This is a genomic window from Tepidibacter thalassicus DSM 15285, assembly GCF_900129915.1.
GTDB classification, from domain to species: Bacteria; Bacillota; Clostridia; order Peptostreptococcales; family Peptostreptococcaceae; genus Tepidibacter; species Tepidibacter thalassicus.
Genome location: NZ_FQXH01000012.1, coordinates 1 through 57,671 on the forward strand (window position 1 = coordinate 1; position 57,671 = coordinate 57,671).

The window sequence follows — 57,671 nt, forward strand, 5'->3', positions numbered from 1 at the left end:
TATACTTTTGCATAATCTGTATTTTGCTTACGAAGTAACTTAATTTGACTTCGCTGTTCTGACATTTTCATGTTTTTATTGTAACAAGTATAATATTCTTTTCTTTGAGCTAAATAAGTATTATAAAGGAGTTTACATAAAAAACTATCTCTTTCTATATCTGCTATTTGCTCTTTTGTAGGATATATTTGAATTTTTTTGCATAATATAATACTATTTTCATTTTTCTTCTTGAACCCCATTTTCTAGAATCCCCTTTATCTCTTTTTTTAGTTTTTTCTGTTTATAACTTCTACTACCATAAAGCTTAGCAGAAAAAACATGAACTATTATCATCAAATCTAATGTATAAAATAGTCAACAGATTCTTATATGTTTTTTCAGATTTTATTTAGCTGTTAAAAGCACCTCAAAATTTAGGTTGTTTTGTATTTATTTTTAGTTTCTCCTAAATGTGTAAGAATATTATTTGATAATTTTTCCACTTTGTAAAAATTAAAATTAAAAAATATATTGACATAAAAAAATAAACGTGATAAACTAACAGTTGTGAAATAAAGCAGAAGTTATCCGCTTCTCACCTTACTCCGATGGTTGTAGGGTTAATGACTGGATTTTGAAGTCTTAGTTGTGGTATGTGTACGGATAGCTTATGCTATCCGTTTTTTATTTTTAATATATTTGGAGGTGTCTAACTATTAAAGAGTTACCAATTAATGAAGAGATAAGAGATAAGGAAGTAAGACTTATTTCTAACACAGGTGAGCAATTAGGTATTATGTCTGCAAGGGAAGCACAGATAATAGCAAATAACAATAATTTAGATTTAGTAAAAATAGCACCTAATGCAAATCCACCTGTATGCAAAATAATGGATTATGGAAAGTATAAGTACGAACAATCTAGAAAAGAGAAAGAATCAAAGAAGAAACAAAAGACTATAAATGTTAAGGAAATAAGATTAAGACCAGCCATAGAAGAACACGATTTAAATACAAAAGCTAAACAAGCGATTAAGTTCTTAAACAAGGGAGATAAAGTTAAGGTTGAGCTTAGATTTAGAGGAAGAGAGCTTGGACATAAAGATGCAGGTCTTGAGGTTGTTAATAAATTTATAGATTATGTTAAGGATGTTGGTACACCAGCTAAATCCCCAAAATTTGAAGGGAATAAATTGGTTGTGACATTAGATCCTAAAAAATAATTATACTTTGAGAGGAGGAAATTAATATGCCAAAAATGAAAACTCATAGAGGAGCAGCTAAAAGATTTAAAGCTACAGGAAAAGGTAAATTAAAAAGAGCAAAAGCTTATAAAAGCCATATATTAACTAAGAAAAGTGCAAAAACAAAGATGAATCTTAGAAAATCAGCTTTAGTAAGTGCTGGAGATCAAAAGAGAATAGCAAGATTATTACCATACGTGTAAAATAGATGTTTGAACAAAGGAGGTCGTAAAGATGGCAAGAGTTAAAAAGGCAATAAATGCTCGTAAAAAACATAAAAAAATATTAAAACTTGCAAAAGGTTTTAGAGGAGCTAGAAGTAGATTATTTAGACCAGCTAATGAATTTGTAATGAAGGCTTTAAGACATGCTTATGTAGGTAGAAAGCTTAAAAAGAGAGATTTTAGAAAACTTTGGATACAAAGAATAAATGCAGCTACAAGACTTCATGGATTATCTTATTCAAGATTTATAAATGGATTAAAATTAGCTGGAATTAATATAAATAGAAAAATGTTATCAGAAATGGCAATAAATGATCCGGAAGGATTTAAGCAATTAGTTGAAACTGCTAAGCAAAAAATAAATGCTTAATAAAAATTCCTTAGATTTTATCTAAGGAATTTTTTTGTAATTCTTTAATTGTGTTTAATATGTTTTTTGATTGCATTATTCCGGACATAATAGCAACTCCATTTGCACCAGCTTTATATACATTTTTTATATTGTATTTGTTTATACCTCCAATGGCAATTACAGGTATATTTACATTTTTTTTTATTTCTCTTATGAATTCTAATCCTCTTGGTTTTAGGTTTTTTTTACAATCAGTTGGAAATATATGTCCTGCAATTATGTAATTAGCTCCGAGATTTTGAGCAGTGATTGCTTCATTTACACTATGTACAGAAACTCCTGTTATTCCGTTAAATTTAGGTAAACTATTATTTATAAAATTAAAACCTATGTGGAACCCATGGCATTTTAAATCTTTAGCTACATTTAAGTTATTGTTTATTATAAGAGGAACATTTTTTTTATCTGTTATGCTTTTGATTTTTTTAGCTATTGAGTAAAGTTCATCGTATTTTAAATCTTTTTCTCTGAGTATAACAGCGTCAATTCCAGCGTTTACAGATTCTTCAATGACTCTAAATATATTATTATCAGGTATCAATTTTCTATTGGTGATAAGGTATATCATGTTAATTATCCTCTCTTAATAAATTGATGTTTTTACCTTCTAGTATTTTATTCATATTTCTCATAGAACACATTTTTCCACACATTGTACAGCTGTCATTATGTTCTGGAATAGATGAGTTTCTAAATTTTCTAGCTTTTTCTTCGTCTATGCAAAGTTTAAACATTTTTTCCCAATCTAAATTTTGTCTTGCTTTGCTCATTTCATAATCCCAATCTTTTGCATATTTAATTCCCTTAGCTATATCAGCTGCGTGTGCTGCAATTTTTGATGCTATTATACCTTCTTTCATATCATCTAGAGTAGGGAGTCTTAAGTGTTCAGCAGGTGTAACATAGCATAGAAAATCAGCTCCAGAGCTTGCTGCTATGGTACCACCTATTGCACTTGTTATATGATCATATCCAGGAGCGATATCAGTGACAATAGGACCTAGAACATAAAATGGTGCACCATGGCATAGTTTTTTTTCAAGAAGCATATTAGCTTGTATTTCATTAATAGCCATATGACCAGGTCCTTCAATCATGACTTGAACATTTTTTTCCCAAGCTCTTTTTGTAAGTTCTCCTAAAATGATAAGTTCTTCAATTTGAGATGCATCAGTAGAATCATTTATAGAACCAGGGCGGCAAGCATCTCCCAGACTTAAAGTAACATCGTATTTTTCGCAAATATCTAAAAGCTCATCATAATATTCATAAAAAGGATTTTCGCTGTTATTAAGTTCCATCCATGCAAACAATAAAGAACCACCTCTGGAAACTATATTAGTAAGACGTTTATTTTTTTTAAAAGTTTCGCAAGTTCTTTTTGTTAAACCTGCATGAATAGTAACAAAATCTACGCCATCTTTAGCGTGTTTTTCAACTACATCTAAAAATTCTTTGGCTTTAATATCTTTGAGTTCTTTATCGTAAAAACCAACAGCATCGTAAATTGGAACAGTACCAATCATGGCAGGAGACAACTCGATTATTTTTTTTCTAAACTCTTCGGTTTTACCAAATGAACTTAAATCCATTATGGCTTCAGCTTTAAGTTCAATTGCTTTTTTTACTTTTTCTATTTCAGGTTCTATATTTGGACAATCTTTTGATATTCCCAAATTTACATTTATTTTAGTTCTAAGACCTTCTCCTATACCTTCTGGATTTAATGATTTATGATTTTTATTAGCTGGAATAACTACTTTACCATTTGCAATCAAGTTTTTAAGTATATTTACATCTATTTTTTCTTTTTGAGCAACTATTTCCATTTCTTTAGTTGTAATTCCTTTTTTTGCAGCATCCATTTGAGTTGTATAATTCATATTAAATTCTCCTTTCTATATATGATCCCAATCTTTAAAAATGGGTTGATATCCTTTTTTAAGAAGTGAATTTTTAATTTCTGAAACACTTCGTGTATCAGCTATTTCAAATTGGTTAGAGCTTTTATTAACTTGAGAATGTCCTCCAACACTAGTACAAACTCCTGCTGACATCTTGGTAATCCCAAGGGGGATGAGGTTTTCTCTAAATTCTTTACTTTCTCTAGTTGAAATATTTATTCCGGCGTAAGGCATAAATAGTTTAAGAGCAAGCATTACTTGTACTAGATTTTTATCAGTTACTTCATATATATCAGCAAAATTTCCTATATGAGGTCTAATTCTAGGAAGAGAAAAGCTTATTTCTACATCTAAATATTTATTTTGAAGATAATATCCATGAAGACCTGTAAAAAATGCTTCACTTCTAAAATCATAAAGGCCAAGTAAGGCACCGATATTTACTGACCTCATTTTAGCTCTGCATCCTCGTTCGGGTGCGTCTAATCTAAATTTATAATTTTTCTTAGGACCAGATACATGAACTTTATCGTAAATAGTTTCATTATATACTTCTTGGTAAATGGTGAGAGAATCTACACCAGCATTTACAAGTTCTAAGTATTCTTTTTCTGTAAGAGGATAAATTTCAATACATATGGAATCAAAGTAATTTTTTAGTATGTAAATACAATCTTTAATATATGAAATTGGGGTTTGTGATTTAGATTCTCCGGTTAAAATTAATATATGTCTAAGACCAGTTGAAGAAATTTTTTTAGCTTCAATTTCAATTTCTTCAAGAGTTAATTTTTTTCTTGAAATTTTATTTTCAACATTAAAGCTACAATAAGAACATTTATTGGAACAGTAATTTGAAATATACATAGGAGTATATAAAATTATAGATTTTCCAAAATGTTGTATAGACAATTTGTTTGATTTTTGAGCCATTTCTTCTAAATAATTTTCTGCGGTGGGGGATAGTAGCGTTAAAAAGTCAAATTCATTTAATCTATTTTTACTAATAACATTTAAAATATCAATATCAGTTATATTTTTAAAATAATTATCGAAATCAAAATGTTTATATTTGACATATTCATCGTAAAAACTCATTTAAATATCGCCTCCATACAGAAATCCTGTAAGTGGAGAAGAAGCACTAGCATATTTCTTAACAGCTCCCATTTTAGCAAGATATGCTTTTCTACCAGCTATTACAGCATGATGAAAAGCTTCACCCATAACAACTGGATCATTTGATGATGCAATAGCGGTATTTACAAGTACTGCGTCTGCTCCCATTTCCATTGCTTTTGCAGCTTGAGAAGGTTTGCCTATACCTGCATCTACAATTATGGGAACATTAATTTCATCTATTAAAATTTGAATCATTTCTTCGGTTCTAAGTCCTTTGTTAGTTCCTATTGGAGCTCCGAGAGGCATTACAGCAGCTGCTCCAGCATCAACCATTCGTTTTGCGTCCATCAAATCAGGATTCATATAAGGAAGAACAATGAATCCTTCTTTTGCCAGTATATTTGTAGCTTTAATTGTTTCATAGTTATCTGGGAGAAGATATTTATTATCAGAAATAACTTCTATTTTTATCCAATTTCCACAACCTGCAGCTCTTGCTAGTTTAGCTATTCTTACAGCTTCATCAGCATTTCTAGCTCCAGATGTGTTTGGAAGAAGAATACAGTTTTTATCTATATAATTTAGTATATTTTCTTCAGGAGAGTTTAAGTTTACTCTTCTTAAAGCAACAGTGATAACTTGAGAATTAGAAGATTTTATAACTTTAGGTAGTATTTCGTTTGAAGAATATTTTCCTGTTCCAATAAAAAGTCTGCTATTTAACTCGGTTTGACCGATTTTTAATCTATCCATAATAAACCTCCTTAAGCTTTTTCTTTGCCTAAAATAAGTCTTAAAACCATGTTAGCTTGATGATATGCAGCTATTCCAACTCTTGGAGCCATAAGTCCACATCCAGGTTTTGATTGTGATGTATTATCACCGACTATATAAAAATTGTCCTTAATTTTTTTTGTAACTATTGAATTAGAAGAAAAATATCCTGCAACTCCCGAAGATGATATTAATTTTTTTTCAGGCATTTTGGATAGAATAGTATTTGCTAAAATAGCTTTTGATTTTGGATTGTCAAATGCTTCTACTATAATATCAACATCTTTGAATATTTCTTCTATATTGTTTTCATCAATAAAAATATTTTTAGTTTCTATATCAACAAAAGGGTTGCAATTATTAATAATATCTTTTAGCGCACAGGTTTTTTTCATTCCGATGTGTTTTATAAAATATTGTTGTCTATTTAAGTTGCTTAAATCTACTACATCAAAATCTACAAGAAGAAGTTTACCAATACCTATTCTAGCTAGAGATATAGCTACATTTGAACCGAGACCACCAAGACCTGCTATTCCAATTTTTGCTTTTTTTATTTTATTTTGAACATTAGGAGAATGTCTTAATGCTAAAATATATTCGAATTCTTCTTTTGATAATTTATTCAAAATTAACCTCCTCCTACAAAATTAATTATTTCGATTTTATCTTTTTTGCTGAGCTTTTTATCTGTATATTCACTTTTAGAGATTATGTTAAAATTTACTTCAACTACTACTGTGTCAGGATTTAAATTGAGTTTTTCAAGAAGATCTTTAACTGTTATTTCTTCTTTAAAATCTATTTTTTCACCGTTGACAATCATATTTAACCTCCTTTCCGGATAATATAAAAGGCACAAATCCCAGAATAAGGATTTGTGCCTATATATTTACATATAAAAATACATATACATCCACTTCCCTACGCTGGTATTATCCAGATCAGGTTAAAGGGTTAAAGACTTCATTGGGTCTTACTCTCAGCTGGCCTTTCCAGCACCCCTAGCGAAATTTTATTTACTTTTAGAATTATAATAACATATGAATAAATTTTATTCAATTATATTATTCTAAAAATTTCCTAGAAAAATAAAAAGTATATTTTTTTATATAATGGAAATGATATACAAAGAGTAGGTTATAGGAGGTTTTTTTATGAGGATTCCAAATCATATAGGTATAATACCAGATGGAAATAGGAGATGGGCTTTAAAGCAAGGTATGAGTAAAGAGAAGGGATATGATAAAGGATTAAATCCAGGACTTGAAGTGTTTAAAATTTGTAAAGAAATTGGAATAAAAGAGATTACATATTATGGGTTTACAGTTGATAATACTAAAAGACCATCTGTTCAAACTAAAGCTTTTACAAAAGCTTGTATAGATGCTGTTAATATGCTTTCAAAAGAAGATGCATCTTTATTAGTGGTGGGAAATACTAATTCACCTATGTTTCCTAAAGAATTAATTCCATATACTAAAAGAAGAGATTTTGGAAAAGGCGGCATAAAAGTTAATTTTTTAGTTAATTATGGCTGGAATTGGGATTTGGGTAGTTTAAATCAGAATGATTCTATTGGCAAAAACAATATAATTAAGAATTTAAAGTCAAGAGATGTATCCAGAGTAGATTTGATAATAAGATGGGGAGGCAGAAGAAGATTGAGTGGTTTTTTACCAGTTCAATCTATTTATTCTGATTTTTACGTTGTAGACGATTATTGGCCAGATTTTAAAGCTCAGCATATATATGATGCTCTTAGTTGGTATGATAAACAAGATATAACGCTTGGAGGATAATTTTTGTGTATTTATATGCAAAACTTTGATATAATGTATTTGTATGGTAAAATTTACACATTATGATTTAAAATCAAACTGGGGGTGTCGAGATATGAGTTTTAAACTACCACAATATAAAGAACCTGATTTTGAACAAGCATTTTTAAAAAATGCTCCAAATGTAAAAACTCAAAAAGTTGTAAAAGAAGGAGTGGCACCAGATAATTATCATGGAACTACAATATTTCCGGAGTATTTTAAAATAAATGGAAATTGGGTTTTAGCTAAAGAAAGTAGAATGGATTGTGTAGTTGTTGTAAAGAATGATAATGAAGTTGAGATTAAGGAATTTAGAAATTTAAAAGTTGGAGAAAATGTTGTAGTTGGAAGAACTGAAGATGCAAGTGAAGGTATATATGTATATACTGAGGGATTTAAAGGAGAAGAAGATGTTGATGAAACATTTGCATTTAGAAGTGGAAGATCAAGAGAGACTGCATACTCTAAGGATTATGATGATTTATATGATGTGTTAAGGCATGAAAAAGAGAATGGATACATAGTTTGGGTTTTAGGACCTGCTGCTGTTTTTGATAAAGATGCAAGAGAAGCTATGGCGTCTCTTATAGACAATGGATATGTTCATGCGTTTTTAGGAGGAAATGCAGTAGCTACACATGATTTAGAAGCTGGTATGTTTGGAACTGCACTTGGACAAGATATATATACTCAAAAATCTATGAAAGATGGACATTATAATCATTTGGATTTGTTAAATAAGGCTAGAAGAGCAGGTTCGATAGAAAAGCTTTTAGAGCAAGAAAATATCACAGATGGAATAATACATGCATGTGTTAAGAATAATGTTCCTGTAGTTTTAGGTGGTTCTATAAGAGATGATGGACCGCTTCCAATAGTAATATCAGATGTATATAAAGCTCAAAATGAAATGAGAAAACATACAAGAAAAGCTACAACAGTTATATGTCTCGCAACACAGCTTCATTCAATAGCAACGGGAAATATGACTCCTTCTTATACAGTTGTCGATGGAAAAGTAAGACCGGTATTTATTTATAGTGTTGATGTATCTGAATTTGCAGTTAACAAGTTAAGAGATAGGGGAACTTTGGAAGTTAAAACTATAGTCACAAATGTACAAGATTTTTTAGTTAATTTAAAAAATAACTTAGTAAAATAGAAAATTGTATATTAAATTAAAAACTCATGGTTAGCAATTTGTATAATCATGAGTTTTCTTCATTAAATTTTGTGTTTTTGGTATTTTAGTATTTTGTTTTGTGTTATATAATCTTATTTGTGTTGAGGGAATAATATAAAAAGATATTGTACTAGTTAAAGAGGTGAAAAAATGTTAGGTACTTATATTCGAAAAAAGAACAGGTTATCTCCTGCGCAGTTTATGGTATTGGGATTTGCAATTATAATATTATTAGGGGCATTGTTTCTTAATTTACCAATAGCATCTCAAAATGGAGAAAGCGTAGGATTTATAAATGCATTATTTACATCAACTTCAGCAGTTTGTGTAACAGGGCTTGTAGTAGTAGATACAGGAACTCATTGGACTGTTTTTGGAAAAACTATAATAATTATACTAATACAAGTTGGAGGACTTGGATTTATGTCCATGGCAACATTATTTTCAATACTTATAGGTAAAAAAATATGTTTGCATCAAAGACTTTTAATACAAGAAGCATTAAATCAATATGATTTATCTGGACTTGTAAGACTTACAAGACATATACTTGTGGGAACATTTATTATAGAAGGAATTGGTGCTATTATTTTATCTATGGTTTTTATACCTAAAATGGGATTTTTAAAAGGATTAGGATATGGGGTTTTTCACGCTATATCTGCATTTTGCAATGCTGGGTTTGATTTGATGGGTAATTTTAGTTCTCTTACTTCGTATACTGAAAATATTGTGGTAAATATTGTGATAATGGCTCTTATAATTTTAGGAGGATTAGGATTTACTGTAATATTTGATATTATAAAAAAGAGAAATTTTTCAAAATTAACACTTCATTCAAAAATAGTTATATTTATGACTTCTTTTTTAATATTAATTGGATTTATATTGTTTTTTGCAATTGAATACGATAACCCTAAAACTTTGGGTAATCTGTCTTTTAAAGGCAAAATTATTGCATCTATGTTTCAGTCAGTAACTACGAGAACAGCTGGTTTTAATACGATAGATTTAGCTGCTATGAAAGACAGTTCTAAATTTTTAACTATAATATTAATGTTTATAGGTGGTTCTCCAGCTTCAACAGCAGGAGGAATAAAAACAGCAACATTAGGAGTTTTAATATTAGCAGTTATAGCTTTTATAAAAGGAAAAGAAGATGTAGAAGCATTTGGAAGAAGGATTTCCTATTCTGTAGTAAATAAGTCATTAGGAGTAGTAGCCATAGGATTAAGTATTGTAGTATTTGTAGTTATGAGTTTGAGTTTAACTGAAGTGAAATTTGATTTCCTTGACACATTATTTGAAGCAGTATCAGCATTTGGAACAGTGGGATTAAGTCTTGCTGGAACTCCTAATTTATCTTTGATAGGTAGAATTTTGATAGCATTATCTATGTTTGCAGGTAGAGTAGGAGCACTTACAATATTATTTGCTCTTTCAAATAGAAAACAAAAGAATTTAGTTAGATATCCGGAGGATAAGGTAATTGTAGGATAGAAAGGAGAATTGTTTAATTATGAAACAATATGTAGTAATAGGATGTGGAAGATTTGGTTCTTCAGTAGCTACAACACTTTATTTATTAGGACATGAAGTGATGGCAATAGACAAGAGTTATGATATAGTACAGGATATATCAGATAAAGTAACTCATGCAGTTCAAGCGGATGCAACTGATGAAAATGCATTAAAATCATTGGGAATTAGAAATTTTGATGTAGCAGTTATTAGTATAGGATCAGATGTTCAATCTTCAATAATGGCGACATTAATAGCAAAAGAACTCGGAGTAAAATATGTGCTTTGTAAGGCACAAAATGAACTTCAAGCAAAAGTACTATATAAAATAGGTGCAGATAGAGTAGTATTTCCTGAAAGAGATATGGGGGTAAGGGTGGCTAATAATTTAGTATCTCAAAATGTACTTGATCATATAGAACTTGATCCTAATTATTCTATTGTTGAAGTAGTAACTCCTAGCGATTGGGTAGGAAAAAGCTTGAAAGAATTAAATTTAAGAGCTAAATATGGAATAAATGTCATGGCTATAAAGCAAGGAACTAATATAAATATCTCTCCAGAGCCAGATACTAAGTTTAAAATGGGGGATATATTAGTAGTTATAGGTGAAAATACGAAAATAAATCAAATAAGTAAAGAGGATAGATAATTATGATTTTGGAGATAACAAGTAAAGAAAATGAAAAAATAAAATATATTAAATCTTTACTGAAAAGTAAGAAGAGGTTACAGGAAAAGAAATACATAATAGAAGGATATAGAATTTTAAACCAAGCTATTGAGTGTAGTGCTGATATAGATTATGTAGTTTTTACTGATGAATTTTTAAACAAAGAAGAACATAAAAAATTTATAGATTTTTTAATGGACAATGGTTTTAAACTATACAAAACAACTAATAAACTTTTTAAAGGAATAACAGATACAGAAAAACCTCAGGGTATATTAGCTGTTGTTAAATATAAGGAATATGATTTAGATGAAATTTTAAATAGTAATTCTAATTTTTTTATAATATTAGATAGAATACAAGACCCTGGAAATATGGGTACTATAATTAGAACAGCAGATGCAGCTGGAGTTTATGGAGTAATTCTTCTAAAAGGCTGTGTTGATGTGTATAATCCAAAAGTTATAAGGTCTACTATGGGGTCTATATTTAATATGCCTATTATACAAGCAAATGAAGAAATTATAGATGATTTGAAAGAAAAAGGGTTTAATATTGTATCTAGTTATTTAAATACAGACAATTATTATCATAGTGTTAATTATGGTGATAAGGTTGCGTTAGTTATAGGAAATGAAGGAAATGGAATAAAAGATGAAATAATAAATAAATCTGATATATTAGTGAAAATACCTATTTATGGTAAAGCTGAATCGTTAAATGCAGCCATGGCATCTGGGATATTAATGTATGAGATAAGAAATAAGCAGGGTTAATTCCTGCTTTAAAAATGTTTTTAATATTTTATCGAATATTTAAACCTTGAAAATAGATGTTTATTATGCTATAATGCAAGGTAAAGTTTAATAGCAATAAAGGCTGTGAAGGAGAGAGTACTTTGAATTATCTTAGTTCAGAGAGGAATATATATGCTGAAATTATTCCCTAAGATTTCAAAGGAAGTTCGCTCTTGAGCTTTAAAGCTGAAATGAAAGTAGGTTTTAACGTTAGGCGCGTTAAGTCTTTTAAGAGGTCTATATTTTAGACTATTAGGGTGGTACCGCGGAAGATGATGAGCCTTTCGTCCCTTAGTGGGATGAAGGGCTTTTATAATTATAAAAAACTAAAGAAAGGGTGATAAAAATGAAAGAACAATTACTTAATATAAAAGAAAATGCCCTAGAGGAAATAAGTAAATGTGTGAAAATGGACGAGATAGAAAAATTAAGAGTTAAATATCTAGGAAAAAAGGGCGAAATAACTAGCATATTAAAGGGAATGGGGAAATTATCTCCTGAGGAAAGACCGGTTATAGGTAAAGTTGCAAATGAAGTTAGAGAAGAATTGGAAAGACAAATATCATTAAAAAAAGAAGAAATAAAAAATATAGAAAAAAATGAAAGATTAAAAGCTGAAATAATAGATGTTACAATGCCAGGTAAAAAATTCAAAATAGGCAAAAAACACCCTATAACGCAAATAATAGATGAAGTTAAATACATATTTACTGGAATGGGGTTTAAAGTGGCAGAAGGGCCTGAAATAGAGACTGTTTTTAATAATTTCGATGCGCTTAATGCTCCTAAAAATCATCCATCAAGAGATATGAGTGATACTTTTTATATAGATGAAAATTTACTTCTTAGAACTCAAACGTCTCCAGTTCAAATTAGAACTATGAAATCAGTAAAACCTCCAATTAGAATTATAGCTCCAGGTAGATGTTTTAGATCTGATGCACCTGATGCAACTCATTCTCCGATGTTTCATCAAATAGAGGGGTTAGTTGTAGATAAAAATATCACCATGGCAGAACTTAAAGGAACACTAGATGCTTTTGTAAAGCAGTTATTTGGAGAAGACACTAAAACTAAATTTAGACCTCATAATTTTCCTTTTACAGAGCCAAGTGCAGAGGTTGACGTAACTTGTTTTAAATGTAAAGGTAAAGGGTGTTCTGTGTGTAAAGGGGAAGGTTGGATAGAAATATTAGGAGCAGGAATGGTTCATCCAAATGTTCTTAGAAATTGTGGAATAGATCCAGAAGAGTACAGTGGATTTGCTTTCGGTATGGGTGTAGATAGAATAGCAATGCTTAAATATGAAATAGATGATATAAGATTATTATTTGAAAATGATATGAGATTTTTAAATCAATTTTAAGGGAGGTAAAAAAATATGTTAGTACCTTTAAAATGGCTTAGGGATTATGTTGATATAGATGTTGACGTAAAAGAATTTGCTGATAAAATGACAATGACAGGATCGAAAGTTGAAAAAGTAGAAAATTTTGGAGAGGATATAGAAAAAGTAGTAGTAGGGAAAATCTTAGAAATAAAAAAACATCCAAATGCTGATAAATTAATAGTTACAAAAGTCGATATTGGAAGTGAAGTTCTTCAAATAGTAACAGGTGCTAAAAATGTAAAAGAAGGCGATTTAATACCATTAGCATTAGTTGGAGCAAAACTTCCAGGAGGAATTAAGATAAAAAAAGGAAAGTTAAGAGGAGAACTATCACAAGGTATGATGTGTTCAAGTGAAGAACTTGGAATACCTTTTAATATGGTAGAAGAAAGCAAAAGAGATGGAATATATACTTTAGATGAAGAATATGAATTAGGAAAAGATATAAAAGAAGTTTTAGGAATTAATGATTCTCTAGTTGAGTTTGAAATAACCTCAAATAGACCTGATTGTTTATCTATTATTGGAATTGCTAGGGAAGCTGCAGTAACTTTGAACAAAAAGTTAAGATATCCACAAATAAATGTAAAAGAATGTGATGAAAAAATTAAATTTGACGTAAACATAGAAGACAATTCTCTATGTCCGAGATATGCTGCTAGAATAATAAAAGATGTAAAAATAAAACCATCTCCTTACTGGATGCAAAGAAGGCTTATAGAAGCAGGAGTTAGACCAATAAATAATATAGTTGATATTACTAATTATGTAATGTTAGAGCTTGGACAACCTCTTCATGCTTTTGATTTAGATAAAATTGAAAGTGATAATATTGTTGTTAGAAAATCAAAAGAAGGAGAAAAATTTACAACATTAGATGGTGTTGAGAGAAATTTAGATGAAAATATGCTTCTTATAACAGATGGTAAAAAACCAATCGCTATAGCAGGAGTTATGGGTGGAGCTAATTCTGAAGTAACTTCGGATACAAATGAAATACTCCTTGAAAGTGCTAATTTTAATGCTGATAGCATAAGAAGAACTTCTAAAAAGTTAGGTCTTAGAACAGAAGCATCATCGAGATTTGAAAAAGGAATAGATGTAAATTTAGTTGAAACTGCACTTAATAGAGCTGCACAGCTTATAGAAGAATTGGGAGCAGGGAGAGTATTGAAGGGATTTGTAGATAATTATAAAAATCCTGTGGAGAATAAAAAGATTGTTGTAAGACCTCAAAGAATAAATAAACTATTAGGTGAAAATATACCACTTAATCAGTTTATAGAAATACTTGAAAGTCTTGAATTTGAATGCTCTTTAGTAGATGATAAATTAGAGATTGTAGTTCCAAGTTTTAGACTTGACATAGATATGGAAGCTGATATTTTAGAAGAAATAGCTAGAATATATGGTTATGATAATATTCCATCTAATATGATATATGGAAATACTACTATTGGACTTAAAACAATAGGTCAAATATTTGAAGAAAATATAAAAAATAGTTTAGTTGCTATGGGACTAAATGAAATACTTACTTATTCATTTGTAAGTCCTAAAGGAGTAGATAAAATAAATTTACCAGAACATTCTATAAAGAGAAAATTTATAAAGATAATAAATCCTCTTGGGGAAGAAACTAGTGTTATGAGAACTACATTACTTCCTAATATGTTAGATGTAGTGTCTAGAAATTATTCTCGTAAAGTAGATGAATTTGCTGGATTTGAAATAGGTAATACATTTATGCCAAAGGATAATTTATTACCAGTGGAAAAGAAATCTATAGCTTTGGGATTATATAGTGATGAAATGGACTTTTTTACTATAAAGGGAATAATAGAAGAATTATTTGAAAATATAGGATTTGAGAATTACGATGTAATACCGGAAAAAAATCACCCTACATTTCACCCAGGAAGATGTGCTTGTATAGCTTATAATGATAATATCGTAGGTGTATTTGGAGAAATACATCCAGATGTTTTAGAAAATTATGATATAAATACAAGAGTTTATGCTGCAGAAATTGATTTTGAACTTCTATTTACTTTTGCAAGAAATAATAAGACTTATAAGCCTTTACCTAAATATCCAGCAATAACTAGAGATATAGCACTTTTAGTGAAAGATGATGTTTATGTAAAAGAGATTGAAGATGTAATAAAACAAAATTCTAAAGGTTTAGTAGAAAGTTTCAAATTATTTGATGTTTATAAAGGGGAACAAATAGAAGAAGGATACAAGTCTGTTGCATATTCTATAGTGTATAGAAGTATAGAAAAAACACTTACAGATGATGAAGTAAATGAAGTTCACGATAATATAGTAAGAGAACTCAAAGAAAAAATTAATGCTAATTTAAGATTGTAAAAATTGAAAAAAAATTTTACAATAAATATAAGTAAAAGAATAGTCTAAGGGGCTGAGTTAGGGTGAATAAAGTTACCGTAAAGATAAATGGTCAAGAATATAATATGGTTGGAGAGGAATCAAAAGAGTATTTATTTAAAGTTGCAGATTATGTAGATGGGAAAATGGAGGAGATAGCAAAGGCTAATCCAAGGCTTAGTACAGCCATGGCAGCTGTACTTACTTCTTTGAATATAGCAGATGAACTTTTCAAGTGTTCTTATGAATTAGATGAAGTAACATCTAAATATAAACAACCTCTTCAAGACTTAGAAGATGTAACTACGGTATTAGAAGAGCTTAAGAATTCTATACAAATAAAGGATAGTAAAATACAAGAATTACAAGCTCAGTTAGAAAAATATATAGAAGAAATTACTAAATTAAAAAAAGAAAAAGAAAAATTAGAAAAGCTGGTTAAAGAAAAAGAAGAAAAATTAGCAGAAGCTGAAGAAATAGCTAATGATTTTCAAAATAGGCTTTATGATATGCAGATGAGAATTGTTGAAATGGAAAAAAAAGAATAAATTGAAATACCTCCAGGGAAAAATAACCTGGAGGTTTTATTCTGTGGAGTAGGAGTTGATATTTTGAATAATATAGAGATACTTGCACCTGTTGGAAATTTTGATTCTTTAAAAGCTGCTGTTTTAAATGGAGCAGATGCAGTTTATTTAGGGGGAAAGAATTTTAGTGCAAGAGCATCAGCAAATAATTTTGATAAGGAAGAGTTAAAAGAAGCAGTTAAGTATGCTCATATAAGAGATGTTAAGGTGTATGTAACAGTAAATACACTTATTAAGGAAAGTGAAATAAATAGTTTTTTAAAATATATAAACTTTTTATACAATATAGATGTAGATGCTTTAATACTTCAAGATGTTGGAATGGCTAGTCTTGTAAAAAAACATTTTCCATATTTTGAAATTCATGCAAGTACACAGATGGTAGCACATTCTTTAGAGGATGTAAAATACCTTGAAAATTTAGGATTTAAAAGAGTAGTTTTAGCTAGAGAACTTACTGTAGAAGAAATAGAATATATATCTAAAAATAGCAATGTTGATATAGAAGTATTTGTTCATGGAGCTTTATGTGTATGTTATTCTGGACAATGTCTTATGAGTAGTATGATAGGGGGAAGGTCTGGAAATAGAGGGAGATGTGCTCAACCTTGTAGAAAAGTATATGAATTAATAGATATAGAGAAAAACTCTAAAGTACATTTAAATGATAAATACTTATTAAGCCCTAGGGATTTAAACACAATAGAGGAGCTTGATAGGATAATAAAATCTGGAGTGCTATCTTTAAAAATAGAAGGAAGAATGAAAAGAGCTGAATATGTGGCTACGGTAGTAGGGGCTTACAGAGAAGTTGTAGATTATTATTTGGAAAATAAAAAATTGAATGTAAAGAAAGAGACATTAGATGATTTATATAGTATATTTAATAGAAAATTTACTAAAGGATATATATTGGGAGAAATTGGAAAAGATATAATGAATCCTCAAAAACCTAATAATACAGGACTTTATATAGGAAAAGTAATTGATATAGATAAAAGAAAAAATAAAATTACTTTGAAACTTGAAAATACACTTAGAAAAGGCGATGGATTGAGTATTGGAGGAGGAAATGTAGGTAGAATATTAAAAGGTAATAAAATATTAGATGTAGCGTATAGAAATGATATTGTTCAGATTGATTTTAAAGAAGAAATAAAAGTAGGACAAGATGTTTATAAAACTTTAGATACAAACCTTTTGGATAGGGCTAGGAAAACTTATGAAAATAATATAGAAAATAAGAAAATACCTATAAGATCAAAAATAATTTTAAATTTAGATGAATATCCAGTTCTTTTAGTAAAAGATTATAGAAATAATAAAATAAAAGTTGTAGCTGATAAAAAAGTAGAAAAAGCAATAAAAGTTTCAATAAGTGATGAAAAGATAAAAAATCAGATAGAGAAACTTGGAAATACTCCGTATGTTTTAGAAAATATAGTTATAGAAAAAGATGAAAATATAAGTATACCTGTAAGTGTATTAAATGAGATTAGAAGAGAAGCTATAGAAAAATTAGATAATAAAAGGAAAAATATAAATAAAAGAAAACTTATAAAGTTGGATATAGAAAATAAAGGAGTAATTTATGAAAAAAATAAAAACTTGAAAATAAGTGTGAGGGTTAGAAAATTATATCAACTTAAGAAAATTTTAGATTTAGATATAGATATTATTTACTATGAAGACATAAATACTTTAGAGGAAGCCATGGCGTTGTGTGATAAATTAGTTTATTCACCTCCTAGAATATTGAGAAATAAACAGTATTATGTGCTTGATAAGGCATTAGATATGGGAGTTGATAAATTTCAAGTTAGTAATTTAGGAATGATAAATAAATTAAGTCAAAGTGAAATCTATGGAGATTATTTTTTGAACATATTTAACTCGAGAACTATTGAAAAATTTAAAAATCAAGGGTTGAGAAGTATTTGTATATCACCTGAGCTTAACTTAAAAGAGATAAAAGAAGTTTTAAAACATACTGATATAGAAGCTGAAGCTTTAGTATATGGAAGAATTCCTTTGATGATTAGTGAATATTGTCCAATGGGAGTTTTAATTCGCAATTGTAAAAAAGATAAAAGATGTGGTATTTGTAATAAATCAAAATACGGATTAAAAGATGAAAAAGGAGAATTATTTCCTATAGCTCAAGATATGTTTTGTAGAAGTGTTATATATAACTCTAAAGTTTTGTGCATGATAGATCATTTAAAGGATATTTACGATGCCGGTATTAATATTTTTAGACTTGATTTTACTTTTGAAAAAGAAGAATATATAAGAGAAATATTAAAAGCATATATAGATATAATTAAAAATAATTTTGAATTTGATGAAGAAATTAAAATATATGAAAAGTTAAAAAGAGAAGGAATTACAAAAGGACATTATTTAAGAGGTGTTGAATAAATTTAAGGTCTATATCTTTAGTTTAAAGATATAGACCTTAAATTATATAATTATTTAATTGCTTTTAAAATATCAAGTAAATATTCCCAAGTTCTTTGAGTTGAAGATATACTTAAGTGTTCATTAGGAGTATGAACATCAAACATATCTGGGCCTAGAGAAATTGCATCTACATTTGGCATCTTTTCGAGTAAGAGTCCGCATTCAAGACCTGCATGTATAGCTATTATTTTTGGTTCTTTTCCATATTTTTCTTTATAAACTTTTTGACATATTTCTCTTAATTTAGAGTCTTTTTTATATTCCCATTCAGGATAATCTGAATCTGCTATTAGTTTACAATCTAAAATATTTGCGATTGCGTTCATTTCTTTTAAAATACTATATTTTAAACTTTTAACAGAGCTTCTAACGGCACTTTCAAATGTAACTTCATTTTTATGTGTTGTAACAACTCCTAAATTTGTTGAACTTTCTACAAGGTTTTCAATATCCATGCTCATACTTTTAATTCCATTTGGGATTAAAAGTAAAGAAGTTATAACTTTATTCATTGTCTCTTTAGAAAAAACTTTTTTATATGTATTTTCTGTTTCTTCGATTGTTACAATTATATCAGGATCTGAAGTTTTTAGTTCATTTTTAAATATATTATTAAATTCTTTTATTTTTTCTTTTAATTTAGATGAATTTTTTGAATTTGTCAATATTACAGCTTCACATTCACGAGGAATGGCGTTCATCTTGGCACCGCCATTTATGTCAGCTATATAGTATTCAAATGAGTTAGATAAATCATCAAGTATTCTACCCATTAATTTATTTGAGTTTCCTCTTTGTTTGATTATATCCATTCCAGAGTGTCCACCTTTAAGGCCTTTTATAGAAATTATATATGATGATAAATCTTTTTTAGCATCTTCCCAGTTTATATTAAGTATTTGTCTTGTTCTTACTCCACCAGCACAGCTTACTAATAAATAGCCTTCTTCTTCAGAGTCGAGATTTATGAGATATTTTCCAGTAAGGTTAGAACTGTCTAGAGCCATGGCACCTCCCATACCGGTTTCTTCTTCAGTAGTAATTAAAACTTCAAGTGGAGGGTGAGGAATATTATTTGATTCTAAAATTGCAAGAGCATAAGCCATGGCTATTCCGTTATCTGCTCCAAGGGTAGTATCGGTTGCATATATAAAATCATCTACAATTCTCAATTTAATAGGGTCTTTTTCAAAATTATGAACAGTTTCTTTGTTTTTTTCACAAACCATATCCATATGTCCTTGGAGTATTACAGTGGGAGCATTTTCATATCCTTTTGTACCAGGTTTTTTTATAATAATGTTTAAAGCTTTATCTTGAATGACTTCTAAGTTGTGATTTTTAGCAAAGTTAACTAAATAATCACTGATAGCTTTTTCGTTACCAGAACCTCTGGGAATTTGAGATATTTCTTCAAAATATTTAAAAACAGTTTTAGGTTCTAAGTTTGTTAAAATATTACTCATAAGAGATCACTCCTTACCTTTTTTGAGTATTATATCCATAAAATGTATTTTATATATAAATTACTTTTATTATATAACATATGATTAAATTAATTCAATATGCCTTACATATAATTTAGTTTATTGATAAAATATAGAATGTAATTTGTAATTATCAATATGGAATTTAAGGAGGGCGTAATGAGAGAAAAATCTTTAAGAGTATTAGAGTATTTTAAAATAGTAGAAATGTTAAAAGAAAAAGTATCTTCATCATTGGGAAGTAAATATGTAGAAAATTTAACTCCTTCAAACGACTATGAAGAAGTTATTCAAATGCAGAAAGAAACTAGTGAAGCACAATCTATACTCATAAAAAAAGGTTCAGTTCCTTTAGGAGGAATACATGATATAGAATTTTTAGTTAAAAAAACTAAAATAGGATCATCTCTTGATGCTGGACAACTTTTAATGGTTGCTGATACTTTAAGAGCTGCAAGGCTTTTAAAAAATAGTATAGGTAATTTTGATGATGAATCGTATCCTATAATACAATCTTTAACGTCGTCATTATATACATTTAAGAATATAGAGGATGAAATTTATAATGCAATAATAAGTGAAAATGAAATTTCAGACAATGCAAGTTCAGAGCTTAGAAGTATAAGAAGAAGGATTGTTCAAAAAAATCAATCTATAAGATCGAAACTTAATTCCATTATATCTTCTACAACTTATCAAAAGTATTTACAAGATTCAATAATAACTATGAGAGGAGATAGATTTGTAGTACCAGTAAAGCAGGAGTATAGATCTAATGTTTCGGGTATTGTTCATGATCAATCATCATCTGGAGCAACTCTTTTTATTGAGCCAATGGCAATAGTTAATATGAATAATGAATTGAGAGAGTTAAAGATTAAAGAAAGAGAGGAAATAGAGAGGATATTAAAAGAACTTTCTCAAATGATTGGGGAAAATGCTGATGAGATAATATCTAATGGAAAGGTACTGGGAAGGTTAGATTTTATATTTGCTAAAGGAAAATTATCTATTTCTATGAGTGCTATAGAGCCTAAAATTAATAGTGAAAAATATTTGAGTATAAAAAATGGAAGACATCCTCTTTTAGATCCTAAAAGTGTAGTTCCGACTAATATATGGATTGGAAAAGAATTTAATACTTTAGTTATAACAGGACCTAATACTGGTGGTAAAACTGTAACTTTAAAGACAGTAGGATTATTTTGCTTGATGACTCAAAGTGGTCTTCATATACCAGCTGATTTTGGAACAACTATGTGTGTATTTGACAATGTATTTTCGGATATAGGAGATGAGCAGAGTATAGAGCAGAGTTTATCCACTTTTTCTTCTCATATGACGAATATTGTGGATATATTAGGTAGTGTTACAGAAAATTCTTTGGTATTGTTTGACGAACTTGGAGCTGGAACAGATCCTGTTGAAGGGGCAGCGCTTGCCATGGCAATACTTGATAATTTATATAATTTGGGAGTATTGACTATTGCTACAACTCATTATAGTGAACTTAAACATTATGCCCTTACTAAAAAGGGAGTAGAAAATGCAGCTGTGGAATTTAATATTGAGACTTTAAGTCCAACATATAACCTTTTGATAGGAGTTCCGGGAAAATCAAATGCATTTGAAATATCTAAAAGGCTTGGACTTGATGATTATATAATAGAGAAGGCTAAAGAATTTATAAATAGTGAAAATATTGAATTTGAAGATTTACTTCAGAGTATAGAGAAAAATAGAATAAAAGCGATTGAAGAAAAAGAAGAAGCTAAAAGGCTTAAAGAAGAAGCTAAGAAATTAAAAGAAGAATATGAACGAAAAAATGAAAAACTCTCAATACAGAGAGAGAAAATAATAAATGAGGCAAAAAGAGAAGCTTTGAAAATAATGAGAAATTCTAAAGAAGAAGCAGACAGGTTAATAAAAGAGCTTAGAAAATTAGAAAAACAAGGATATAGTTCAGAAAAAAATAGAAAAATAGAAAATATAAGAAGAGAAATAAATGAGTCTATGGGAAGTCTTCAAGGAAGTGTTAAAAATATAATACTACCAAAAATAGCAAAAAAAGAAATTAAAGATTTAAAACCTGGAGATGAAGTTAAAGTAGTAACTCTTAATCAACAGGGAAGTGTACTATCTGTTGACAACGATAAAAAAGAAGCACAAGTTCAAATTGGAATTATGAAGATGAATTTACCTTTTGCATCTCTTGAAAAAATTAAATCTAACAAAAAAGATATCTTAAAATCGGGAGCAGGAAAAATACTAAAGAAAAAGGCAAGTAGTATAAAAAGTGAAATTGATTTGAGGGGAATGAACTTAGAAGAAGCAATGGTAGAAGTTGATAAATATTTAGATGATGCATATCTTGCTGGAATTCCTAAAGCTACAATTATACATGGAATAGGAACGGGAGTATTAAAAGCAGGAATAAAAGAAATGTTAAAAAAACATAGACATATCAAAAGTTATAGAGATGGTGTATATGGAGAAGGAGGAGCAGGGGTTACTATAGTAGAATTTAAGTAATTAAAAAATGTAAAGGGGATAGATAAAAATGATTTTAGTATCAGCTTGCTTGCTTGGAGTTAATTGTAAGTATAATGGAAAAAATAATGAGAATGAAAAATTAATTGATTATTTAAGAGATAAAAATATAATACCAATTTGTCCTGAACAGTTAGGAGGACTTTCAACTCCTAGGATACCAGCAGAAATTGTTGGTGGAGATGGAGCAGATGTATTAAATGAAAAAGCCAAAGTTATAAATAAAAATGGAGAAGATGTAACAGATGAGTTTTTAAAAGGAGCATATGAAGCTTTAAAGATTGCCAAAATGTTTAATTGTACCGAAGCAATATTAAAATTAAAAAGTCCTTCTTGTGGAATAAAACAGATATATAATGGAACATTTACAGGCAAGTTAAGAGATGGATTAGGAGTTACAGCAGCGCTTTTTAAAAAAAATGGTATAAAATTGAAATCAGAAGAAGAATTTTAGAAAAGGGGAGAAAAGTATGGAAATAAAAGAATTAAAAAAAATAGCAAAAGATAGAATGAAGGGTTACTGTAGACTTTGTAAAGAATGTAATGGTATAGCTTGTGCCGGTGAAGTTCCGGGTATGGGAGGAAAAGGTAGTGGAGAATCTTTTAAAAGAAATTATGAAACTTTAAAAAATGTAAAATTAGTTTTAAAAACTATACATGACGTTAAGGACCCTGATATGAGTGTTGAAATATTTGGCAAGAAGATAGATTTACCATTTATTACAGCACCGGTTACAGGAAATTCAATAAATATGGGAGGATTTTTAACAGAAGCACAGTATAGTGATTATGTAGTATTTGGAAGTATTGAAGCAGGAACTTTTGCAATGACAGGAGATAGTGGAAATCCACAGTTTTATATAGATGGATTAAATTCTATAAAAAAAGCAAATGGTATAGGTATTCCTATAATAAAACCTAGAGAGAATATGAAAATAATAGAAAATATTAAAAAAGCAGAAGAAACAGGGGCAATTGGTGTTGGAATTGATATAGATGGAGCAGGTCTTTTAACCATGGCACTTCATGGTCAACCAGTAGGACCTAAAACTGTCGATGAATTAAAAGAACTTACATCATCAACTAAACTACCTTTTATATTAAAGGGTATAATGAGCGTAGAAGAAGCAGAACTTGCAGTAGAAGTTGGAGCAAGTGCTATAGTTGTATCTAATCATGGAGGAAGAATACTAGATTACACATTGGGAGTTGCCGAGGTTCTTCCTAAAATATCAAAAGCAGTAAAGGGAAAGATAACAATATTTGCAGATGGTAATGTAAGAAATGGAGTTGATATATTAAAATACATAGCACTTGGAGCTGATGCAGTACTTGCTGGTAGACCTATAATTTGGGGAGCTTATGGAGGAGGAAAAGAAGGAGTAAAATTAATTATAGAAAATTTGAAAGAAGAGCTTAAACAAGCAATGATTTTAACGGGATGTAAAGATGTAAAATCTATAGATTCAAGTAAAATTATCAATTTAAATAAACAATTTTAACTTAAAGTACTTGATTTTAAATTTTATTTTTTATATTATTATTATAAATACATCTAAATAATATAGAATCCTATGACGGGAAGAGTAGATATAATGATTGTTTCAGCGAGCTAGAGGTTGGTGGGAGTCTAGTAACATAGTTATATTGAAGCGCATCCTAGAGGAGATTTTCTGAACATTAAGTAGGAAAGTACGGATTGTTCCGTTAAAAACATGTGAGTGGATATGATTTTTCATATCAATAAGAGTGGTAACACGGGATGTAACTCTCGTCTCTTAAGTATTAAGAGGCGGGAGTTTTTTGTATTATTTGAATTTTAAAAAATATATATAAATAAGAATATAGGAGGAATTTATATGAAGGACTTTAAATTAGAAATAGCAAATATTATTTCTTCTCAAGTTTCAGATTTAAGTTTAGATGAGATTGTATCGTTAATAGAAGTACCACCTAATAAAGATATGGGAGATTATGCTTTTCCGTGTTTTAAATTAGCTAAAATTTTTAGAAAAGCTCCTAATCTTATAGCACAGGAACTTTGCGATAAAATAGAAAAAACAGATTATATACAAAAAATAGAAGTTGCAGGGGCATATATAAACTTTTTTATAGACAAATCATCTTTAGCTAAATCTGTATTAACTGAAGTTTTAAATAAAAAAGATGATTATGGGAAAACTAATGTAGGAGAAGGAAAAACTGTTATAGTAGAATTTTCATCTCCAAATATAGCTAAGCCTTTTCATATAGGACATATTAGAAGTACAGTAATAGGAAATGCACTTTATAAAGTATACAAAGCTTTAGGATTTAATACAGTGAGAATTAATCATTTGGGAGATTATGGAACTCAATTTGGTAAACTTATAGTTGCATTTAAAAGATGGGGAGATGAAGAAGAAGTTAAAAAAGCTCCTATAAAAACTTTATTAAAATTATATGTTAAGTTTCATGAAGAAGCAGAAAACGAACCATCTCTTGATGAAGAAGCGAGAATGTGGTTTAAGAAACTTGAAGAAGGAGATAAAGAAGCGACTGAGTTATGGCAGTGGTTTAGAGATGTAAGTCTTCAGGAGTTTAACAAGGTTTATGATATGTTGGGAATAGAATTTGATTCATATGCCGGAGAAAGTTTTTATTCTGATAAAATGCCAAGAGTTATAAATATAATGAAAGAAAAAGGAATTATAAAGGAATCTAAAGGAGCTCAAATAGTAGATCTTGAAGAGTATAATATGCCTCCAGCACTTATTACAAAAAGTGATGGATCGACTTTATATTTAACAAGAGATATAGCGGCTGCTATATATAGAAAAGAAACTTATGATTTCTATAAAAATATATATGTAGTTGGATCTCAACAAATTCTTCACTTTAATCAGTGGATAAAAGTGGTAGAGCTTATGGGATTTGATTGGGCAAAAGACTGTGTTCATGTGCCTTTTGGAATGGTAAGTCTTGAAGAAGGAACTATGTCTACGAGAAAGGGAAGAGTAGTATTTTTAGAAGATGTTTTAAATAAGGCTGTAGAAAAAACTAAAGAAATAATAATGGAAAAAAATCCAAACCTTGAAAATATAGATGAAGTAGCTAAACAAATTGGTATAGGAGCTGTAGTATTCCAAGAATTATCAAATAATAGAATAAAAGATTACACATTTTCTTGGGATAGAACGTTAAATTTTGACGGAGAGACAGGTCCGTATGTTCAATATACTCATACTAGAACTTGTTCTGTTCTTAGAAAAGCTAATGAAGAAATATCTTCAGATGTAGATTTTTCTGTTTTAACTGATGATGATAGTGTTAATGTTATAAAAGAAATAGGAAATTTCCCTAAAGTAGTGAAAGATGTAATTAAAAATAATGAACCTCATATAATAGCTAGATATGTTGTGGATTTAGCACAAGCATTTAATAAGTTCTATCATGATAATGTAATATTAGTTGATGATGAAAAGACAAAAAAAGCAAGACTTGCACTTGTTGAAGCTACAAGACAAACTATAAAGAATGCATTATCATTACTTGGGGTAGAAGCACCTGAAAGAATGTAGTTTGTCGAAAATTAAATCTTTACAGCTAAAAATATAATATTATATAATAAAGATATAAAATATATAGAAAATTGTAGCATATTGACTTGGGTCTGTGCTACTACCCCCCTATAGTGGCAGCTTATTGCTGCTATTTTTTTTAAAATGTTTATGGGAGTTGTAATTGTTATGGAAGATAAAATAAAAAAATCTTTTATATATTCTTTTTTTTGCGATAGCAAATATTTGAAAGGTTTAATAGTGTTGAATGTAAAATCTTTAATTGATAATAAAAGTGAAAAAAGGATTGTTGTAGATTATAATAGATTGAGAGATGAACTTATTTTTTATAAATACTATGGGGTAAAATACAACAATTCGCTGTATAATATTAATTTTGTACTTCCAATAATACTTTCAAATATTAATTTAGAGAGATCGCAAAATGAAGTAATAAAAAATATTTTTTATTATTGTAAAGTCAATAAAGAAGATATTAGAAAGTATGAGAATATTTTAGTGGGTATAGCGTATAATTATTTAATTCATATGCTTGTAAAGAGTAGAGATGTGGAATTTGAATATTTATTGGAAAATATGAAAAATCATATAATAGAATTTAATTTTGAAGAAAAAATAGAGAAGAAAGATATTATAAGATTTGAAAGGGCTAGAATAAAATTTATTCAAAAAATAGATAGAATTATTGATAAAAATTTAGAATCTGTAAAAGAAGAATCTATAATAGATGGATTTTTAAGAGTGATTTATCAAATATATGTAAAAGATTATGAAGAAAAAAATGAAGAACTTAAAAGTATAAAACATTCTATACTTGGTATTTTAGGATTTAATATTGATAATATTGATATAGAAAATATAGAATTTATAAAGTCTCTTTCGAATTATTTATTAAAACTCAGAAAATATGAGATAAACAAAAAAGAATATGTAAAAAGTTCTCATCCTAAAGAACTTATTAATTTAAAGGTAGGAGATGTAGTTTACAATCCTATACTTAATAATATAAAGGTTGTAGATAAAAAAATAGAAGGAGAAATACTTTACATAAAAGTACAATCAAAATCAGGAGAGTATATATTTAGATTTAAAAAAGTATGAAAATAGAACCTAAATTCGTATTGAATTTAGGTTCTATTTTACTTTTCGAGATATTTAAGAAAATCTTCTTCGTTTGTATCAGCTAGAAAACAAAGTTCTTTTATCATGTTGTTTCTTAAATTTATAAATTCTTCTATTTTAGTATTTTCGAAAGTATATTCTAAAGATTTAAGTATCAAAAGTAAATCTCTTTTTGAAATTTGATCTATAGATATTTTATCGAATTGATCCATGGCAATCTCCTTTCAAATTTTGCAAAATATATGAGTAATAATATTATTTTCTATAAAATAATCTAAAAACCTTCAAAAAATGAAAAAAATTTTTAAAAAAGCATTTAAGCATTCAACAAAAAGCCCTATAGTATCCTCGATATGATAGTATAGGACTTTATTTTTTTAGACTGTAACTTTTTCAAGAGAAGTTACTATGGAATTTTCTACGATTAATATTCCTATTGCACAGGATATATTTATTGATCCTTCTACATCATTTTCAAATCCCATTGTGTTATTTTTATAAATACTGTGAAGTTCTTCTATGAAATTTTTTATATTTTCTTTATCTATATTTTCTAAATATGGAATTCTTATTTTATTTAAACCTTTAAAATTGACAAAGTATTCATGTAAATTTTTTTCGTATTTTAGATGTTCCATAAGTTTATCGTGATAATATTCTCTGTTATGATGAGGAAGGCAAAAAAAATCAGATAAGAAGTGACTTATAACCCCTAATTTAGTAGAAAATTTATTTATAGATATTTGATTTTCATTAAGACCATTATTGATTAAATTTAAAATTTCATTTAGTACAAAATCAAAACTATGCTCTTTGTAGTGTTTTTTTATAGCAAGTCTTGGAGAAATATCGGGTTTCATAGCTCCGTATACTAAAAATTTTTTGTTTAATTTTACATTTAAAGAATTTTTTATATTATTATACATGTGATTTGCTATTATTTTGTGAGTTTGCATTAACAAAATATCTACCTTCTTTCGAAATACGTTACAAAAAATATTTTAAATTAAATGATAATAAACTTCAACTGTAAATATATAACATAGCTGAAAATTAATAAATGGATATTTTCTTTTATTTGTGATAATATATAGTGATGTATTATGAGGAAAGGGCTGATTATATTGAAAATACTTTTAACTACGTTAAATTCTAAGTTTATACATACAAATTTAGCAATCAGATATTTAAACAGTTTTTGTAAAGATTTAGCTGATATAGAAGTTGAAGAATATACTATAAATAACAGCATAGATTATATATTAAAAGAAATATATAAAAAAAATGCAGATTTAGTTGTTTTTTCAACGTATATTTGGAATGTAGAAGATACGTTGAAAATTTGTAAAAATCTAAAGAAAATAAGCCCTCATACTAAGATATTACTTGGGGGACCAGAAGTTTCTTATGATTTTATAGAATTTATGAGAAAAAATGATTTTGTTGATTATATTATATATGGAGAAGGAGAAATTACCTTTAGAGAATTTATAGAGTATTCTCTGGGAAGAAAAGATATAGATAAAATAGATGGGCTAGTTTATAGAAATAACAATGAAGTTATTGTTAACAAACCGAGAAAATTAATAGAAGATTTAAATATAATACCTAGTCCTTATGAGAAAATAGATAAAAAAGAGTATGAAAATAAAATAGTTTATTATGAAACATCAAGAGGGTGTCCTTTTAATTGTCAGTATTGTTTATCTTCTACAATAAAAGGACTTAGATTTTTTGATATAAATAGGGTTAAAATGGAGCTTAAAAATTTAATTGATGCAAGAGTAAAACAAGTTAAATTTGTAGATAGAACATTTAATGCTAATAAAAAATATGCTCTAGATATAATGAAATTTTTAATGGAGAATGATAATGGATATACTAATTTTCATTTTGAGGTTACAGCACATTTAATAGATGATGAAATGCTTGAATTTTTATCTACATGTAAAGAAGGATTATTTCAGTTTGAGATAGGAGTTCAATCTACAAATGAAGATACTTTAAAAGAAGTAGGAAGAATTCAAAATTTTGATAGATTAGCTTATGTTGTTAATAAGGTATCTAGTTTTAAAAATATACATCAGCATTTAGATTTAATAGTTGGACTTCCTTATGAAAGTTATGAAAGTTTTCGAAATTCATTTAATATGGTGTTTAATTTAGATGTAGAACATCTTCAAATTGGATTTTTAAAAATGCTTAAAGGATCAGGTATAAGAAAAATGGCTGATAAACATGGATATATATTTAAGGAGTATCCTCCTTATGAGGTTTTGGGAAATAAGTATATAACCTATGAAGAAATATTGAGAATAAAAGATATAGAAGAAATTTTTGAGATTTACTATAATTCTAAAAACTTTATTCTTTCCATGAAATATATAATTAAAAATTATTATAATGAAAATCCCTTTAAGTTTTTTGAAGATTTAGCGTGTTTTTGGGATGAGAGGGGGTATTTTAAGTTATCTCAAGGAAAAAATAGTCAATATAAAATCTTGTTAGAATTTTATAAAGAAAAAATAAAAAATAATTTTGATTTATTTAAAGAAATATTAAAATACGATTATATTTCACTGGGCAGGGTATCTTCTATTCCTAATTTTTTTGAGAAAATTGAAATAGGAGATTTTAAAAATAGATGTCATAAATTTTTACAAGATGAAGAAAATATAAAGAAATATCTTCCGGAGTTTAAAAATACTCCTGCTAAGAATATAATAAAATACGTTCAATTTGAAGTGTTTAAATATGATATTTTAAAGTTAAAAGTGAATATATATGAAAAATTAGATAAAAAATTGAGTATTGTACTTTTTATATATGACGTGGATAAAAAGATATTCGAAAAAAGTAAATCGTGTAAAGTTGTTATTTAGGAGGTTTGATATGAAATTTAGAATAGAAAATTATATATTTAAAAAAACAGAAAATATTGCTTTTTTAACTATAAAAGAAGATGCAGATATTCCTTTAAGGGGATATAAAATACCTAAAGGTGGAATAGATTTTCCGATTCTTAATGAAGAACTTGTAAAAAGTATAAAAGAAAGAGATGCTGAAAATAATTTGACACTTGCTTCATTTGCTAGAGGAATGATATATATAATAGGTATAGATTCAAATTTTAAATACAATGATGAATATAAAAAGTTTTTGTATGAATTTGATTCAAAAATTGAAGATTATATAGGGTATATGGGAGTGAAAAAAGCAAATGAAAAGGAATTTACAGATGCTTTAATATATTTTAAATCTCTTATAACTTTAAATCCTAACAATGTAAATGGTCTTTATAATTATGCTTTAGTTTGTCAAGATATAGCTAAGATACATGAAAAAAATCAAGAAGAAAAAAAGATGAATGATTTTTTATTAGAGGCATTAGATAAATTAGAAACTATAATTGACATTTATCCTGAATTTGCTCTTGCATATTATCAATTGGGATATCATTATTATAATCAAAAGCAGTATATAAAAGCTAAGCTTACATGGGAAGAAGCTATAAAGTTTGGGCTTGATGAAGATAGGGAAATAGAACTTAAAAATGAACTTAAAAAAATAGAGTATAAGGTAGATTATGAATATGGATACAATTTAGTTTTACAGGGACAAGCTGAAAGAGGATTAGAAAAATTACTTCCTTTAATGGATGAATATTCTGATTGGTGGAATTTATTGTTTTTTATAGGTTTAGCTTATAGACAACTCAATAATGTAGATGAAGCAATAAAGTATTTTGAAAAAATATTGATATTAAATCCAAATCAAGTTGATACTATTGTAGAAATAGGGCTTTGTTATGCCATGATAGGAGATTTAAAGTCTTCTATAGAGCAGTTTGAAAAAGCATTGAATTTAAAAGAAGATTCGGAAATTATGTGCAATTTAGGAATGGCATACCTTCAATTAGGAGATATAGACAATGCTAAAAAGTATATACAAAAAGCATATGATTTAAATTCTGATGATGAAGTAACTATAGCATGTATGAATGAATTGAAAAAATACGAGAAGTAATTTTACTTCTCGTATTTTTTAGTAATATATTCATCAATAGCCATGGCAACTTTTTTAGAAAGATTTACAGCTTCTACAACGGTTTTAGCTCCAGTTACAACATCGCCTGAAGCAAATACACCTTCTCTAGTAGTTCTTCCGTAATCGTCAGTCATTATAAGACCGGTTATATCAGTATCTATGCCATTAGTATTTGAAACTATATTAGCTCTAGGGCCTTGGCTTACGGCTATTATAACAGAGTCTGCAGTAAATATTGACTCTGAATTTTCTATATTAACTAATTTAGTATTTCCCAATTCATCTTTAATTTTTTTTGTCTTTACGTATTTAACTCCTTCATCTAGTATTTCAATAGGGGTTTTAAAAAGTTCAAATTTAACTCCATCAATTTTTGCGTATTCTATTTCGTATTTTGTAGCAGGCATATCTTCTATATCTTTTCTATACATTATATATACTTCTTTTGAACCTTTTCTAATTGCAGTTCTTGCTACATCCATTGCTACATTTCCAGCTCCAATTACACATACTTTTTCGCCTAAATTGTAAACATCAGGATTTTTTAAATAATCAATTGCGTAGTGAACATGTCCAAGGCTTTCTCCTTTTATATTTAATGTATTAGGCTTCCATACTCCTGTTCCTATAAACACAGCATCATATCCATCTCTAAAAAGATTATCAATAGTTATAACAGGACCTATTAGAGTATTTGGTCTTATTTTAACTCCGATTTCTATTAATTTACGTTTTAGTTTTTCAAGAATATCTTTAGGAAGTCTAAATTCTGGTATACCATACCTTAAAACACCACCAATTTTATCGTGAGCTTCAAACATAGTTATATTATATCCTTTTAAAGATAACATAAAAGCTACAACAATTCCTGCGGGACCAGATCCTATTATAGCTACTTTTCTATTTAAATTTTTTTCTTTTTTTAATGTTGAACTATTTAAGTAGTAATCAGATATATAATTTTCGATTGAACTTATTTGGACAGGACTACCTTTTATTCCAAGAACACAATGTCCTTCGCATTGATTTTCATGAGGACAAACTAATGAACAAATAACGGAAAGGGGATTGTTATCAAATAATATTTTTCCTGCTTTTTTTATATCTCCTTCTAAAAGTAAATTTATAATTTCTGGAATAGATGTATTTACAGGACAGCCTTGTTTACATTTTGGATTTTTACATTGTAGACATCTGCGTGCTTCTTCTATTATATGTTTTCCCATAGATATCACTCCTATTAAAATAATTATTGAAAATATATTATAACACAATAGATTATACAATATACAAAAATAAAAGAAAGACTTTTTTATATTAGAAGGATAATATTTGCATCTCTAGAAGTATATAAATGAAGAAAATTTTAATTATAAAGAGGTGAAAAAATGATAAAAAAATTAGATGAAATTGTAGAAAAAGTAAAAAGTATATCTTCTATGAAATTAGCTGTAGCTGCAGCTCAAGATAAGGAAGTTTTACAAGCGATATTTGATGCAAAGAAAAAAGGTATAATTGATCCTATATTAATAGGAGATGTAGAAAAAATAACTGAAATAGCTAAAATTTTGGAAGAAGATATTGATAATATTAAGTTAATACAAGGAGATGATTTAAAGGATTGTGCACAAAAAGCAGTGAAACTTGTATCAAGTGGAGAAGCTGATTTTTTGATGAAAGGTTTGTTGGATACATCTATACTTTTAAAGGAGGTTTTAAATAAAGAATATGGACTTAGAACAGATAGTTTATTAAGTCATGTTATGGTTTATGAAGTTTTGAGTTATCATAAGCTTTTATTATTAACTGATGGAGGAATGAATATAGCTCCAGATGTTAATCAAAAAGTAAAAATAATAAATAATGCTGTGAAAGTAGCTAAATCTTTAGATATAAAAGAAGTAAAAGTAGCTTGTATTGCTGCTAAAGAAAAAGTAAGTGAAAAAATGATAGCTACAGTTGATGCTAAAGAGCTTTCGGAAAATAATTATGGAGAAAATGTGATTGTCGAAGGGCCTCTTGCTTTTGATTTAGCTGTGTCAAAAGAAGCAGCAAAAATTAAAAAGTTTGAAAGTAGAGTATCTGGAGATGTAGATATAATACTTGTTCCTACTATAGAAGTTGGAAATGGTATAGGAAAATCTCTTACATATATGGCTAATGCTAAATCAGCTGGAATAATAATGGGAGCCAAAGCTCCTGTGGTGCTTGTATCAAGAGCAGATACTCATGAATCAAAACTGTATTCTATTGCGTTAGGAGCTCTTATTGCTAGTAGTAAAAAATAGTAATTATAAATTATAGTATAACATATTAATATTATATATGTTGAAAAATTAACAATTTGTTCTTGAAAAAGAAAATAAACAATTATTTAAGTAAAAAAATAATTGTTTATTTTCTGAAAAATTACGCATAAAAATACGAAAGGTATTTTTGAGATTGAAAGTTGCTCGAGTTTAGGAAAACATTTTTTTGGAGGGTTGTGTAAAATGATATTACAAGAAACGATTTTTGTGTTATAATAAATTTATAAATGGATGAATTTATTTTGAATAAATATACATGGATATTTTTTTAAAAAACATTGTTTTTAATTTAACAATTTTCTTCATAAATCTTCAAAAATATATCAATAATGACGAAAATATTAAAAAATTATTTAGGGATAAAGGGAAAAATATAATTAAATTTTAATAATATGTAGTATAAACTATCTGAAGATAGACAAAAAAGTCATGAAGACTCTTTTTGTTATATATTTTAAAGTTTATAAAGAGGTTATCATAAAAAAAGGGGGAAAGAAAAATGGATGAGAAGTTATTATCAATTGACAGTGCAGTTAATGAACTTATAAAAAAGGCTAAAGAAGATGGGGTAGAAACAATTTTTGATAGGAAGGAAAATATGAAACCCTGTCCTATGGGGGAAAAAGGAATTTGTTGTAGAATTTGTGCTATGGGGCCTTGTAGAATAACGCCGAAAACGCCTAGAGGACTTTGTGGAGCTACTGCAGATGTTATAGTTTCAAGAAATTTTGCTAGAATGGTAGCGGGAGGAGCAGCAGCACACTCTGATCATGGTAGGGATATAGCGCATGTATTACATATGACGAGTAAAGATGGAAATTATAAAGTAACAGATGAAGAGAAATTAAAGGAACTTGCTAAAAGATGGAAAATAGAAACTGAAGGAAGAGATATTTATGATATAGCACATGAGGTAGCTGAATTTGCATTAAATGAATTTGGTAAACCTTTTGGAACATTGGAGTTTCCTCCATCTTTACCAGAACAAAGAAAGAAAGTTTGGGAAAACTTAAATATAGTTCCAAGAGCTATAGATAGAGAAGTAGTAACTATAATGCATTCTACTCATGTTGGATGTACGGCAGATGCTGATAGTATGCTTAATATTTCTATGAGAACTGCTATTTCAGATGGATGGGGAGGTTCTTATATAGCTACAGAACTTAGTGATATATTATTTGGAACTCCAATACCAAGAGAAACAGAAGCAAATCTTGGAGTGTTAGAAGAAAATCAAGTTAATATAGTACTTCATGGGCATGAGCCATCACTTTCAGAAATGATAGTGTTAGCCGCAGAAGATCCAGAACTTATAGAACTTGCAAAAGAAGTTGGTGCAGATGGAATAAATTTAGCTGGAATGTGTTGTACTGCAAATGAAGTAACTATGAGACATGGTGTAAAAATAGCAGGAAATTTTGCTCAACAAGAACTTGCTGTTTTAACGGGAGCGGTAGAAGCTGTAATTGTCGATGTTCAATGTATATTTCCAGCATTGGCTTCACTTGCAGAGTGTTATCATACTAAATTTATAACTACATCTCCAAAAGCTAGAATTACAGGGGCGACTCATATAGAATTTGATGAAGAAAAAGCTCTTGAATCTGCTAAACAAATAGTTAGAGAAGCTATACTTAATTTTAAAAATAGAAAGAAAGAAAAAGTATTTATACCAAAAACTAAAAGTCATGCAATGGTTGGTTATAGCACAAAAGCTATAATTAATCAATTAGATAAAGTAGTTAATTCTCATATAGATAAACCAGGTACAGTAAAGCCTCTTGCTGACTGTATAACATCAGGAGTTTTAAGGGGAGCAGCCGGAATTGTAGGATGTAATAACCCAAAAGTTAAACATGACTATGGGCATGTAGAAATGATAAAAGAGTTAATAAAAAATGATGTTATAGTAGTTACTACAGGATGTGCAGCTCAGGCTGCAGCAAAAGCAGGTCTTTTGAGCAAAGATGCTAGAAAACTTGCAGGAAAAGGACTTGCTACTGTATGTGAACTTGTAGATATACCTCCTGTACTTCATATGGGTTCTTGTGTTGATATAAGTCGTATATTAGAACTTGTAGGTTTAGTTGCTAAACAATTAAATGTAGATATATCTGAATTACCAGTAGTTGGAGCAGCACCAGAGTGGATGTCAGAAAAAGCTGTATCAATAGGAACATATGTGGTTTCATCTGGTATAGATACATGGCTTGGAGTGGCACCACCAGTGACAGGAGGACCAAGAGTTCTTGAAATATTAACTAGTGAAATGGAAAATATGGTTGGTGCTAAGTTCTTTGTTGAACCAGATCCAATTAAAGCTGCACATCAAATGATAGAAAAAATAGAGCAAAAACGTAAAGTGTTAGAAGAAAAATTTGAAAATATAAAAGCTGTAGCACAAGCATAAAATAAATAAAAAAGGTGATAGAACATGAAAATAGCTATAACAGGAAAAGGTGGAGTGGGAAAAACAACATTTTCAGCAATGCTTGCTAGATTATATGCAGATGAAGGTTATAGGGTTTTATCAGTTGATGCAGATCCTGATGCCAATTTGGCATTGGCATTGGGGTTCCCTAAGGAATTGATGGACACAATAGTACCCATATCAGAAATGAAGGAATTAGTAGCCGAGAGAACGAATGTTCCGATAGGTGGCTTTGGAAAGATGTTTAAGATGAATCCAAAAGTTGATGATATACCTGAGAGATATTGTAAAGAGTATAATGGAGTAAGACTTTTAACTATGGGAACAGTTGATACAGGAGGATCTGGATGTGTATGTCCAGAACATGTTCTTTTAAAAAGACTTACTTCACATTTAATACTTCAAAATAAGGATGTAGTAATAATGGATATGGAAGCTGGAATAGAGCATTTAGCAAGGGGGACAGCACAGGGAGTAGATGCTTTTATTGTAGTAGTTGAACCAGGGGAGAGAAGTATTCAAACTTATAGAAAAGTAAAAAAATTAGGGGAAGATATTGGAGTTAAGAGAGTTTTGGTTGTTGGTAATAAAATAAGAAATAAAGAAGATGAAAATTTTATAATAAATAATGTTCAAGATGGGGAATGTTTGGGATTTATATATTATAATGAAGAAGTGATAAATTCTGATAGGTCAAATTTATCTCCTTATGATAACTGTACAAAAACAGTTGAGGAGATTAAATATATAAAACAAAAATTACAAGGGGGAATTTAATAATGGCTTTTAAATCAGATATTGAAATAGCTCAAGAGGCTAAACTTAAGGATATAAGGGAGATTGCTGCAAAACTTAATCTTACTGAAGATGATCTTGATCTTTATGGAAAGTACAAAGCAAAAGTAGATTATAATTTATTAAAAAAAGATAATGGGAAAAAAGCTAAATTGATATTAACTACTGCCATAAATCCAACTCCAGCAGGAGAAGGAAAAACAACTACTACAATAGGAGTTGCTGATGCTTTATCAAAACTTGGAAAAAATACTATTGTTGCATTGAGAGAACCATCACTTGGACCTGTATTTGGAGTTAAAGGTGGAGCTGCTGGTGGGGGGTATGCGCAAGTTGTACCAATGGAAGATATAAATCTTCATTTTACAGGAGATATGCATGCAATTGGAGCAGCTAATAATTTACTTGCAGCTATGATAGATAATCATATTTATCAAGGAAATAAACTTGACATAGATCCAAGAAGAATCACTTGGAGAAGATGTGTTGATATGAATGATAGACAATTGAGATTTGTAGTAGATGGGCTTGGTGGAAAAACTAATGGAATGCCAAGAGAAGATGGATTTGATATAACTGTTGCATCTGAAATTATGGCAGCATTTTGTCTTGCAAATGATATTTCTGATTTAAAAGAAAGACTTTCCAGAATAATAATAGGATATAATAGAGCGGGAGAACCTGTTACAGCTGGACAGTTAAATGCACATGGAGCCATGGCGGCGCTTTTAAAAGATGCATTAAAACCAAATCTCGTTCAAACATTAGAAGGAACACCAGCATTTGTTCATGGTGGACCATTTGCCAATATAGCTCATGGGTGTAATTCAGTTATAGCTACAAAAATGGCTATGCATTTTGCAGATTATGTAATTACAGAAGCTGGATTTGGAGCAGATCTTGGAGCGGAAAAATTCTTAAATATTAAGTGTAGAATGGCAAAATTAAGACCAGATGCAGTAATAATAGTAGCTACTGTTAGAGCTCTTAAGTACAATGGAGGAGTTAAAAAAGAAGATTTAAATAATGAAAATTTAGAAGCTCTTGAAAGAGGACTTCCAAATTTATTAAAGCATGTTGAAAACATAACTAAAGTATTTAAATTACCGGCAGTAGTTGCTATAAATAGATTCCCATTTGATACTGAAGCTGAAATTAACTTAGTTAAAGAAAAATGTAAAGAATTAGGAGTAAATGTTGCACTATCAGAAGTATGGGCAAAAGGTGGAGAAGGTGGAATTGAAGTTGCTAAAGAAATTCTTAGATTAATAGAAGAAGAGGAAAATAACTTTACATATGCTTATGAAGATGATATGTCTATTAAAGATAAAATAAGAGCTATAGCTCAAAAAATATACGGAGCTGATGATGTAGATTTTACACCAGCTGCATCTAAAGAGATAACTAATTTAGAAAAATTGGGATTTGGAAATATGCCAATTTGTATGGCGAAAACTCAATATTCATTAACTGACGATCAAACTAAACTTGGAAGACCTACAGGATTTAATATTACAGTAAGACAAGTAACAGTTTCAGCTGGTGCTGGATTTATAGTAGCTTTAACTGGTGAAATAATGAAAATGCCAGGACTTCCAAAAGTTCCAGCTGCAGAAAGAATAGATGTTGATGAAAATGGAGTAATATCTGGTTTGTTTTAAGAAATTTATACAATAGGAGGAAAGAACATGAAATTAGTAGATAAAAATTCTGTTGAATTTATTGAAGTTCTTGCCTCTAAAGCAGCTGTCCCGGGTGGTGGTGGGGCAGCAGCTTTAGTAGGAGCTATAGGAACAGCTCTTGGAAGTATGGTGTGTAATTTAACTATTGGAAAGAAAAAGTATGCTGAATATGAAGAAAAAGTTAAAGAGATACTTCAAAGAGCTACTGAAATTCAAGATGAGCTTTTAAAAATGGTTGATGAAGATGCAGAAAATTTTTTACCTCTTTCAAAGGCGTATGGAATGCCTTCAAGTACTGATGAAGAGAAAAAAATAAAAGCTGAAACTATGGAAAAAGCTTTAAAAAAAGCGTGTGAAGTACCTGTAAAAATAGTAAGAACATGTTATGATGCTATAAAACTTCACGAAGAATTAGTTGATAAAGGATCAAAACTTGCTATAAGTGATGTAGGTGTTGGGGTTCAATGTTTAAGAGCTGCACTTATAAGTGGACAATTAAATGTAATTATAAATATAAATTCTATAAAAGATGAAGAGTATGTAAAAAAAGTAAAAGAAGAAATTGATAGATTAGTTCTTGAGGGAACTAAGTTAGCAGATGAAGTTTATAAAAAAGTAGAAAAAATTCTTTCTAAATAAATAAAAAGGGGGCTTTTAAATATGGCTATGGGGCAAATTATAAAAGGTAAACCGGTTGCAGATAAAATAAAAGAAGAATTAATAAAAGAAGTAGAAGAATTAAAAGCTAGAGGAATAAATCCAAAACTTACAATAGTTAGAGTGGGAGCAAGAGGAGATGACTTAGCATATGAAAGAGGAGCATTAAAGAGATGTGATTCTATTGGAATATTAACAGAAGTTAAAGAACTTCCTGAAGATATAACTCAAGAAGAGTACATAAGTGAAATTAAAAAAATAAATGAAGATCCAGCTACTCATGGTATTTTATGTTTTAGACCACTTCCAAAACAATTAGATGAAGAAGTTATAAAATATGTAATAGCTCCAGAAAAAGATATAGATTGTTTTAGTCCTGTAAATGCTGCAAAAGTTATGGAAGGAGATAAATCAGGATTTTCTCCATGTACACCTACAGCAGTAGTTGAAATATTAAAACATTATGGGGTTGACTTGACAGGTAAGAAAGTTGTTGTACTTGGAAGATCTATGGTTGTTGGAAAACCAGCTGCGATGCTTTTATTAAATGAAAATGCGACAGTTACTATATGTCATTCAAAAACTAAAGATTTAGATTTAGTTACAAGAGAAGCTGACGTTTTAGTAGCAGCAGTTGGAAGAGCAAAAATGGTAAAAGAGAACTTTATAAAAGATGGAGCTGTAGTTATAGATGTTGGTATAAATGTAGATGAAAATGGAAATTTATGTGGTGATGTTGACACTGATGTTGTAAAAGATAAAGTATCTATGATAACTCCAGTTCCAGGAGGGGTAGGATCTGTTACAACGTCTATTCTAGCTAAACATGTAATAAAAGCTTGTAAAATGCAAAACAACGCATAAAACAAGAGGGGGAATAGAGATGATAATTTCAGAAAAAAAACCTTTAGAGGAAATTTTAGAATACGTAAAAGATGCTAAAAAAATAATTATTACAGGATGTTCATTATGTGCAACTACTTGTAAGGTCGGTGGGGAAGAAGAATTAAAAGAGATGAAGAAAATATTGGAAGAGAACGGAAAAGAAGTTTTGGGAGCAAAAGTTTTAGATCCATCTTGTAATTTTTTAAAAGTTAAAAAGGATTTAAAAGAATTAAAAGAAGAATTAAAAGAAGTTGATGCTATAATTTCTTTAGCTTGCGGAGATGGAACTCAAACTGTTGCTAAAAATGTTAAGGTTCCTGTATATCCGGGAAATAATACAATGTTTATAGGGGAAATTGAAAGAGTTGGACAATTTGCAGAATCTTGTAAAGCTTGTGGAGAATGTGAACTTGGATGGACTGGGGGGATCTGTCCAGTTACTATGTGTGCAAAAAGTCTTTTAAATGGTCCTTGTGGAGGAGCTAAAGATGGAAAATGTGAAGTGAATCCAGAAAATGATTGTGCTTGGATTATGATATATGAGAGATTGAAAGAATTAGGTCAACTTGATAATTTAACAGCTATAAGACCGGTTAAAGATTATAAAAAAGCTGTAAATCCAAGATATATAAATTTAAAGAAAAAACAAGAAGAGTTAGCAAAAGCTTAGAAGGTTAAAAGGGGGATTTAAAAAATGAGCTTATTAAGAAAAGCTTTAGAAAACGGAGAATTTGCTGTTACAGCTGAAATGGCTCCTCCTAAGGGGATTGATTTTAATCATTTGGTAGAATGTGCAAAAGCTATAAAAGGAAGAGTTCATGGGGTTAATGTTACAGACTTTCAATCTGCAGTTATGAGAACTACTTCACTTGCTACTTGTAAAATTTTAAAAGATGAAGGGCTCGAGCCTGTTCTTCAAATGACGGGAAGAGATAGAAATAGAATAGCAATACAGGGAGAACTTTTGTCAGCTGGATTGTTTGGAATAAAAAATATGTTAGCTCTTACTGGTGATCATACAGTAGTAGGAGATCATCCAGGAGCAAAGCCAGTTTATGATTTGGATTCAGTAGGAATACTTGATGTAGCAACTACTTTGATGAATGGAAAAGATATGGTTGGGAATGAACTTAAAGGAAAACCAGAATTTTTCTTGGGAGCTTGTGTAACTCCACGATATACTCCTTTAGAAATTCAAATATTAAAAATGGAAAAAAAAATAAAAGCAGGAGCTAAATTTTTTCAAACACAAGCTGTATATGATTTAGATACTATGAGAGAATTTAGAGAAAAAACTAAGCATTTAAATTGTAAAGTGTTAGCTGGTATTATACCTTTAAAATCAGTAGGAATGGCTAGATTTATGAATAATAATGTTCCTGGAATATATGTTCCAGATGATGTAATACAAAGAATTAAGGGTGCTGAAAATAAAGTTCAAGAGGGAATAAAAATAGCTGGAGAATTTATACAACAGTTAAGAGAAGAAAATTTATGTGATGGAGTACATATAATGGCTATCGGTGCAGAAGAGAATGTACCAGCGATATTAGATGTAGCTGGATTGTAAAAACGTTTTTGCAAAAATATTAAATTTTTGGGGGATTGAGATATGAAAATAGCAGTAATAGGAGGAGGCCCAGGAGGTTACGTAGCGGCTATAAAAGCAGCAATGATGGGTGCTGATGTTACTTTGATAGAAAAAAATAAAGTGGGCGGAACTTGTTTGAATGTTGGTTGTATACCAACTAAAGCATTACTGGCTTGTTCAGAATTGCTTATGGGAATAAAAGAAGCTAAAAATTACGGTATAAATATAGATGGGGAAGTAAAAGCTGATTTTGCAGCTATTATGGATAGAAAAGATAAAATTGTAAATCAACTTATAAAAGGAATAGAATTTTTGTTTGATAAAAAAGGTGTAAAACTTGTAAATGGATTGGGAAGGCTTTTGGATAAAAATAAAATAGAAGTTTTTAAGGAAGATGGATCTAAAGAAATAATTGAAGCTGATAAAATAATATTAGCTACAGGGTCGGTTCCGATAGTTCCTCCGATATTTCCTTATGATGGAGAAAAGGTTATAACTAGTGATGAAGCTTTAAATTTGTGTGAAATTCCAAAATCAATGATAATAGTTGGTGGTGGAGTAATTGGTTGTGAATTTGGTCAATTTTTTAGAACTTTAGGAACTGAAGTTACAATTGTAGAAATGGCAGATCAAGTTCTTCCTTTTGAAGATAAAGATGTTGCAAAACAGTTGCAAAGAGCATTCAAAAAGGATAAAATTAAATTATTAACAAGAAATAAAATACAAAGTTGTGAAATAAAGGAAGGGAAGGTTGTTGCAAATCTTGAAAGTGGAAAATCAGTGGAAGCTGATATAATGCTTGTTTCAGTTGGAAGAAAACCTTACCTTGAAAATTTAGGAATAGAAAAATTAGGAATTAAATTAGAAAGAGGAAAAATAGTAGTAAATGAAAAAATGGAAACTAATATTGAAGGAATATATGCAATAGGTGATATTGTTGATAGTCCATTTCTTGCACATGTAGCTTCTAAAGAAGGTATGATTGCAGTGGAAAATGCACTTGGAAAAGATAAAAATATAAATTATACAGCTATTCCGAGATGTGTATATACAGAGCCTGAAGTTGCATGTGTTGGATTAACTGAAAAACAAGCTCAGGAAAAAGGAATTGAATATAAAGTAGGACAATTTGAATTTAGAGGACTTGGAAAAGCACAAGCTATAGGGAAATTTCAAGGATTTATAAAAGTACTTGCTGATAAAGAGGGTAAAGTGATAGGAGCATCTATTGTAGGACCTCATGCAACTGATTTACTTAGCGAATTAACGCTTGCTGTTCACTTAGGACTTACAGTAGAACAAGTTGGAGATGTTATTCATCCACATCCTACATTATCAGAAGGATTAATGGAAGCACTTCATGATGTAGATGATAAATGTATTCACTCAATTGGGAAAGTTAAAGCTAAAGCTTAAAAGGATAGAGCTTGAATTAAAAGCTCTGTCCAAGATATGATAGGGGGTAACATTATGGGATATACAATAGCTGTAGCAGGAAAAGGTGGAACAGGAAAGACTAGCTTGACAGGGCTTTTAATTGATAATTTAGTAAAAAGGGGAGAAAGTCCAATACTCGTTGTTGATGCGGACGCAAATGCCAATATAAATGAAGTATTAGGCGTAGAAGTAGAAACGACTATTGGAGAAATAAGAGAAGAAGTGAATCGAAGGGAAGTATCTGGTAATGGATTTCCTGGAGGAATGACTAAGGCACAATATTTAAAATATAGGTTAAATACAGCTATAACTGAGGGAGATGGATATGATCTTTTAGTTATGGGTAGAGCTGAAGGTCAAGGTTGTTATTGTTATGTAAATGGTGTATTGAGAGAACAAACGGATTCACTTTCAGACAGTTATAAATATTTGATTATAGATAATGAAGCGGGTATGGAACATTTGAGTAGAAGAACAACAAAACATATAGATACATTGTTTTTAGTTAGTGATTGTTCAAGAAGAAGCATTCAAGCTGTGGGAAGGATAAAAGATTTAGTAAAAGAATTGAATTTAAAGGTAAGCAATATGTATTTAATAGTAAATAAGGCTCCGCAAGGAAAGTTAAATGAAGGGATAAAAGAAGAAATTAGAATTCAAGGACTTAATTTAATAGGGGTAGTTCCTATGGATGAAATGATATATGAATATGATTCTAATGGAATACCATTAGTTGAATTACCTGAAGATAGTAAAGCTAAATTAGCTATTAAAGAAATATTATCTAAAATAGAATTTTAAAAGTAGTTTTTAAGGGGGCGATTTTAATGGCATTTAAGATGTCTGTTCAAAAGTATGCAGGAAAAATTTCTGAAGTAGAAATTGGAGCAGGGGAAAAAGCTATAAAATTAGGTGGAGAAAATGTAATGCCATTTTATAGTTTTGATGGAGAAACTGGAAATACTCAAAAAATAGGAATAGAGATATTAGATGTTTATCCAGAAAATTGGGTAGAGCCGTTAAAAAATTTGTATAAAGATGTTGCAAGTAATCCAGTAGATTGGGCTAAGTTTGTAGAAGAAAAATTTTCTCCAGATTTTATATGTTTAAAATTTGAAGGTGCAGATCCAAATGGGTTTGATAAATCTCCAGAAGAGTGCAGTGAAATAGCAAAATCTGTAGTTGAGGCTATTAGTATACCTCTTGTTATTGCAGGATGTAACAATCATGAAAAAGACGCTAAGTTATTTGAAAAAGTTGCAGCAGCAGTAGATGGGTATAATTGTTTGTTTTTAGCTGCGGTTGAAGAAAATTACAAAGCTGTAGGGGCTGCTGCTGGTCTTGCTTATCCACATAAAGTAGGGGCAGAATCATCTGTTGATATAAACCTTGCTAAACAATTAAATATATTATTAACTCAATTGGGAGTTAAAGGAGAAAATATAGTTATGAATGTTGGGTGTTCTGCAGTAGGTTATGGTTATGAATATGTTGCTTCGACTATGGATAGAATTAGACTTGCTGCATTTGGTCAAAATGATAAAACTCTTCAAATGCCTATAATAACACCTGTTTCTTTTGAAACTTGGAATGTTAAAGAGTCTGTAGCATTAGTTGAGGAGGTTCCGGAATGGGGATCTCAAGAAGAAAGAGGTATTGCTATGGAGGTTTCAACTGCTAGTAGTGCATTAGCAGGAGGGGCAAATGCAGTTATACTTCGTCATCCAAAATCTTTAGAAACAATAAAAAAATTTGTTAATGAATTAGCATAATAAATGAGGTTAAGGGGGAAAGAAAAATGGCTTTAAAAGGTTTGGATATATTTAAGTTAACTCCAAAGAAAAATTGTAAAGATTGTGGTTTTCCAACTTGTATGGCTTTTGCTATGAAAGTTGCAGCAGGTGCTGCAAAAATAGAAAAATGTCCTCATATGAGTGAAGATGCGTTGGCTAAATTATCAGAAGCTACTGCACCTCCAATGAAAACTTTAACTATAGGTAAAGGGGATAGTGAATATAAATTAGGAGGAGAAACAGTACTTTTCCGTCATGAAAAAACTTTTGTAAATAGAAATAGATTTGCAGTGTTACTTTCTGATTCTATGAGTGATGAAGAAATAAATGCAAAAATTGAAAATATGAAAAAAGTAAATTATGTGAGAATTGGAGAAGAGATGAAAATTGAAATAGCAGCATTAAAATATGAAGGAAATAAAGAAAATTATATAAATTTAATAAACAAAGTAAAAACAAGTGAGCTTAAAGTTGTATATATGTTAATTTGCGAAGATAGTGCTGTATTAAAAGATGCTTTAGAATTAGTTAAATCTGAAAATCCTATAGTTTACGGTGCTACTAAAGAAAACTATAAGGAAATGGTGGAACTTGTTAAAGCTGATAAATTGGCTCTTGGAGTAAAAGCAGGTAATCTTGAAGAATTATATGCTTTAGTTGAAGATATTCATAAATTAGGGTATAAAGAATTAATATTAGATCCTGGCAGTTCTTCACTTAAAGAAGCTTTTACAAATACAGTTCAAATCAGAAGAATTGCTTTAAAAGAAGGAGATAGAACATTTGGATATCCATCTGTGTTATTTGTAAATGAAATTGCTAAAGATGATAAGTTTATGGAAATAGCTTTAGCATCATTATTTACAGTTAAATATGGTTCTATAATAGTATTAAATGATATAGATTATGCAAAAGCTTTACCTTTGTTTGCTTTAAGACAGAATATATATACTGATCCTCAAAGACCAATGAGGGTTGAACCTAAAATTTATCCTATAAATAATCCAGATGAAGATTCTCCAGTACTTGTTACTGTTGACTTTGCTTTAACTTATTTTATAATTGCTGGAGAAATAGAAAGATCTAAAGTTCCAATGTGGTTAGTTATTCCTGATGCTGGAGGTTATTCAGTTCTCACAGCTTGGGCAGCTGGTAAATTTAGTGGATCAAGTATTGCAAATTTTATTAAGGAATGTGGAATAGAAGATAAAACTAAATGTAGAAAACTTGTAATTCCTGGAAAGGTTGCGGTTCTTAAGGGGGATATTGAGGATAATTTATCAGGTTGGGAAGTTGTAGTAGGAACAAATGAAGCTATGGAACTTCCTAAATTCCTAAGAGAATTTAATGAGGAATTAAAGACAGCTAAAGCTTAATAATTAAATGATATAAATAAAATTTATGAATGGGGGTATCATTAATGGAGAGATTTATGATAATAGGAGAAAGAATTCACTGTATTTCACCAACTATAAGAAAGGCATTAGAAGAGAGAAATCCTGAGCCTATTTTAAAGAGAGCTAAAGAGCAAATTGATGCAGGTGCTCATTATATAGATTTCAATATAGGACCAGCAGAAAGAGATGGAGAAGAATTAATGACTTGGGGGGTAAAACTTCTTCAAGAGCATTTTGATAATGTACCTATAGCTCTTGATACAGCAAATAAAAAAGCTATAGAAGCAGGTCTTAAAGTCTACAATAGGGAAAAAGGAAAGCCAATTATAAATTCTGCTGATGCAGGACCTAGATTTGATCTTTTAGATTTAGCAGCAGAATATGATGCAATAGCGATAGGGCTTTGTGCTAAAGAAGGTATTCCGAGAGATAATGATGAACGTATGGCATATTGTACACAGATATTAGAGAGAGCTATGGAGCTTGGAATGGATCCAGAGGATATATTATTTGATCCACTTTGTCTTGTAATAAAAGGAATGCAAGAAAAGCAAATGGAAGTTTTAGAAGCGATACGAATGATGACTGAAATGGGACTTAAGACTACAGGAGGACTTTCTAATGTATCAAATGGTGCCCCAAAACATATAAGACCAATATTAGATTCAGCTTTTGTAGCCATGGCAATGGCTAATGGATTTAGTTCAGCAATAATTAATCCATGTGATGAACAACTTATGAATACAATAAAATCTTGTGATGTTATAAGAGGAAATATACTATACGCTGATTCTTATTTAGAATTGTAGAATTAATTAGGGGGGAATTGAGATGAGTTTATTTAAAACTATATTTACGGGTTCTAATCAAGCATTGCAAGCAGCTAAAGAGTTTTTAAATAAAGTTATAGAAGAAAAAGGTAGAGATCATAAAGTGGCATTTCCTGATACTGCATATTCACTTCCAATTATATATGCAGCTACGGGACAAAAGATGAATACTTTAGGAGATTTAGAAGGAGCCTTAGAGGTAGTTAAAAGTTTAATAGGAGAAGAAAAAGAAAATCTAGAAAATGCGTTAAATGCAGGACTTGGAACAGCTGTTGCATCAGAAGTGATAGAAGCTATTAAATATGCAACTATAGATACTCCATATTCTGAACCTTGTGCAGGGCATATAACAGACTCTGTTATTCGTTCTCTTGGAGTACCATTAGTTACTGGAGATATTCCAGGGGTTGCTGTTGTCCTTGGAGAATGCCCAGATTCTGAAATAGCAGCTAAAATAATAAAAGATTATCAATCTAAAGGTCTATTAACTTTTCTTGTAGGAAAGGTAATAGATCAAGCAATAGAAGCTGATGTTAAGATGGGACTTGATTTGAGGGTAATTCCTTTAGGATATGATGTTACAGCAGTAATTCATGTTGTATCTGTCGCTGTAAGGGCAGCACTTATATTTGGGGCATTAGAGCCTGGTGATCTTGAAGGGTTATTAGATTATACGCTTAATAGGGTACCTGCATTTGTAAATGCATTTGGTCCTTTAAGTGAACTCGTAGTATCAGCAGGAGCAGGTGCTATAGCACTTGGATTTCCAGTTATAACTGATCAAGATGTCTTTGAAGTTCCAACTAGATTATTAACTCAGAAAGATTATGATAAATTTGTAGCAACTTCTTTAGAAGCTAGAGGAATAAAAATAAAAATAACTGAAATTCCTATACCGGTTGCTTTTGCTGCAGCGTTTGAAGGTGAAAGAATAAGAAAAGGCGATATGTTTGTAGAATTTGGTGGAGGAAAAACTGAATCTTGGGAATTAGTAATGAAGAGGGAGATTTCTGAAGTAGAAGATCATAAGATTGAAATTATAGGACCGGACATTGATACAATAACAGAAGTTCCAGGAAGACTTCCGCTTGCAGTGTTAGTCGAAGTGGCTGGAAAGAACATGCAAGAAGATTTTGAACCAGTTCTTGAAAGACGTATTCACTATTTCATGAATTATATAGAAGGAGTAATGCATGTTGGTCAAAGAGATATTACTTGGATAAGAATAGGTAAAGAAGCTTATGAAAAAGGATTTAGATTAAATCATATAGGTGAAGTGTTATATGCTAAGATGATGGATGAATTTGATTCAGTTGTAGATAAATGTCAAGTAACTATAATTACTGATCCTGAAAAAGTATCAGAATTAAGAGTTAAATATGCTACGCCAAGATATAACGCAAGAGATGAAAGATTGGCAGCTTTAACTGATGAAAGTGTAGATACTTTTTATTCTTGTAATCTTTGTCAATCATTTGCTCCAGCACATGTATGTATAGTAACGCCAGAAAGACTTGGGCTTTGTGGTGCTGTAAGTTGGCTCGATGCTAAAGCAACTAAAGAATTAGATCCAACAGGACCATGTCAACCTGTACCAAAAGAAGGAGTAGAAGATGAAGTTAAAGGTATTTGGCGTGCAGTAAATGAAACTGTCGCTCAAATATCTCAGGGGGCAGTAGAAAGAGTAACACTTTACAGTATAATGGAAGACCCGATGACTTCCTGTGGATGTTTTGAATGTATTTGTGGAATAATGCCTGAAGCAAATGGTTTTGTAATAGTAAATAGAGAATATGGTGGAATCACTCCACTTGGAATGACATTTGGAGAACTTGCTTCAATGACTGGTGGAGGAGTTCAAACTCCAGGATTTATGGGCCATGGTAGACAATTTATTTCTTCGAAAAAGTTTATTGCTGCTGAAGATGGAACTAGAAGAATAGTTTGGATGCCAAAAGAATTAAAAGATTATGTAAGAGAAAAATTAGATGCTACAGCAAAAGAGCTATATGGAATAGAAAACTTTACAGATATGATTTGTGATGAAACTATATCAACAGATTCTGAAGGAGTATTGGCATTTTTAGAAGAAAAAGGACATCCAGCATTAGAACTTGAACCAGTTATGTAATTTTAAAAGGGGGGAATATAGTGAATTATCCATCAGATTTAAAATACGCTAAAAATCATATTTGGGTTAAAGTAGAAGATGATGAAGCATATATTGGAATAACAGATTATGCTCAAGAGCAATTGGGTGAAATATTATTTGTTGAAATGCCAGAAATAGGAGATGAGTTGTCAAAAGGGGAAGAATTTGGAGTAGTTGAATCTTCAAAGGTAGCTTCTGATTTAGTAGCTCCTATAACTGGAGAAGTAGTTGAAATAAATGAAAAATTAGATGATGAACCTGAGTATATAAATGAAAATGCATATGATGCATGGATTGTAAAAATTAAAATAGCTGATAAGAGTGAATTAGATGAACTAATGGATTCATCAAATTATGAAACTGCTTTAGCATAAAATCAATTTCCCCAGTTTTTTCCTGGGGAAATATTTTTTGGAGGGATATATATTGATAAGGGTAAAATTTATTCCGGAAAATATAGAAATTAATTGTGATTATGGGGATAATTTATTAGAAGTTGCTAGAAAAGCTGATGTTTTTATAGATGCACCTTGTAATGGCAATGTATCTTGTGGAAAATGTAAAGTTAAATTAATAAAAGGTAAAGTAGATACTAAAAAAACTTATCATATAAAAGATGAAGAATGGAATGAAGGATATATTTTAGCTTGTAATTCTAAGGTTATAGAAGATATAGAAATTGAGGTTCCTTCAAAATTATCATCGTCAATGGATAAAATGAAAATAGAAGATTTATCGACTGAGAGAGACAAACAAATATTTCAAAGAACTAAAAAACTGTTAATAGATAATAATATGAAACTTAAATCGTATGTTAGAAAAGACTACATAGAGATAGATATTCCAAATCTTGATGATAATATATCGGATTGGGATAGAATAAAAAGACATTTAAGAAATTATTTAGGGTATACAAAAGTATTTTGTAGACTTCAAATGCTTAGAAAAATACCACATATATTAAGACAAAGTAATTTTAAGGTAACTATAACTCATATACCAAGAGGTAATGATAGAACTACTATAGTAAATATGGAAGAAGGAGATACTACTAATAGGCTTTATGGTGTAGCATTAGATATAGGAACTACATCAGTAGCAGCGTGTTTAGTAGATCTTTATAAGGGAGAACTTATTGCTAAAGCTTCTTCTGGGAATGCTCAAATAAAGTATGGAGCTGATGTTATAAATAGAATAATATATTCAACAAAGAAGGATGGACTTGATCAATTAAATCGTGCAATAATACATGAAACTATAAATCCTCTTCTTAATAAAATGTGTAAAGATTCGGGTGTTGATAAGAATGAAATAATAGCTTTTGTATGTGCAGGAAATACTACAATGTCTCATTTGTTACTTGGAGTTTATCCAGATTATTTAAGACTTGAACCATATATACCAACTTTTTTAAAAGCACCATTTATAAAAGCATCAGAACTTGAACTTGATATAAATCCTGAAACATTTTTATATATAGTTCCATCTGTTGCAAGTTATGTTGGGGGAGATATTACAGCAGGCGTTTTAGCATCTGGAATTTGGGCATCTGATGAAAATGTTCTTTTTATAGATTTGGGTACTAATGGTGAAATAGTATTTGGAAACAAAGATTATTTGATGACTTGTGCTTGTTCAGCTGGGCCTGCATTTGAAGGTGGAGAAATAAGCTGTGGAATGAGAGCTGCAAGTGGAGCAATAGAAAAAGTAAAGATAGATAGAGATACATTTAAACCGAATTTAAAAATAATAGGGGATACTAAGCCAGAAGGAATATGTGGTTCTGGAATTATAGATTTGATAGCTGAAATGATGATAATAGGAATTATAGATAGAAGAGGAAAGATAAATAAAAATATAAATTCTAGAAGGATTAGATTTGATGAACATGGAATAGGAGAATATGTAATAGCTTTTAAAGAAGATTATGATTTAGAGAAAGATATAACTATAACTGAAGTAGATATTGATAGTTTTATAAGAGCTAAAGGAGCTGTTTATTCTGGAGCATCTACGTTAATTGAAAGTTTAGGAATGGATTTTAGTGTAATAGATAAGGTTTATATTGCAGGAGGTATAGGAAATAGTTTGGATATTGAAAAATCAATAATTATTGGACTTTTGCCAGATATAGATAGAAACAAGTTTTCGTATGTAGGAAATAGTTCACTTATGGGATGTTACTTAACTTTAATGAGTGAAGATGCTCGATATAAATTAGAAGAGTGTAGCAATGCTATGACTTATGTTGAATTAAGTGTTTATCCTAGCTATATGGATGAATTTGTATCTGCTTGTTTTTTACCTCATACTAATATAGAGAATTTTCCTACAGTAAAAAAAATACTGGAGGTTTAATATGAAATTAAAAGAGAAAATGGAGAAAGCATTAAAAATTAAAGAATATAATTTTGGCAATAAAATTAATTTTTCTTATCCACATAAGACACTTGCAGTAACTACGACTGGAAATGAATGTAGTTTAAAATGTGCTCATTGTAATGGTCATTATTTAAAGAATATGACTTGTATAGATAATTTATGTGAAAAAATAAGAAAAAGAGAAATAAAGAGTTTTCTTATAAGTGGAGGATGTTCTTTTAAAGGAGATGTTCCAATAATTAGATATGTAGAAGAGATTAGAACTTTAAAACAACAGGGATATAGATTAAATGCTCATTTAGGCCTTATGAGTGAAGAAAATATAAAAAATATATCTAAGTATTTAGATGTTGTTTCTTTTGATTTAGTTTTGGATAATGATACTATAAAAGAAGTTTATAAAATAGATAAGACTAAAGAAGATTATATAAATACATATAAGATATTAAAAAAATATGTAAAGGTAATTCCTCACATCTGTATAGGACTTTATAGAGGAAAAATAAAAGGAGAATATGAAGTATTAAAATTTTTAGAAAAAGAAAATCCTAGGGGAATAACTTTTATAGTACTTATTCCTACTAAGGGAACTGATTATGAAAGTATAAATCCTCCTAAAATAGAAGATGTTATAGATATAATTTGTGAAGCGAGAATAAAATTTCCAAATATTCCAATAAATCTAGGGTGTATGAGACCAAGGGGTAGATATAGAAAAATTTTAGATGAGATGGCTATTTATTCTGGTGTCAATAACATAGTTTTGCCATCTAAAGAAGCTATTGGTAAAGCTGAAAGACTTAGATATGATATACAAATATTAGAGGAGTGCTGTGTGTTATGATTAGAGTATCTTGTGGAACTGCCATGGAGCTTAACATTTTAAATGGAAAATTAGCTATAGCTCCAACTACAGCTTATTTTATGATAGGAAATAAATGTAACAATAAATGTGCATTTTGCTCACAATCTATAGAAAGTACTTCGAGAAAAGATAAGCTTTCTAGAGTATTATGGCCAGAGTTTGAAAAAAAAGAGATACTTAATGCACTTTTAAATTACAAAAAAAACAACATAAAGAGAATTTGTCTTCAAGTTATGGGGAGTAATGAGTCGTTAAAGGAAACTATAGATTTTATAAAATACATAAAATTAAATTTAAATATACCAATATCAGTTTCTGCGAAAATTGAAAATGAAGAAAATTTAAAAAAATTATTTGATATTGGTGTAAATAAAATTGGTATAGCAATAGATGGTGCTAATAAAGAAGTATATGAAAAAGTAAAGGGAGATGATTTTGAACAGAAAATAAAATTTATAAAAGATATGGGAAATAAGTATACAGATAAAATAACTACACATATTATAGTAGGGCTAGGTGAAACTCATGAAGATATATTTATATTATACGAAGATTTAATAAAAAATAATGTAACTGTTAGTTTATTTGCTTTTACTCCTGTAAGAGGTACAAAGCTTGAAAAACATGAGCCTCCTTCTATAGAAAGTTACAGGAGGGTTCAACTTATGACTTATTTAATTAAAAAAGGATATACAAAAGATAAATTTAAGTTTGAAAATGGATATTTAACTTATATATCACCTATAGATATAAGTATTTATGAAGAAATAAAAATGGGAATGCCATTTAAAATATCTGGGTGTAAATATTGTAATAGACCTTATTATAATGAAAGACCAGGAGGAACAATATATAATTATTCTAGAAGTTTAAACAGAGAAGAATGTAGTAATGCTATATTAGAGCTTAATATGGAATTAAAGGAGTATTAATGATCGGAAGTTAATATAATTCCGATATTTTTTTGCAAAATGTTTGACTTGAAAATGTTTTCCTCGACATGTTATAATGTTAAATATAAAATAAATGACATTAAATGGGGGATAATATGGAAAAATGGAGAATTATAAAGAATACTACATATAATGCTTATATGAATATGGCAATAGATGAAGCTATAATGATAGCTCATAGGGAAGGAAAGGTAGAACCAACTCTTAGATTTTATACATGGAAACCAGCGTGTATTAGTATTGGGTATTTTCAAAAATTAGAAAAAGAAATAGATTTAGATAAGTGTAAAGAGCTTAATATAGATTATGTCAGAAGAACTACAGGAGGAAGAGCTGTTCTTCACGATGATGAACTTACATATAGTATAGTAGTTAGAGAAAATCATCCTTTAATGGATGGAGGAATAATTAAGTCGTATAAATTTATAAGTGAAGGACTTTGTAAGGGATTAAGTTTGTGTGGAGTAAAAACAGATGAATTGTCAAGAGGAGAGAGAATAGGGAGAGAGAATTTATCATCAGCTTGTTTTAATGCTCATTCAGCTTATGAAGTGACTATTAATAATAAAAAAGTTATAGGGAGTGCTCAGACTAGAAAGGATGGTATAATTCTTCAACATGGATCTATAATATTAAATTTTGATGTGAATAAGTTATTTTCAGTTATAAAGATACGTGATGAGAAACAAAAAGAAAGACTTATAAGGTTTACAGCAAATAAAGCTAGTGGGATAGAAAATGAAACAAAAATTAAAATAGATATTAATATATTACAAGAAAATATAGTTAAAGCTTTAAAAGAACATTTTAAAGTGGAGTTTTATGAATGTAATCTTACTGAATATGAGATAAGTATTGCAAATGAGCTTTATAAAAAGTATTCAAGTGATGAATGGAATAAGAAGAGGTAATGTATTTTAGTATCTATGCAAACGTTTGCGCAGATGCTAAAATATGAAATAAAATAATATGAAAAGGAGATGTTTTATGGACAGGAAAAAAGTTATTAGTAAAATTACTATCTTTTTGATGATTTTGAGTTTTGTTGTATTATCAAGTAAAAGTAGTTTGTATTCTTATACGCAGGAAAATGATTTTACGTTTAATGTGATGGCGCCACTTCATGTTGATGATTGGAGTAAGTTTGAGTATGAATTAGCCATGGCAAAAGATATAGGAGTAGATGCAGTAAGTGTTGATGTTTGGTGGGGAGATGTTGAAAAAAATGATAATCAATTTAATTGGGACTACTATGATCAGGTATTTAAAAAAATAAAGGAAGCAGGACTTAAGATTGTTCCTATTATGTCTTTTCATCAATGTGGAGGGAATGTAGGAGATAGTTACAATTCATATTTGCCAAATTGGATATGGGATAAATATAATGGAAAAAAATATATGAAGAAAACTCTTAACTATGATGATTTAAAATACAAAAGTGAATTAGGAAATACAAGTGCTGAATATTTATCATTGTGGGTAGATGATTTAGTAAGTAATGAATACATAGATTTTATGAATGCTTTTGAAGAACATTTTAAGGAGTATAAAGACGATTTTATAGAAATTAATATAAGTTGCGGACCAGCAGGAGAACTTCGTTATCCTTCTTATAATGCTCATGATAATAATAATTTTTATAGTGGATTTCCTAATAAAGGATATTTGCAATGTTATTCTGATTTGGCACAAGAAGATTTTAGAAAATATATATTGGAAAAGTATAAAAATTTACAAGGAGTAAATAAAGCTTGGGGATTGAATTTAAATAATACAAAGGAAATAACACCACCTATGGATGGAGGTAATTTCTTTTATGGAGAAGGAAAAGCATATTTAAATTCATCATATGGAAAAGATTTTATTGAATGGTATAATAAAAGATTAGTTAATCATGGAAGAAATATGATTACTTATGCTTTAAAAGCTTTTGATGATGAATTATCAAATGTTCAGTTGGGAATTAAAATTCCAGGTATTCATTGGCAGATAAACAATGGAAATTATCCTAGAACAGCAGAAATTAATGCAGGAATTATTAATACTGATTTTAGCGAACAAAATGGATATGGATATAATCCGATTATGCATATGATAAAAGATTTTAATGGAAAAGTAGTGCTTCATTTTACATGTTTAGAAATGAATAATGGAAGTGGAGGAGAATATACATCGGCAGCTAAAACATTAGTTAGATGGGTAGGTAACGCTGCAAGCAATAATGGAGTAGAAATTAAAGGAGAAAATGCTTTGAATGCAGGAAATGATGATAAACAATTTTGGGATAATATAAAAGATGCATTAGATAATTATCATTATAAAGGTATTACAATTTTAAGAATGAATGATGCTGTATATGGAGATTCAAATAAATATTATCATGAATTAATAAACAGTAAGAAGTTAAATGTAAATAATAAGGTAAGCATTACATTTAGAGTTAATAATGCACATACAATTTTTGGAGAAGAAATATATGTAGTTGGAAATCATTCGCAACTTGGAAATTGGGATCCGAATAAAGCAGTAAAATTATTTGCATATAAATATCCTTCGTGGACTGTAACTGTAGATGGATTTGAAAAGGGAAGTAATATAGAATTTAAGTTTATAAAAAAGTCAAAAAATGGATTGGAATGGGAAAATATCGAGGATAATAGAATGTACAATGTAAATAGTGAGGTAGGGGAGTATGTAACAGATTGGAATGAAAAAAGATAGAGTTTGTTTATATACTATATTGACCATGAATATTTTTGCATGATATACTAGAATTGGAATTAAATATTAAAAGTTTAAATCATGAGGATTTCTTTAGGGCTCTTGAAAGAGCTTTAGGGAAGTCTTTTTGCTTATTTATAAGGAGGGATTTTTATGTGTGAGTCAACAGCTTATTTGATTAGAGAAGATGGGCTTGAAAAAATAATGGATAATGTAGTGTATATGAAACCAGAAGATGGAAAAGTGTATTTATCTGATCTTTTAGGAGACCAGAAAATAGTAGATGGAGAGGTTAAAGAAATTAGACTTATAGATCATAAAATAATAATACAAGAAAAATAAATTAAAATATTTGGGGGATAAGATATGATTATAGCAGTAATAGATGGGATGGGAGGAGGAATAGGCTCTCAAATTGTATCAAATTTAAGAGATGAGCTTCCTTCTTATATAGAAATATATGCACTAGGGACTAATTCAATAGCTACTTCAGCTATGATGAAAAGTCATGCAAATAAAGGAGCTACAGGAGAAAATGCAATATGTGTTTCTTGTAAAAAGGCAAATGTTATAATAGGACCTATATCTATAATAATGCCTAATTCTATGATGGGAGAAGTAACTACTAAAATAAGTGAAGCTGTGTGTGATGCAGAGGGGATGAAAATACTTCTTCCGTTAATGCCTGAAAACTTTGAATTAGTAGGACTTGAAAATAAGCCTTTAATGCTTTTAATAAAAGATGCAGTCAAGCTTATAAAAAAAGAGTTTAATATAAAATAGGGGGAAAATTATGAATAAGTTTGAATTTAGATTTCATCATGATCATTATATTAAAAATGATCATTATCATCATGATAGCCATGGCGCTTCTGGTGAAAGCAAGGATGAGAAAACTTTAAGAGTACTTCTTGTACATTGGGTTAATCACAATCAGTCGCATGAAGAAAGTTTTAGGGAATGGGTTGAAAAATCTAAAGAAATGGGAAAAGAGGAAGTTTCATCTTACATAGAAAAGGCAATAGAATATATGCAAAAAGCCAATGATATGCTGATTGAAGCTAAAAAACATATGTAGTTAAAATACTTGAAATACTAATTTTTAGTTAGTATTTCAAGTATAAAAAATATTGACTTATGATAGTTAATGTGGTATTATTATTTTTGTCAGCGAGGTAAAGTAATACGTGGAGAAGTACTCAAGTGGCTGAAGAGGCTCCCCTGCTAAGGGAGTAGGTCTTTTACAGGGCGCGAGGGTTCAAATCCCTCCTTCTCCGCCAGTGAAAAAACAACTTACATTTTGTAAGTTGTTTTTTTGTATTTTGTAAAATATAATATATAATTATAAGTATTATATATATTTGTAAATCAGGGGGAGTAATATGTTGAGTAATATAGATATTAATGAATATAAAAAGCTTAAGTTACAAAATGAAGATTTAAAAGTTAAAAATATAACTATAAATAAAGAACTTCAAGAATGCAGGGGCATAAAGTGGCTTTTGAGTCAGCTTATTAAAGTGTTTGGTACTTTAG

54 protein-coding genes, 1 tRNA gene, 1 riboswitch and 3 other annotated features (1 of these 59 running past the window's edge) are annotated in these 57,671 nt (G+C 29.4%); of the genes, 44 read left to right on the top strand and 11 right to left on the bottom strand.

Annotated elements, in window-relative coordinates; translation table 11 throughout:
- A partial coding sequence (locus BUA19_RS06355; RefSeq protein ID WP_178137420.1) for a helix-turn-helix domain-containing protein occupies positions 1-242 on the bottom strand: 242 nt, incomplete at its 3' end.
- 309 nt (positions 243-551) lie between these two features.
- Positions 552-677: a sequence feature (ribosomal protein L20 leader region), on the top strand.
- A gap of 35 nt (positions 678-712) precedes the next feature.
- Here BUA19_RS06355 and infC point away from each other — a divergent pair.
- From infC to rplT, 3 genes are read left to right on the top strand one after another with little or no spacing between them, the layout of a single operon-like run.
- Positions 713-1,204: a translation initiation factor IF-3 gene (gene infC, locus BUA19_RS06365; RefSeq protein ID WP_330389026.1), complete on the top strand. Its 492-nt coding sequence runs from the start codon at positions 713-715 to the stop codon at positions 1,202-1,204.
- 26 nt (positions 1,205-1,230) lie between these two features.
- Positions 1,231-1,428 carry a 50S ribosomal protein L35 gene (gene rpmI / locus BUA19_RS06370; RefSeq protein WP_072724854.1) on the top strand — a complete coding sequence of 66 codons (198 nt, stop codon included), beginning with the start codon at positions 1,231-1,233 and terminating at the stop codon, positions 1,426-1,428.
- Between the two features lie 31 nt (positions 1,429-1,459).
- Positions 1,460-1,819 (top strand): 50S ribosomal protein L20, encoded by a 360-nt coding sequence (gene rplT, locus BUA19_RS06375; RefSeq protein WP_072724856.1) that lies wholly within the window; start codon positions 1,460-1,462, stop codon positions 1,817-1,819.
- Positions 1,820-1,829: 10 nt separating this feature from the next.
- On the opposite strand, the gene thiE is transcribed toward rplT, so the two are convergent.
- The 6 genes from thiE to thiS are packed head-to-tail and all read right to left on the bottom strand — an operon-like array spanning position 1,830 to position 6,487.
- Positions 1,830-2,429: a thiamine phosphate synthase gene (thiE, locus tag BUA19_RS06380; RefSeq protein ID WP_072724858.1), complete on the bottom strand. Its 600-nt coding sequence runs from the start codon at positions 2,427-2,429 to the stop codon at positions 1,830-1,832.
- A gap of 1 nt (position 2,430) precedes the next feature.
- Positions 2,431-3,744, bottom strand: a complete 1,314-nt coding sequence (gene thiC / locus BUA19_RS06385) for a phosphomethylpyrimidine synthase ThiC (protein ID WP_072724860.1) — start codon at positions 3,742-3,744, stop codon at positions 2,431-2,433.
- Positions 3,745-3,759: 15 nt separating this feature from the next.
- Complete coding sequence (thiH, locus tag BUA19_RS06390) at positions 3,760-4,863, bottom strand: 2-iminoacetate synthase ThiH (protein WP_072724862.1); 1,104 nt, start codon at positions 4,861-4,863, stop codon at positions 3,760-3,762.
- Entirely contained in the window at positions 4,864-5,640 is a 777-nt protein-coding gene (locus BUA19_RS06395; RefSeq protein WP_072724864.1) for a thiazole synthase, read from the bottom strand.
- Between the two features lie 11 nt (positions 5,641-5,651).
- A complete protein-coding gene (gene thiF, locus BUA19_RS06400) occupies positions 5,652-6,290 on the bottom strand; it encodes a sulfur carrier protein ThiS adenylyltransferase ThiF (protein WP_242939254.1) in 639 nt (212 codons plus the stop codon).
- 2 nt (positions 6,291-6,292) lie between these two features.
- Positions 6,293-6,487 (bottom strand): sulfur carrier protein ThiS, encoded by a 195-nt coding sequence (gene thiS / locus BUA19_RS06405; protein ID WP_072724868.1) that lies wholly within the window; start codon positions 6,485-6,487, stop codon positions 6,293-6,295.
- A 78-nt stretch (positions 6,488-6,565) separates the two neighbouring features.
- Positions 6,566-6,677: riboswitch (TPP riboswitch) on the bottom strand.
- A 141-nt stretch (positions 6,678-6,818) separates the two neighbouring features.
- Between thiS and uppS the strand changes: the two genes are divergently transcribed.
- The 9 genes from uppS (at position 6,819) to BUA19_RS06450 (ending at position 18,447) form a co-directional block, all read left to right on the top strand.
- A complete protein-coding gene (gene uppS, locus BUA19_RS06410) occupies positions 6,819-7,463 on the top strand; it encodes a polyprenyl diphosphate synthase (RefSeq protein WP_072724870.1) in 645 nt (214 codons plus the stop codon).
- Between the two features lie 94 nt (positions 7,464-7,557).
- On the top strand, positions 7,558-8,646 hold the full coding sequence (locus BUA19_RS06415) for a putative NPN-dependent ornithine cyclodeaminase (RefSeq protein WP_072724872.1): 1,089 nt from the start codon (positions 7,558-7,560) through the stop codon (positions 8,644-8,646).
- A 171-nt stretch (positions 8,647-8,817) separates the two neighbouring features.
- Positions 8,818-10,167, top strand: a complete 1,350-nt coding sequence (locus tag BUA19_RS06420) for a TrkH family potassium uptake protein (protein WP_072724874.1) — start codon at positions 8,818-8,820, stop codon at positions 10,165-10,167.
- Between the two features lie 19 nt (positions 10,168-10,186).
- The gene (locus BUA19_RS06425) at positions 10,187-10,840 is read left to right on the top strand and encodes a potassium channel family protein (protein ID WP_072724876.1); all 654 of its coding nucleotides are present in this window, start codon (positions 10,187-10,189) and stop codon (positions 10,838-10,840) included.
- A gap of 2 nt (positions 10,841-10,842) precedes the next feature.
- The gene (gene rlmB, locus BUA19_RS06430) at positions 10,843-11,637 is read left to right on the top strand and encodes a 23S rRNA (guanosine(2251)-2'-O)-methyltransferase RlmB (RefSeq protein ID WP_072724877.1); all 795 of its coding nucleotides are present in this window, start codon (positions 10,843-10,845) and stop codon (positions 11,635-11,637) included.
- A 96-nt stretch (positions 11,638-11,733) separates the two neighbouring features.
- Positions 11,734-11,953 (top strand) — a binding site (T-box leader).
- A gap of 51 nt (positions 11,954-12,004) precedes the next feature.
- On the top strand, positions 12,005-13,024 hold the full coding sequence (gene pheS / locus BUA19_RS06435; RefSeq protein WP_072724879.1) for a phenylalanine--tRNA ligase subunit alpha: 1,020 nt from the start codon (positions 12,005-12,007) through the stop codon (positions 13,022-13,024).
- A 15-nt stretch (positions 13,025-13,039) separates the two neighbouring features.
- Positions 13,040-15,421 carry a phenylalanine--tRNA ligase subunit beta gene (gene pheT, locus BUA19_RS06440; RefSeq protein WP_072724880.1) on the top strand — a complete coding sequence of 794 codons (2,382 nt, stop codon included), beginning with the start codon at positions 13,040-13,042 and terminating at the stop codon, positions 15,419-15,421.
- Between the two features lie 62 nt (positions 15,422-15,483).
- The gene (locus BUA19_RS06445; protein ID WP_072724882.1) at positions 15,484-15,987 is read left to right on the top strand and encodes a cell division protein ZapA; all 504 of its coding nucleotides are present in this window, start codon (positions 15,484-15,486) and stop codon (positions 15,985-15,987) included.
- 63 nt (positions 15,988-16,050) lie between these two features.
- On the top strand, positions 16,051-18,447 hold the full coding sequence (locus BUA19_RS06450) for a U32 family peptidase (RefSeq protein WP_072724883.1): 2,397 nt from the start codon (positions 16,051-16,053) through the stop codon (positions 18,445-18,447).
- Between the two features lie 50 nt (positions 18,448-18,497).
- Here the strand turns inward: BUA19_RS06450 and BUA19_RS06455 are convergent, their stop codons facing one another.
- Positions 18,498-19,955: an aminoacyl-histidine dipeptidase gene (locus BUA19_RS06455; protein WP_072724885.1), complete on the bottom strand. Its 1,458-nt coding sequence runs from the start codon at positions 19,953-19,955 to the stop codon at positions 18,498-18,500.
- A 180-nt stretch (positions 19,956-20,135) separates the two neighbouring features.
- Between BUA19_RS06455 and BUA19_RS06460 the strand changes: the two genes are divergently transcribed.
- From BUA19_RS06460 to BUA19_RS06480, 5 genes are all read left to right on the top strand, one after another.
- Entirely contained in the window at positions 20,136-22,508 is a 2,373-nt protein-coding gene (locus tag BUA19_RS06460; protein WP_072724887.1) for an endonuclease MutS2, read from the top strand.
- 28 nt (positions 22,509-22,536) lie between these two features.
- Entirely contained in the window at positions 22,537-22,980 is a 444-nt protein-coding gene (locus BUA19_RS06465) for a DUF523 domain-containing protein (protein WP_072724888.1), read from the top strand.
- A 16-nt stretch (positions 22,981-22,996) separates the two neighbouring features.
- On the top strand, positions 22,997-24,028 hold the full coding sequence (locus BUA19_RS06470; RefSeq protein ID WP_072724890.1) for an alpha-hydroxy-acid oxidizing protein: 1,032 nt from the start codon (positions 22,997-22,999) through the stop codon (positions 24,026-24,028).
- Positions 24,029-24,091: 63 nt separating this feature from the next.
- Positions 24,092-24,308: a binding site (T-box leader), on the top strand.
- A 77-nt stretch (positions 24,309-24,385) separates the two neighbouring features.
- Positions 24,386-26,086: an arginine--tRNA ligase gene (gene argS, locus BUA19_RS06475; protein WP_072724892.1), complete on the top strand. Its 1,701-nt coding sequence runs from the start codon at positions 24,386-24,388 to the stop codon at positions 26,084-26,086.
- A gap of 168 nt (positions 26,087-26,254) precedes the next feature.
- Positions 26,255-27,187, top strand: a complete 933-nt coding sequence (locus BUA19_RS06480; protein ID WP_084601975.1) for a hypothetical protein — start codon at positions 26,255-26,257, stop codon at positions 27,185-27,187.
- A gap of 38 nt (positions 27,188-27,225) precedes the next feature.
- Here the strand turns inward: BUA19_RS06480 and BUA19_RS06485 are convergent, their stop codons facing one another.
- Complete coding sequence (locus tag BUA19_RS06485) at positions 27,226-27,420, bottom strand: hypothetical protein (RefSeq protein WP_072724896.1); 195 nt, start codon at positions 27,418-27,420, stop codon at positions 27,226-27,228.
- Positions 27,421-27,585: 165 nt separating this feature from the next.
- Positions 27,586-28,164: a zinc dependent phospholipase C family protein gene (locus BUA19_RS06490; protein ID WP_242939255.1), complete on the bottom strand. Its 579-nt coding sequence runs from the start codon at positions 28,162-28,164 to the stop codon at positions 27,586-27,588.
- Between the two features lie 168 nt (positions 28,165-28,332).
- Here BUA19_RS06490 and BUA19_RS06495 point away from each other — a divergent pair, with 168 nt between their 5' ends.
- Both BUA19_RS06495 and BUA19_RS06500 read left to right on the top strand, forming a co-directional pair.
- Positions 28,333-30,090 (top strand): B12-binding domain-containing radical SAM protein, encoded by a 1,758-nt coding sequence (locus BUA19_RS06495; RefSeq protein ID WP_072724900.1) that lies wholly within the window; start codon positions 28,333-28,335, stop codon positions 30,088-30,090.
- Positions 30,091-30,100: 10 nt separating this feature from the next.
- Entirely contained in the window at positions 30,101-31,234 is a 1,134-nt protein-coding gene (locus BUA19_RS06500; protein WP_072724901.1) for a tetratricopeptide repeat protein, read from the top strand.
- A 2-nt stretch (positions 31,235-31,236) separates the two neighbouring features.
- On the opposite strand, the gene BUA19_RS06505 is transcribed toward BUA19_RS06500, so the two are convergent.
- The gene (locus tag BUA19_RS06505) at positions 31,237-32,481 is read right to left on the bottom strand and encodes an NAD(P)-dependent oxidoreductase (protein WP_072724903.1); all 1,245 of its coding nucleotides are present in this window, start codon (positions 32,479-32,481) and stop codon (positions 31,237-31,239) included.
- A gap of 162 nt (positions 32,482-32,643) precedes the next feature.
- On the opposite strand from BUA19_RS06505, the gene BUA19_RS06510 reads away from it, so the two are divergent.
- From BUA19_RS06510 to BUA19_RS06630, 25 genes are all read left to right on the top strand, one after another.
- Positions 32,644-33,543, top strand: a complete 900-nt coding sequence (locus BUA19_RS06510; protein WP_084601976.1) for a bifunctional enoyl-CoA hydratase/phosphate acetyltransferase — start codon at positions 32,644-32,646, stop codon at positions 33,541-33,543.
- 520 nt (positions 33,544-34,063) lie between these two features.
- Entirely contained in the window at positions 34,064-35,974 is a 1,911-nt protein-coding gene (cooS, locus tag BUA19_RS06515) for an anaerobic carbon-monoxide dehydrogenase catalytic subunit (protein WP_072724905.1), read from the top strand.
- A 24-nt stretch (positions 35,975-35,998) separates the two neighbouring features.
- The gene (locus tag BUA19_RS06520; RefSeq protein WP_072724907.1) at positions 35,999-36,772 is read left to right on the top strand and encodes an ATP-binding protein; all 774 of its coding nucleotides are present in this window, start codon (positions 35,999-36,001) and stop codon (positions 36,770-36,772) included.
- Positions 36,773-36,774: 2 nt separating this feature from the next.
- Positions 36,775-38,451 (top strand): formate--tetrahydrofolate ligase, encoded by a 1,677-nt coding sequence (locus BUA19_RS06525; protein ID WP_072724909.1) that lies wholly within the window; start codon positions 36,775-36,777, stop codon positions 38,449-38,451.
- 27 nt (positions 38,452-38,478) lie between these two features.
- Complete coding sequence (locus tag BUA19_RS06530; protein ID WP_072724911.1) at positions 38,479-39,111, top strand: cyclodeaminase/cyclohydrolase family protein; 633 nt, start codon at positions 38,479-38,481, stop codon at positions 39,109-39,111.
- Between the two features lie 27 nt (positions 39,112-39,138).
- Positions 39,139-39,993, top strand: coding sequence for a bifunctional 5,10-methylenetetrahydrofolate dehydrogenase/5,10-methenyltetrahydrofolate cyclohydrolase (locus BUA19_RS06535; protein WP_072724970.1), 855 nt, complete (start codon positions 39,139-39,141; stop codon positions 39,991-39,993).
- 19 nt (positions 39,994-40,012) lie between these two features.
- The gene (locus BUA19_RS06540; RefSeq protein ID WP_072724913.1) at positions 40,013-40,684 is read left to right on the top strand and encodes a methylenetetrahydrofolate reductase C-terminal domain-containing protein; all 672 of its coding nucleotides are present in this window, start codon (positions 40,013-40,015) and stop codon (positions 40,682-40,684) included.
- Between the two features lie 24 nt (positions 40,685-40,708).
- Positions 40,709-41,584, top strand: a complete 876-nt coding sequence (locus BUA19_RS06545) for a methylenetetrahydrofolate reductase (RefSeq protein ID WP_072724915.1) — start codon at positions 40,709-40,711, stop codon at positions 41,582-41,584.
- Positions 41,585-41,626: 42 nt separating this feature from the next.
- Positions 41,627-43,021 (top strand): dihydrolipoyl dehydrogenase, encoded by a 1,395-nt coding sequence (lpdA, locus tag BUA19_RS06550; RefSeq protein WP_072724917.1) that lies wholly within the window; start codon positions 41,627-41,629, stop codon positions 43,019-43,021.
- Between the two features lie 54 nt (positions 43,022-43,075).
- Positions 43,076-43,843 carry an ATP-binding protein gene (locus BUA19_RS06555; RefSeq protein ID WP_072724919.1) on the top strand — a complete coding sequence of 256 codons (768 nt, stop codon included), beginning with the start codon at positions 43,076-43,078 and terminating at the stop codon, positions 43,841-43,843.
- Between the two features lie 26 nt (positions 43,844-43,869).
- Positions 43,870-44,814 carry an acetyl-CoA decarbonylase/synthase complex subunit delta gene (acsD, locus tag BUA19_RS06560; protein ID WP_072724921.1) on the top strand — a complete coding sequence of 315 codons (945 nt, stop codon included), beginning with the start codon at positions 43,870-43,872 and terminating at the stop codon, positions 44,812-44,814.
- A gap of 26 nt (positions 44,815-44,840) precedes the next feature.
- Positions 44,841-46,211 (top strand): acetyl-CoA decarbonylase/synthase complex subunit gamma, encoded by a 1,371-nt coding sequence (gene acsC, locus BUA19_RS06565; RefSeq protein ID WP_072724922.1) that lies wholly within the window; start codon positions 44,841-44,843, stop codon positions 46,209-46,211.
- A gap of 44 nt (positions 46,212-46,255) precedes the next feature.
- Positions 46,256-47,041: a carbon monoxide dehydrogenase/acetyl-CoA synthase methytransferase subunit gene (gene acsE, locus BUA19_RS06570; RefSeq protein WP_072724924.1), complete on the top strand. Its 786-nt coding sequence runs from the start codon at positions 46,256-46,258 to the stop codon at positions 47,039-47,041.
- 22 nt (positions 47,042-47,063) lie between these two features.
- On the top strand, positions 47,064-49,193 hold the full coding sequence (gene acsB / locus BUA19_RS06575) for an acetyl-CoA decarbonylase/synthase complex subunit alpha/beta (protein ID WP_072724926.1): 2,130 nt from the start codon (positions 47,064-47,066) through the stop codon (positions 49,191-49,193).
- A 20-nt stretch (positions 49,194-49,213) separates the two neighbouring features.
- Entirely contained in the window at positions 49,214-49,588 is a 375-nt protein-coding gene (gene gcvH / locus BUA19_RS06580) for a glycine cleavage system protein GcvH (protein WP_072724928.1), read from the top strand.
- Positions 49,589-49,640: 52 nt separating this feature from the next.
- Positions 49,641-51,572: a corrinoid activation/regeneration protein AcsV gene (acsV, locus tag BUA19_RS06585; protein WP_072724930.1), complete on the top strand. Its 1,932-nt coding sequence runs from the start codon at positions 49,641-49,643 to the stop codon at positions 51,570-51,572.
- A 1-nt stretch (position 51,573) separates the two neighbouring features.
- The gene (locus BUA19_RS06590) at positions 51,574-52,440 is read left to right on the top strand and encodes a radical SAM protein (RefSeq protein WP_072724932.1); all 867 of its coding nucleotides are present in this window, start codon (positions 51,574-51,576) and stop codon (positions 52,438-52,440) included.
- A complete protein-coding gene (locus BUA19_RS06595; protein ID WP_072724934.1) occupies positions 52,437-53,393 on the top strand; it encodes a radical SAM protein in 957 nt (318 codons plus the stop codon). Before BUA19_RS06590 ends, BUA19_RS06595 begins: the two co-directional genes overlap by 4 nt.
- A gap of 116 nt (positions 53,394-53,509) precedes the next feature.
- On the top strand, positions 53,510-54,325 hold the full coding sequence (locus tag BUA19_RS06600; protein ID WP_072724935.1) for a lipoate--protein ligase family protein: 816 nt from the start codon (positions 53,510-53,512) through the stop codon (positions 54,323-54,325).
- A gap of 76 nt (positions 54,326-54,401) precedes the next feature.
- Positions 54,402-56,135: a family 14 glycosylhydrolase gene (locus tag BUA19_RS06605; RefSeq protein WP_178137462.1), complete on the top strand. Its 1,734-nt coding sequence runs from the start codon at positions 54,402-54,404 to the stop codon at positions 56,133-56,135.
- A 153-nt stretch (positions 56,136-56,288) separates the two neighbouring features.
- A complete protein-coding gene (locus BUA19_RS06610; protein ID WP_072724937.1) occupies positions 56,289-56,477 on the top strand; it encodes a CooT family nickel-binding protein in 189 nt (62 codons plus the stop codon).
- 24 nt (positions 56,478-56,501) lie between these two features.
- Complete coding sequence (locus BUA19_RS06615) at positions 56,502-56,918, top strand: DUF3842 family protein (protein ID WP_072724939.1); 417 nt, start codon at positions 56,502-56,504, stop codon at positions 56,916-56,918.
- A 10-nt stretch (positions 56,919-56,928) separates the two neighbouring features.
- Positions 56,929-57,213 carry a hypothetical protein gene (locus BUA19_RS06620; protein ID WP_072724940.1) on the top strand — a complete coding sequence of 95 codons (285 nt, stop codon included), beginning with the start codon at positions 56,929-56,931 and terminating at the stop codon, positions 57,211-57,213.
- Between the two features lie 111 nt (positions 57,214-57,324).
- A tRNA-Ser gene (locus BUA19_RS06625) sits at positions 57,325-57,415 on the top strand.
- 102 nt (positions 57,416-57,517) lie between these two features.
- Positions 57,518-57,671 carry the 5' portion of a GGDEF domain-containing protein gene (locus tag BUA19_RS06630; protein ID WP_072724942.1) on the top strand. 893 nt of this gene lie beyond the right edge of the window, so 154 of the gene's 1,047 nt are visible here — the first part of the coding sequence; it begins with the start codon at positions 57,518-57,520; its stop codon lies off the right edge, out of view.

Bases quoted from the DNA above. Each gene is read 5' to 3' on its own strand.
- rpmI (WP_072724854.1), top strand. From the start codon at position 1,231: ATGCCAAAAATGAAAACTCATAGAGGAGCAGCTAAAAGATTTAAAGCT.
- rplT (WP_072724856.1), top strand. From the start codon at position 1,460: ATGGCAAGAGTTAAAAAGGCAATAAATGCTCGTAAAAAACATAAAAAA.
- thiE (WP_072724858.1), bottom strand. From the start codon at position 2,429: ATGATATACCTTATCACCAATAGAAAATTGATACCTGATAATAATATA.
- thiC (WP_072724860.1), bottom strand. From the start codon at position 3,744: ATGAATTATACAACTCAAATGGATGCTGCAAAAAAAGGAATTACAACT.
- thiH (WP_072724862.1), bottom strand. From the start codon at position 4,863: ATGAGTTTTTACGATGAATATGTCAAATATAAACATTTTGATTTCGAT.
- BUA19_RS06395 (WP_072724864.1), bottom strand. From the start codon at position 5,640: ATGGATAGATTAAAAATCGGTCAAACCGAGTTAAATAGCAGACTTTTT.
- thiS (WP_072724868.1), bottom strand. From the start codon at position 6,487: ATGATTGTCAACGGTGAAAAAATAGATTTTAAAGAAGAAATAACAGTT.
- uppS (WP_072724870.1), top strand. From the start codon at position 6,819: ATGAGGATTCCAAATCATATAGGTATAATACCAGATGGAAATAGGAGA.
- BUA19_RS06415 (WP_072724872.1), top strand. From the start codon at position 7,558: ATGAGTTTTAAACTACCACAATATAAAGAACCTGATTTTGAACAAGCA.
- BUA19_RS06420 (WP_072724874.1), top strand. From the start codon at position 8,818: ATGTTAGGTACTTATATTCGAAAAAAGAACAGGTTATCTCCTGCGCAG.
- BUA19_RS06425 (WP_072724876.1), top strand. From the start codon at position 10,187: ATGAAACAATATGTAGTAATAGGATGTGGAAGATTTGGTTCTTCAGTA.
- rlmB (WP_072724877.1), top strand. From the start codon at position 10,843: ATGATTTTGGAGATAACAAGTAAAGAAAATGAAAAAATAAAATATATT.
- pheS (WP_072724879.1), top strand. From the start codon at position 12,005: ATGAAAGAACAATTACTTAATATAAAAGAAAATGCCCTAGAGGAAATA.
- pheT (WP_072724880.1), top strand. From the start codon at position 13,040: ATGTTAGTACCTTTAAAATGGCTTAGGGATTATGTTGATATAGATGTT.
- BUA19_RS06455 (WP_072724885.1), bottom strand. From the start codon at position 19,955: ATGAGTAATATTTTAACAAACTTAGAACCTAAAACTGTTTTTAAATAT.
- BUA19_RS06460 (WP_072724887.1), top strand. From the start codon at position 20,136: ATGAGAGAAAAATCTTTAAGAGTATTAGAGTATTTTAAAATAGTAGAA.
- BUA19_RS06465 (WP_072724888.1), top strand. From the start codon at position 22,537: ATGATTTTAGTATCAGCTTGCTTGCTTGGAGTTAATTGTAAGTATAAT.
- BUA19_RS06470 (WP_072724890.1), top strand. From the start codon at position 22,997: ATGGAAATAAAAGAATTAAAAAAAATAGCAAAAGATAGAATGAAGGGT.
- argS (WP_072724892.1), top strand. From the start codon at position 24,386: ATGAAGGACTTTAAATTAGAAATAGCAAATATTATTTCTTCTCAAGTT.
- BUA19_RS06480 (WP_084601975.1), top strand. From the start codon at position 26,255: ATGGAAGATAAAATAAAAAAATCTTTTATATATTCTTTTTTTTGCGAT.
- BUA19_RS06485 (WP_072724896.1), bottom strand. From the start codon at position 27,420: ATGGATCAATTCGATAAAATATCTATAGATCAAATTTCAAAAAGAGAT.
- BUA19_RS06490 (WP_242939255.1), bottom strand. From the start codon at position 28,164: ATGCAAACTCACAAAATAATAGCAAATCACATGTATAATAATATAAAA.
- BUA19_RS06500 (WP_072724901.1), top strand. From the start codon at position 30,101: ATGAAATTTAGAATAGAAAATTATATATTTAAAAAAACAGAAAATATT.
- BUA19_RS06505 (WP_072724903.1), bottom strand. From the start codon at position 32,481: ATGGGAAAACATATAATAGAAGAAGCACGCAGATGTCTACAATGTAAA.
- BUA19_RS06510 (WP_084601976.1), top strand. From the start codon at position 32,644: ATGATAAAAAAATTAGATGAAATTGTAGAAAAAGTAAAAAGTATATCT.
- cooS (WP_072724905.1), top strand. From the start codon at position 34,064: ATGGATGAGAAGTTATTATCAATTGACAGTGCAGTTAATGAACTTATA.
- BUA19_RS06520 (WP_072724907.1), top strand. From the start codon at position 35,999: ATGAAAATAGCTATAACAGGAAAAGGTGGAGTGGGAAAAACAACATTT.
- BUA19_RS06525 (WP_072724909.1), top strand. From the start codon at position 36,775: ATGGCTTTTAAATCAGATATTGAAATAGCTCAAGAGGCTAAACTTAAG.
- BUA19_RS06530 (WP_072724911.1), top strand. From the start codon at position 38,479: ATGAAATTAGTAGATAAAAATTCTGTTGAATTTATTGAAGTTCTTGCC.
- BUA19_RS06535 (WP_072724970.1), top strand. From the start codon at position 39,139: ATGGGGCAAATTATAAAAGGTAAACCGGTTGCAGATAAAATAAAAGAA.
- BUA19_RS06540 (WP_072724913.1), top strand. From the start codon at position 40,013: ATGATAATTTCAGAAAAAAAACCTTTAGAGGAAATTTTAGAATACGTA.
- BUA19_RS06545 (WP_072724915.1), top strand. From the start codon at position 40,709: ATGAGCTTATTAAGAAAAGCTTTAGAAAACGGAGAATTTGCTGTTACA.
- lpdA (WP_072724917.1), top strand. From the start codon at position 41,627: ATGAAAATAGCAGTAATAGGAGGAGGCCCAGGAGGTTACGTAGCGGCT.
- BUA19_RS06555 (WP_072724919.1), top strand. From the start codon at position 43,076: ATGGGATATACAATAGCTGTAGCAGGAAAAGGTGGAACAGGAAAGACT.
- acsD (WP_072724921.1), top strand. From the start codon at position 43,870: ATGGCATTTAAGATGTCTGTTCAAAAGTATGCAGGAAAAATTTCTGAA.
- acsC (WP_072724922.1), top strand. From the start codon at position 44,841: ATGGCTTTAAAAGGTTTGGATATATTTAAGTTAACTCCAAAGAAAAAT.
- acsE (WP_072724924.1), top strand. From the start codon at position 46,256: ATGGAGAGATTTATGATAATAGGAGAAAGAATTCACTGTATTTCACCA.
- acsB (WP_072724926.1), top strand. From the start codon at position 47,064: ATGAGTTTATTTAAAACTATATTTACGGGTTCTAATCAAGCATTGCAA.
- BUA19_RS06590 (WP_072724932.1), top strand. From the start codon at position 51,574: ATGAAATTAAAAGAGAAAATGGAGAAAGCATTAAAAATTAAAGAATAT.
- BUA19_RS06595 (WP_072724934.1), top strand. From the start codon at position 52,437: ATGATTAGAGTATCTTGTGGAACTGCCATGGAGCTTAACATTTTAAAT.
- BUA19_RS06600 (WP_072724935.1), top strand. From the start codon at position 53,510: ATGGAAAAATGGAGAATTATAAAGAATACTACATATAATGCTTATATG.
- BUA19_RS06605 (WP_178137462.1), top strand. From the start codon at position 54,402: ATGGACAGGAAAAAAGTTATTAGTAAAATTACTATCTTTTTGATGATT.
- BUA19_RS06610 (WP_072724937.1), top strand. From the start codon at position 56,289: ATGTGTGAGTCAACAGCTTATTTGATTAGAGAAGATGGGCTTGAAAAA.
- BUA19_RS06615 (WP_072724939.1), top strand. From the start codon at position 56,502: ATGATTATAGCAGTAATAGATGGGATGGGAGGAGGAATAGGCTCTCAA.
- BUA19_RS06620 (WP_072724940.1), top strand. From the start codon at position 56,929: ATGAATAAGTTTGAATTTAGATTTCATCATGATCATTATATTAAAAAT.